General features: G+C 58.5%; 50 protein-coding genes, 4 tRNA genes and 1 riboswitch (2 of these 55 cut by a window edge). Of the genes, 30 read left to right on the top strand and 24 right to left on the bottom strand.

What is annotated here, in order from left to right; genetic code table 11:
- The 3 genes from PSH69_RS23145 to PSH69_RS23135 all read right to left on the bottom strand — a co-directional run.
- Positions 1-520 carry the start of a GAF domain-containing sensor histidine kinase gene (locus tag PSH69_RS23145; RefSeq protein ID WP_305409939.1) on the bottom strand. It extends 641 nt beyond the left edge of the window, so the window shows 520 of its 1,161 coding nt (coding positions 1-520); the start codon lies at positions 518-520; its stop codon lies off the left edge, out of view.
- A 161-nt stretch (positions 521-681) separates the two neighbouring features.
- Complete coding sequence (locus PSH69_RS23140) at positions 682-987, bottom strand: PepSY domain-containing protein (RefSeq protein ID WP_007934833.1); 306 nt, start codon at positions 985-987, stop codon at positions 682-684.
- A 172-nt stretch (positions 988-1,159) separates the two neighbouring features.
- Positions 1,160-2,287 (bottom strand): glycerophosphodiester phosphodiesterase, encoded by a 1,128-nt coding sequence (locus PSH69_RS23135; RefSeq protein ID WP_305409938.1) that lies wholly within the window; start codon positions 2,285-2,287, stop codon positions 1,160-1,162.
- Positions 2,288-2,523: 236 nt separating this feature from the next.
- On the opposite strand from PSH69_RS23135, the gene PSH69_RS23130 reads away from it, so the two are divergent.
- Positions 2,524-2,850 carry a DUF2025 family protein gene (locus PSH69_RS23130; RefSeq protein ID WP_064616425.1) on the top strand — a complete coding sequence of 109 codons (327 nt, stop codon included), beginning with the start codon at positions 2,524-2,526 and terminating at the stop codon, positions 2,848-2,850.
- Positions 2,851-2,923: 73 nt separating this feature from the next.
- On the opposite strand, the gene PSH69_RS23125 is transcribed toward PSH69_RS23130, so the two are convergent.
- Together PSH69_RS23125 and PSH69_RS23120 are read right to left on the bottom strand one after the other, a co-directional pair.
- Positions 2,924-3,247 carry an antibiotic biosynthesis monooxygenase gene (locus PSH69_RS23125; RefSeq protein ID WP_305409937.1) on the bottom strand — a complete coding sequence of 108 codons (324 nt, stop codon included), beginning with the start codon at positions 3,245-3,247 and terminating at the stop codon, positions 2,924-2,926.
- Positions 3,244-3,951: a CTP synthase gene (locus PSH69_RS23120; protein ID WP_305409936.1), complete on the bottom strand. Its 708-nt coding sequence runs from the start codon at positions 3,949-3,951 to the stop codon at positions 3,244-3,246. The genes PSH69_RS23125 and PSH69_RS23120 overlap by 4 nt, the downstream gene beginning before the upstream one ends.
- Positions 3,952-3,966: 15 nt before the next feature.
- Between PSH69_RS23120 and PSH69_RS23115 the strand changes: the two genes are divergently transcribed.
- The gene (locus PSH69_RS23115; protein WP_305409935.1) at positions 3,967-4,929 is read left to right on the top strand and encodes a LysR family transcriptional regulator; all 963 of its coding nucleotides are present in this window, start codon (positions 3,967-3,969) and stop codon (positions 4,927-4,929) included.
- Here the strand turns inward: PSH69_RS23115 and PSH69_RS23110 are convergent.
- Both PSH69_RS23110 and PSH69_RS23105 read right to left on the bottom strand, forming a co-directional pair.
- Positions 4,901-5,446 (bottom strand): DUF1003 domain-containing protein, encoded by a 546-nt coding sequence (locus PSH69_RS23110; RefSeq protein ID WP_019581427.1) that lies wholly within the window; start codon positions 5,444-5,446, stop codon positions 4,901-4,903. The genes PSH69_RS23115 and PSH69_RS23110 overlap by 29 nt on opposite strands.
- A 140-nt stretch (positions 5,447-5,586) precedes the next feature.
- Complete coding sequence (locus PSH69_RS23105) at positions 5,587-6,195, bottom strand: TetR/AcrR family transcriptional regulator (protein WP_305409934.1); 609 nt, start codon at positions 6,193-6,195, stop codon at positions 5,587-5,589.
- 215 nt (positions 6,196-6,410) lie between these two features.
- On the opposite strand from PSH69_RS23105, the gene PSH69_RS23100 reads away from it, so the two are divergent.
- Positions 6,411-7,469: an MBL fold metallo-hydrolase gene (locus tag PSH69_RS23100; RefSeq protein WP_305409933.1), complete on the top strand. Its 1,059-nt coding sequence runs from the start codon at positions 6,411-6,413 to the stop codon at positions 7,467-7,469.
- Between the two features lie 44 nt (positions 7,470-7,513).
- On the opposite strand, the gene PSH69_RS23095 is transcribed toward PSH69_RS23100, so the two are convergent.
- Together PSH69_RS23095 and PSH69_RS23090 are read right to left on the bottom strand one after the other, a co-directional pair.
- Positions 7,514-7,708: an XRE family transcriptional regulator gene (locus tag PSH69_RS23095; RefSeq protein WP_138866939.1), complete on the bottom strand. Its 195-nt coding sequence runs from the start codon at positions 7,706-7,708 to the stop codon at positions 7,514-7,516.
- Positions 7,709-7,719: 11 nt separating this feature from the next.
- A complete protein-coding gene (locus PSH69_RS23090; RefSeq protein WP_018926408.1) occupies positions 7,720-8,037 on the bottom strand; it encodes a helix-turn-helix domain-containing protein in 318 nt (105 codons plus the stop codon).
- 254 nt (positions 8,038-8,291) lie between these two features.
- Between PSH69_RS23090 and bglX the strand changes: the two genes are divergently transcribed.
- Positions 8,292-10,640: a beta-glucosidase BglX gene (bglX, locus tag PSH69_RS23085; protein ID WP_305409932.1), complete on the top strand. Its 2,349-nt coding sequence runs from the start codon at positions 8,292-8,294 to the stop codon at positions 10,638-10,640.
- Positions 10,641-10,729: 89 nt separating this feature from the next.
- Here bglX and PSH69_RS23080 read toward each other — a convergent pair whose 3' ends face one another.
- Positions 10,730-11,497: a helix-turn-helix domain-containing protein gene (locus PSH69_RS23080; protein ID WP_305409931.1), complete on the bottom strand. Its 768-nt coding sequence runs from the start codon at positions 11,495-11,497 to the stop codon at positions 10,730-10,732.
- Positions 11,498-11,609: 112 nt separating this feature from the next.
- On the opposite strand from PSH69_RS23080, the gene PSH69_RS23075 reads away from it, so the two are divergent.
- Positions 11,610-12,437, top strand: a complete 828-nt coding sequence (locus PSH69_RS23075) for a sulfite exporter TauE/SafE family protein (RefSeq protein ID WP_305409930.1) — start codon at positions 11,610-11,612, stop codon at positions 12,435-12,437.
- Positions 12,438-12,539: 102 nt separating this feature from the next.
- A complete protein-coding gene (locus PSH69_RS23070; protein WP_305409929.1) occupies positions 12,540-13,730 on the top strand; it encodes a hypothetical protein in 1,191 nt (396 codons plus the stop codon).
- Between the two features lie 3 nt (positions 13,731-13,733).
- On the opposite strand, the gene PSH69_RS23065 is transcribed toward PSH69_RS23070, so the two are convergent.
- From PSH69_RS23065 to PSH69_RS23040, 6 genes are all read right to left on the bottom strand, one after another.
- Positions 13,734-14,723, bottom strand: a complete 990-nt coding sequence (locus PSH69_RS23065; RefSeq protein ID WP_305409928.1) for a hypothetical protein — start codon at positions 14,721-14,723, stop codon at positions 13,734-13,736.
- Between the two features lie 313 nt (positions 14,724-15,036).
- Entirely contained in the window at positions 15,037-15,750 is a 714-nt protein-coding gene (locus tag PSH69_RS23060) for an HNH endonuclease signature motif containing protein (RefSeq protein ID WP_305409927.1), read from the bottom strand.
- A gap of 119 nt (positions 15,751-15,869) precedes the next feature.
- Positions 15,870-16,403, bottom strand: a complete 534-nt coding sequence (locus PSH69_RS23055; protein ID WP_305409926.1) for a Bro-N domain-containing protein — start codon at positions 16,401-16,403, stop codon at positions 15,870-15,872.
- 390 nt (positions 16,404-16,793) lie between these two features.
- Positions 16,794-18,044 carry a ribonucleotide-diphosphate reductase subunit beta gene (locus tag PSH69_RS23050; protein WP_007934889.1) on the bottom strand — a complete coding sequence of 417 codons (1,251 nt, stop codon included), beginning with the start codon at positions 18,042-18,044 and terminating at the stop codon, positions 16,794-16,796.
- A gap of 656 nt (positions 18,045-18,700) precedes the next feature.
- On the bottom strand, positions 18,701-18,973 hold the full coding sequence (locus PSH69_RS23045) for a hypothetical protein (protein ID WP_028939372.1): 273 nt from the start codon (positions 18,971-18,973) through the stop codon (positions 18,701-18,703).
- A gap of 185 nt (positions 18,974-19,158) precedes the next feature.
- Positions 19,159-19,422, bottom strand: a complete 264-nt coding sequence (locus PSH69_RS23040; RefSeq protein WP_018926398.1) for a DUF2790 domain-containing protein — start codon at positions 19,420-19,422, stop codon at positions 19,159-19,161.
- A 405-nt stretch (positions 19,423-19,827) separates the two neighbouring features.
- Here PSH69_RS23040 and acs point away from each other — a divergent pair, with 405 nt between their 5' ends.
- The 7 genes from acs (at position 19,828) to argR (ending at position 27,606) form a co-directional block, all read left to right on the top strand.
- A complete protein-coding gene (gene acs / locus PSH69_RS23035) occupies positions 19,828-21,783 on the top strand; it encodes an acetate--CoA ligase (protein ID WP_018926397.1) in 1,956 nt (651 codons plus the stop codon).
- Positions 21,784-22,358: 575 nt separating this feature from the next.
- Entirely contained in the window at positions 22,359-23,132 is a 774-nt protein-coding gene (locus tag PSH69_RS23030) for an ABC transporter substrate-binding protein (RefSeq protein ID WP_018926396.1), read from the top strand.
- Positions 23,133-23,222: 90 nt separating this feature from the next.
- A complete protein-coding gene (locus PSH69_RS23025) occupies positions 23,223-23,912 on the top strand; it encodes an ABC transporter permease (protein WP_007934894.1) in 690 nt (229 codons plus the stop codon).
- The gene (locus tag PSH69_RS23020; protein WP_018926395.1) at positions 23,909-24,607 is read left to right on the top strand and encodes an ABC transporter permease; all 699 of its coding nucleotides are present in this window, start codon (positions 23,909-23,911) and stop codon (positions 24,605-24,607) included. The genes PSH69_RS23025 and PSH69_RS23020 overlap by 4 nt, the downstream gene beginning before the upstream one ends.
- Before the next feature lies 1 nt (position 24,608).
- Positions 24,609-25,721, top strand: a complete 1,113-nt coding sequence (locus PSH69_RS23015; protein WP_019582881.1) for a succinylglutamate desuccinylase/aspartoacylase family protein — start codon at positions 24,609-24,611, stop codon at positions 25,719-25,721.
- 27 nt (positions 25,722-25,748) lie between these two features.
- On the top strand, positions 25,749-26,513 hold the full coding sequence (locus PSH69_RS23010; RefSeq protein WP_007971015.1) for an ABC transporter ATP-binding protein: 765 nt from the start codon (positions 25,749-25,751) through the stop codon (positions 26,511-26,513).
- A gap of 112 nt (positions 26,514-26,625) precedes the next feature.
- A complete protein-coding gene (gene argR, locus PSH69_RS23005) occupies positions 26,626-27,606 on the top strand; it encodes a transcriptional regulator ArgR (protein ID WP_305409925.1) in 981 nt (326 codons plus the stop codon).
- 31 nt (positions 27,607-27,637) lie between these two features.
- Here the strand turns inward: argR and PSH69_RS23000 are convergent, their stop codons facing one another.
- On the bottom strand, positions 27,638-32,494 hold the full coding sequence (locus PSH69_RS23000; RefSeq protein WP_305409924.1) for a dermonecrotic toxin domain-containing protein: 4,857 nt from the start codon (positions 32,492-32,494) through the stop codon (positions 27,638-27,640).
- A gap of 286 nt (positions 32,495-32,780) precedes the next feature.
- Here PSH69_RS23000 and PSH69_RS22995 point away from each other — a divergent pair, with 286 nt between their 5' ends.
- From PSH69_RS22995 to astE, 7 genes are all read left to right on the top strand, one after another.
- Entirely contained in the window at positions 32,781-34,001 is a 1,221-nt protein-coding gene (locus PSH69_RS22995) for an aspartate aminotransferase family protein (protein ID WP_305409923.1), read from the top strand.
- Between the two features lie 132 nt (positions 34,002-34,133).
- Positions 34,134-35,153, top strand: coding sequence for an arginine/ornithine succinyltransferase subunit alpha (gene aruF / locus PSH69_RS22990; protein WP_007934901.1), 1,020 nt, complete (start codon positions 34,134-34,136; stop codon positions 35,151-35,153).
- Positions 35,154-35,232: 79 nt separating this feature from the next.
- Positions 35,233-36,258: an arginine N-succinyltransferase gene (gene astA / locus PSH69_RS22985; RefSeq protein WP_018926391.1), complete on the top strand. Its 1,026-nt coding sequence runs from the start codon at positions 35,233-35,235 to the stop codon at positions 36,256-36,258.
- Entirely contained in the window at positions 36,255-37,724 is a 1,470-nt protein-coding gene (gene astD, locus PSH69_RS22980) for a succinylglutamate-semialdehyde dehydrogenase (RefSeq protein ID WP_167331184.1), read from the top strand. Before astA ends, astD begins: the two co-directional genes overlap by 4 nt.
- A 51-nt stretch (positions 37,725-37,775) precedes the next feature.
- Positions 37,776-39,122: an N-succinylarginine dihydrolase gene (gene astB / locus PSH69_RS22975; RefSeq protein ID WP_305409922.1), complete on the top strand. Its 1,347-nt coding sequence runs from the start codon at positions 37,776-37,778 to the stop codon at positions 39,120-39,122.
- A 72-nt stretch (positions 39,123-39,194) separates the two neighbouring features.
- The gene (locus PSH69_RS22970) at positions 39,195-39,485 is read left to right on the top strand and encodes a hypothetical protein (protein WP_018926388.1); all 291 of its coding nucleotides are present in this window, start codon (positions 39,195-39,197) and stop codon (positions 39,483-39,485) included.
- Positions 39,486-39,497: 12 nt separating this feature from the next.
- Complete coding sequence (astE, locus tag PSH69_RS22965; RefSeq protein WP_018926387.1) at positions 39,498-40,508, top strand: succinylglutamate desuccinylase; 1,011 nt, start codon at positions 39,498-39,500, stop codon at positions 40,506-40,508.
- 49 nt (positions 40,509-40,557) lie between these two features.
- Here astE and PSH69_RS22960 read toward each other — a convergent pair whose 3' ends face one another.
- Positions 40,558-41,067 (bottom strand): 6,7-dimethyl-8-ribityllumazine synthase, encoded by a 510-nt coding sequence (locus PSH69_RS22960; protein ID WP_019582888.1) that lies wholly within the window; start codon positions 41,065-41,067, stop codon positions 40,558-40,560.
- 115 nt (positions 41,068-41,182) lie between these two features.
- Positions 41,183-41,353, bottom strand: a riboswitch (FMN riboswitch).
- Positions 41,354-41,551: 198 nt separating this feature from the next.
- On the opposite strand from PSH69_RS22960, the gene ltaE reads away from it, so the two are divergent.
- From ltaE to PSH69_RS22925, 7 genes are all read left to right on the top strand, one after another.
- Entirely contained in the window at positions 41,552-42,556 is a 1,005-nt protein-coding gene (gene ltaE, locus PSH69_RS22955; RefSeq protein WP_305409921.1) for a low-specificity L-threonine aldolase, read from the top strand.
- 146 nt (positions 42,557-42,702) lie between these two features.
- Positions 42,703-45,324 (top strand): alanine--tRNA ligase, encoded by a 2,622-nt coding sequence (gene alaS / locus PSH69_RS22950; RefSeq protein WP_018926383.1) that lies wholly within the window; start codon positions 42,703-42,705, stop codon positions 45,322-45,324.
- Positions 45,325-45,415: 91 nt separating this feature from the next.
- Complete coding sequence (locus PSH69_RS22945; protein WP_007934911.1) at positions 45,416-46,657, top strand: aspartate kinase; 1,242 nt, start codon at positions 45,416-45,418, stop codon at positions 46,655-46,657.
- Between the two features lie 188 nt (positions 46,658-46,845).
- Positions 46,846-47,034: a carbon storage regulator CsrA gene (gene csrA / locus PSH69_RS22940; protein ID WP_002554426.1), complete on the top strand. Its 189-nt coding sequence runs from the start codon at positions 46,846-46,848 to the stop codon at positions 47,032-47,034.
- A 62-nt stretch (positions 47,035-47,096) separates the two neighbouring features.
- A tRNA-Ser gene (locus PSH69_RS22935) sits at positions 47,097-47,187 on the top strand.
- Positions 47,188-47,294: 107 nt separating this feature from the next.
- Positions 47,295-47,371 (top strand) — tRNA-Arg (locus PSH69_RS22930).
- 71 nt (positions 47,372-47,442) lie between these two features.
- Positions 47,443-47,519 (top strand) — tRNA-Arg (locus PSH69_RS22925).
- A 19-nt stretch (positions 47,520-47,538) separates the two neighbouring features.
- Here PSH69_RS22925 and PSH69_RS22920 read toward each other — a convergent pair.
- On the bottom strand, positions 47,539-48,057 hold the full coding sequence (locus tag PSH69_RS22920) for a cell envelope protein SmpA (RefSeq protein WP_305409920.1): 519 nt from the start codon (positions 48,055-48,057) through the stop codon (positions 47,539-47,541).
- 321 nt (positions 48,058-48,378) lie between these two features.
- Here PSH69_RS22920 and mgtE point away from each other — a divergent pair, with 321 nt between their 5' ends.
- Positions 48,379-49,821 carry a magnesium transporter gene (gene mgtE, locus PSH69_RS22915; protein ID WP_018926381.1) on the top strand — a complete coding sequence of 481 codons (1,443 nt, stop codon included), beginning with the start codon at positions 48,379-48,381 and terminating at the stop codon, positions 49,819-49,821.
- Positions 49,822-49,927: 106 nt separating this feature from the next.
- Here mgtE and PSH69_RS22910 read toward each other — a convergent pair whose 3' ends face one another.
- Positions 49,928-50,254 carry an Arc family DNA-binding protein gene (locus tag PSH69_RS22910; protein ID WP_003178899.1) on the bottom strand — a complete coding sequence of 109 codons (327 nt, stop codon included), beginning with the start codon at positions 50,252-50,254 and terminating at the stop codon, positions 49,928-49,930.
- Between the two features lie 386 nt (positions 50,255-50,640).
- On the opposite strand from PSH69_RS22910, the gene phnN reads away from it, so the two are divergent.
- A complete protein-coding gene (gene phnN / locus PSH69_RS22905) occupies positions 50,641-51,213 on the top strand; it encodes a phosphonate metabolism protein/1,5-bisphosphokinase (PRPP-forming) PhnN (protein WP_305409919.1) in 573 nt (190 codons plus the stop codon).
- On the opposite strand, the gene PSH69_RS22900 is transcribed toward phnN, so the two are convergent.
- A complete protein-coding gene (locus PSH69_RS22900; RefSeq protein WP_018926378.1) occupies positions 51,188-51,367 on the bottom strand; it encodes a PA3371 family protein in 180 nt (59 codons plus the stop codon). The genes phnN and PSH69_RS22900 overlap by 26 nt on opposite strands.
- 23 nt (positions 51,368-51,390) lie before the next feature.
- Complete coding sequence (locus tag PSH69_RS22895) at positions 51,391-51,624, bottom strand: hypothetical protein (protein WP_305409918.1); 234 nt, start codon at positions 51,622-51,624, stop codon at positions 51,391-51,393.
- A 291-nt stretch (positions 51,625-51,915) separates the two neighbouring features.
- Here PSH69_RS22895 and PSH69_RS22890 point away from each other — a divergent pair.
- Positions 51,916-51,992: transfer RNA gene (locus tag PSH69_RS22890), tRNA-Arg, on the top strand.
- Positions 51,993-52,062: 70 nt separating this feature from the next.
- On the opposite strand, the gene PSH69_RS22885 is transcribed toward PSH69_RS22890, so the two are convergent.
- Together PSH69_RS22885 and PSH69_RS22880 are read right to left on the bottom strand one after the other, a co-directional pair.
- Entirely contained in the window at positions 52,063-53,430 is a 1,368-nt protein-coding gene (locus PSH69_RS22885; RefSeq protein ID WP_305409917.1) for a lysozyme inhibitor LprI family protein, read from the bottom strand.
- A gap of 182 nt (positions 53,431-53,612) precedes the next feature.
- On the bottom strand, positions 53,613-57,440 hold the final stretch of the coding sequence (locus PSH69_RS22880) for a VCBS domain-containing protein (RefSeq protein ID WP_305409916.1). 7,875 nt of this gene lie beyond the right edge of the window; 3,828 of the gene's 11,703 nt are visible here — the last part of the coding sequence; its start codon lies beyond the right edge, outside the window; its stop codon occupies positions 53,613-53,615.

The raw sequence follows: 57,440 nt of genomic DNA, 5'->3' as shown, positions 1-57,440 counted from the left end.
CGGCGATGAACTGTTCGCGCAGTTCGGTGGTTTTACGTGCCTTGATCGGCGCCTCTTCGGTCCGTTGCAGGTTTTCTTCGGCCTCGATCTGCAGCGCGAGCATCCGGGCGAACGATTCCATGGTGCTCTGGATCGTGCTGGACCTGAGCGGCGCGGGATCAGGATCGAGGGCGCAGAGGGTGCCGAAGAAGCGTCCATCGGTGCGAAGTATCGGCACCGCAATGTAGCTTTCGAAGGGATGATCGCGGCTGAGCGGGTCTTCACTGACCTTGTCGATGACCACCGAGTGCTGGCCCCGGCGAACTTCGTCGCTCAGCATGGAGACCAGCTGCAGTTCATCGCCCACCTGCACGCCGAAATCCAGTCGATCGAGCACCGCGCAGGCGATCCAGGTGTTTTCGATGACGCGGGCCACCGCGGCGAACCGCAACCCGGTCAGCTCACTGATCACCTGAAGAACCGCCGGCACCGCGCTGATCCGGCCGATCGTGGCGATGTCTGCTGCCGCTGTTTGCCCCATATCCGTGGTTCTCTGCTTCATCATGCTGAGTGGTGGTGTTGAGGGATTCTAGCGGGCTAGCGCAAAAGGGCGCGACTTCGTTCACCACTTCAGCGATTTGCCTTACGCCGAACGCAAAAAAGCCGAACGACCCGAAGATCGTGCGGCTTTTTGACGTTGAATCACTTGTCTTGTTTGTTGCTCAGGACCTTGCCAGTGGCGGCATCGAAGTCCACATCCCATTCGGTGTTGTCAGCCAGACGCAGTTCAACTTCATATTCGTAACCGTTGAAGTGGTTATCCAGATCGGTATCGGTAATCGTGGCGCCCGGATGCAACTTCAGCGCGGCCTGGTTCATTTCTTCCAAGGGTTTGATCTTGCCGCTTTTGACCAACTCGGGGATCTGGTCGACGCGAACGTCAGCTTGGGCCAGGCCAGCGGTGAGGGTCAGGGCGGCAGCGGTGAACAGGGCAGTTAAGGTTTTCATCAAGTTCTTTCCTTGGAGGAGCTGTTTAAGTGGGATCAGGTTAAACAGCGCAACTTAATTCACCCTTAAAAAAACAATCGCGGGCAACCACGCTCTCACAGGTTTTGCGCAGACCTTGTGGGAGCGTGGCTTGCCCGCGATGGGGACGACGCGGTGCAGTGCCTGGCGCCAATCAGTACCCGTTGTTCTGCAACAACTGCGCAACACTCGCCGCTGCCGGGCGCTTGTAGAACTTCAGCAGTTCGCTGGCGCGGTTGGTGAAGATGCCGTCGACACCGGCATCCGTCACTTTCTGATAATCCACGGCATCGTCGATGGTGTAGACGTGCACCAGCATGCCCTGATCGTGGGTGAACTGGTTCATCCACGGTTTCACCAGGTCCGAATAGCTCTGATCGCCACCCTTGGTCAGCGCGGCAGAAGGCCCGGTGCCGATAGCGCCCTGGGCCTTGGCGTACTCGACCCATTGCTGGAATTCGGCTTTGTCTTTCGGTTCCTGTTTGGCGTAGTAAGTCGCTTTGTCCTTGTCTCCGGACTCGGCGAACGTCACTTTGGATTTCGGCTCGATGCTGCCTTCGCCGACCCACAACAGCAGGATTTTCGGCACTTGCGGCATTTCCTTCTCGAGCAGTTCGAGGCTGCTCTTCTCGAAGGTTTGCAGCACGACTTTGCCTTTCCCCTGGCCGACCGCCAGATTACTTTTTGCCAGTTTGGAACCCGTCGGGCTCAGCCAGCCACGGTCCTGCAATTTATCCTTGAGATCGCGTTCGATGCCGGGAAACTGCTTTGGCTCTTTGGTTTCGATGTACAGGCCAGGCTTGTGCAGTGGATTGCCTTGGGCGATGTCGATGATTTCGTCCAGGGTCAGGATCTTCAGACCCACGTAGCCAGGACGCGCGCGATCCGGGTACGCCGTGTTGAACCAGCTGCCGGCATCCAGGGTTTTGAGTTCAGCGATGGTGAATTCGTTGGCCGGGCTGTCCTTGCGCTCAGGGAATTTGGTAGCGACGTCCGTGGTGCGTTGCAGGTTGTTGTCATGCAAGGCGAACAGCACACCATCCTTACTACGTTGCAGGTCCATTTCCAGGTAATCGGCGCCCAGGTCGCGAGCCAGTTTATAGGCCGCGGCGGTGGATTCCGGTGCATCGAAAGAGGCGCCACGGTGGGCGATCACCGCCGGGTGCGGAATGCCCAGGCGGGTTGCCAGTGCGCTGGGGCTTGGCTCGCTGGTGGCCTGTGCCTGGCCGAGGCCGAGCATCAGGCTCAGCAGCAGCGCGCTCTTGGTGAAGGTGGCAGGCATGGTCGAAGTCCTTTTGCGATGAGTTTTCAAAGACGTATCTTTTAACAACTGAGCGGCGCTTGTGCTATCGCCAGACCGACATAAACGTGTTTAAAGATGATTTCTTCAACGCTTTTGTGCGGCTCTTTGCAGTAATCTTCACACCGGCAGTTTCCCCGGCAGAGGGAAACCCGTTCACTTGCCCTGTGTGTAAACCATCGATCACCGGTCCTAAGCGATCTTTTGTGAGGTTTACCATGCGCATCACTTCCCAGCTCATTTGCCAGGCCGCCGACCAGCTCAAAGGCTTCGTCGGCCTCAATCGCAAAACCGGCCAGTACATCGTGCGCTTCAGCGAAGACGCCTTCGGCATGGACGTGGCTGACGACGGCATCATCCCCGCCAGCGAATTTGTCTGGGCACCCGGCCCCGAGCAGACCATGACGCTCAAGCGCGAACTGATTCAGTTGCTGCTGGACCAGAACATCGACGACCGGATCAACATCACCGAGCCGTTGCGGGTTTACATGAATCGACAGGACGTGCCGCAGATTACGGCGGTGAGGAGTTTGGTGCGGGGGTGAGGGTTTTGCGGTGGCTGTTCTGGCGTCTTCGCGGGCAAGCCCGCGAAGACGGCCTCCAGAATCACCGGGTCATTCACTGATTGAATGCATAGGCCCGCTCAACCTTGCACACCCGCGTATGACACGCCGAATACCAGGTTGATCGCCCGCGTTCACGAATCGCGCTGTGCTCGGGGTGATGCTTCCAGGCCAGGATCGCCGCTTCGCTGGCCCAGTAGGACACCGTAATCCCGAGTCCATCCGCGCCCCGGGCCGATTCCACGCCCAGGAAGCCGGGTTGCTCACGGGCCAGTTCCACCATGCGTTCGGCGGCCTGTTCGTAACCGTGATCGCCTTCGGTGCGCAGCGAGGTGAAAATCACTGCGTAGTAAGGTGCTGCAGGTGTCGGGGCGATCATGATTTTTGCCTCACACAGGCCTCGACCAATGCCTTGACCAACGGCGGCAGCAGGCCTTTGAGTGCGGCGCGTTCCGGTTGGAACAGCGTTGCGACAAAGAATGGATGATCCTTCAGCTCCACTGCCCGCAGATCCCCCGCCGAATCGTGGCCAACCGCGTGCAACTGTCGCGTCAGTAGCTGCCGTTCAAACTCGGGATTCACACCGTAACGGCAGTGATAGCCTTCACGAATCTCCGCATTTTCGTACGCCTTGGCGATCAACGAGCCTTCAACCAAATGAATGCTGTCGACGGCTTCCACCAGCGCACAGGTCAGCGGCGTGAGTAACGCCCGCGTCGCGTCGGTCGAAGTCTCGCCGTGTTCGGCATCTTCCCAGCCCAATACGTTGCGGGCGAATTCCAGCACCGCGTGCTGAAAACCGCCGCACGTGCCGAGGAACGGCCGTTGTAGTTCCCGGGCAAAGCGGATCGCCCGTAACGCGCCATCCATGTCGCGATAAGGGCTGGCGGGCACACACCAGAAACCGTCGAAGTCATCCAGTGGTGTATCGGCGGTGATGTGGTCGGTGGCCAGCCATTGAAACTGAACGTTCTGGCCAGTGTGTTCGGCGGCCATGCCGAGGGCGACGGGGATGGCTTTATGGGCGGTGACCTGTGGATCGTAGTCACCGATCAGGGCGATGCGAAGGGCGTTGGTTTCCATGAGTGATCTCGACGCTTGTTGATTTCTGGCACCGACTATAGATTGGCGTTCACGCAATCAATATTGGCGTTATCCCAAGTGATCAATGCATCGACGCACTATCGGCTGGACTATCCCGACCTCTCGCTGATCCTCGCTTTGGTGCGCGGCGGCTCTCTGGCCCGGGCTTCGGCGTTGTTGAAGGTCGACGTGTCGACGGTGTTTCGCGCGGTCCGTCGACTCGAAGCCGCGCTGGGCCAGCAACTGTTCGAAAAGAGCCGCGCTGGTTACCTGCCTACCACGTTGGCTCAGACCCTGGCCGAGCAGGCTGAACGCGCCGAACAAGCACTGGAGGCGGCGCGCATTGGCGTGGAGCAGGGCGGTGAAATCATCAGCGGCACTGTGCGCCTGACCTGCACCGATTCGGTCCTGCAAAGTCTGCTGCTGCCGGCGCTGGCGCAATTCATGCCGTCTTACCCGGCGCTGACCATCGAGCTCTGCACCTCCAATGACTTCGCCAACCTCAGCCGCCGCGATGCCGACATTGCCTTGCGGCTGACCCGCACCCCGCCCGAGCATCTGGTTGGACGGCAATTGGCCGACATTTCCTACCGGGTCTGTGCCAGCGAGGCCTATCTGCAATCGGTCGAGTCCCACGACCTGGCCTCATTGACCTGGATCGCCCCCGATGACTTCCTGCCCGATCACCCCACCGTCGCTTGGCGGCGTCAGCAGTTGCCTGGCGTAACACCCGGTTATCGCTGCAACAGCATGTTGTCGGTGACCGAGTTGGTGCGGGCTGGGCTGGGCGTCGCGGCGTTGCCGGACTTTTTGATCGGTGACGGACTGCAACCGTTGACCGAGCCCTTGCACGGTTACGACACCGCGCTGTGGCTGCTGACCCGCCCGGACTGCCGCGCGTTGCGCTCGGTGGTGACGTTGTTCGACGAGTTGGGGCGGGCGCTCCGGATCAAACCTTCGGTGGCTCCTTGCCGATGAAGTGTTGATGCATTTCCGACGTCAGGCTTTCGATGCGCTCAGTCAGGGTCTTGGTGATTTCGGTGAGCCGGGTATTTTGCTCCAGCAACTCCTTCAGTTGCGCAGTGTTCCGCGCGGCCTGGGCCTGACGTTCACTGTTGGCGATGGCCAAGGCTTCACGATGTCGCGCATCGGCGTCTGACTGGGCTTTGTCCCGCGCGGCCTGACGCGTCTGGGCCAGCAGAATCAGCGGCGCGGCATAGGCTGCCTGCAGGCTGAACGCCAGGTTGAGCAGGATGAAGGGGTACACATCGAATTGGGTTACGCCGGACAGGTTCAGGCAAATCCAGATCACCACCACCAAGGTCTGGGCGCCAAGGAAGGTCGGCGTGCCGAAGAACCGCGCAAAAGCCTCGGCGCGCAGGGCAAAACGGTCGGTACCGAAAGTAGGTGCCAGGTGAGCGTGAGGGCGATGGAAGCGCAGGTGATCGACGGGGCCGGTGATTTCGGTTTCGGTTTCGTGGGTCGGAGTGCTCATGATGCTCTCTGAAGGGGGCGGGGACTGAGGCTCACTATAGCTCCAGCGTCAGTCTCATTCAGAAACACATCACCGGGTTCTTATTCAGAGCGACCGATCAGCGATAAAACGGCGGACATTGTCATTTTTTGCAGCTTGATTCAGCACGTATAACACGCCAGGAACATGTCCAGCGCCGACTCCACCACGGTGTGCTGCATGTCGGGCGACAGGCCCGATTGGCCCATGGAGATCTGCGGCCAGAACGCAAAGGACTTGAGCAATCCATGGATCTGCTGCGCGGCGAACTCAGGCGCGACCTGTTTCAGGCGGCCATCGGCCTGGGCGGCGCGAATCCACACGGTCAAACTTTCTTCGCGCTCACCCATTCGGGCAACCATGTTCTGCGCACGCTCAGGAGAGTGGATGGTGGCGGCAATCGCCACCCGCGCCAAGTCGAGAAAATTGTCATCGGCCAGCATCTGCAATTTCGCCTGCAACATCAGGCGCAACTGATCGCGCAGGGGAAGGTCATGGCGGTAGGCCGTTTCCTGCTCGGCCGTTACCCGGGTCCATAACTGATTGAGGATTTCGGCGAACAACTCTTCCTTGCTCGGGAAGTGGTTGTACACCGTGCGCTTCGACACACCGGCGGTGGCGGCAATCTTGTCCATGCTGGTGATGTCGAAACCGTTGGCACGGAATTCGGCAATCGCCGCCTGAATGATGGCTTCGCGTTTTCGGTCGGTGAGGCGCTGTGGAGCTGTCATAAGTACGCTTCGGCAGGGAGAAGTGGAGAACTACACTTAGTAGTTTACTTGTGATCGGCTTTGATGCAACCTAGAAACTACACTGTGCAGTGTAATGTTGTGTTAATCCTGCACTGTGAGAAATAGAATCCTCGGCTGATGCGTGCGTGCCTTGGCCATTTATCGTCCCAAGCGGAAAATCGTCGATTGTGCGGTTTTTCTGGAGTCATTCAGTCATGGACACTTCAACTTCCTCAGCGAACAACGCTTCAACGCCTGAAGCGTCCCGACAGGCTCAAGGGCAGTACCGAAACCATGTGCCGGTGCAGCGCGAAGGCTTTCGCAAAACCTTGCGCATCCTGTGGAACTTCATCTTCAACAAACCGCACGACACCCGGCCGTCAGCCCCCGTTCCGGTGCAAACCCTGACCCAGGCGGCGTTGATTGCCGCGCCTAACCACAGCGTCTATCGCCTGGGCCATTCCACGCTTCTGCTCAAGCTGCAGGACAAGTTCTGGATCACCGACCCGGTCTTCGCCGAACGCGCCTCGCCCGTGCAATGGGCCGGCCCCAAGCGTTTCCATCAGCCGCCGATCAGCCTCGAAGACCTGCCGCCGATTGAAGCGGTGATCCTGTCCCACGATCACTACGACCACCTCGATTATCAGGCCGTGCTCAAACTGGCGGACAAGACCCGCTACTTCCTCACGCCTCTGGGCGTGGGTGACACCTTGATCAAGTGGGGCATCGACGCCAGCAAAGTGCGCCAACTGGATTGGTGGCAGGGCACCGAGGTCGATGGCCTTCAATTCGTAGCCACACCTTCGCAGCACTTTTCCGGTCGCGGGCTGTTCGACGGTAACAGCACCCTTTGGGCATCGTGGGTGATGATCGACGGCGATACGCGGATTTTCTTCAGTGGCGACAGCGGCTACTTCGACGGCTTCAAACGCATCGGCGAGCAGTACGGCCCATTCGACCTGACCCTTATGGAAACCGGCGCCTACAACGTCGAGTGGCCTCACGTGCACATGCAGCCCGAGCAAACCCTGCAAGCGCACATCGACCTTAAAGGGCGCTGGTTGCTGCCGATCCACAACGGCACCTTCGACCTGTCGATGCACGCCTGGTACGAACCTTTCGACCGTATTCTGGCGCTGGCCTGGGAACGGAACGTATCGATCACCACGCCGCAAATGGGCGAGGCGTTCAACGTGATGTATCCGCAGAGTGGTGGCGCGTGGTGGTTGGGTGTGGAAGATGTAAGCGATCAGGCGACAGTGCAGAACGCTTGATGTTGTGCTGCCTGGGCGCTGGCGGTGCAAGCGCCCCGGGCTTTTCAGCTGCGTTCGTCCAGTAACGGCTTTGTATATTCCGAGATTTTTGCCACGGTCAGATCGCAAAATTCTCCACGGAGTATTTCGTTCAGTTCCTCCTCAGACAATCCAAGCCTATGGGCCGCCTCAGCCTGACTCAGCCGACCGGTTTCGAGGAGCATGCCTATTTTCATAACGTGTTCGGCTTTGGCCCGCATCTGCTGCAACCTCACTCAACCATCGCATAATCCGCCCGCCCCACCGGATTCGGTGTGGACCCTTTCACATTCATCCCTCGGCCCGGTGCAAACCCCGGGAAGAACACCAGGCCTTGCGATTCAAATCGATACGCCAACGCCAGCCGCGTGACATCCAGCACATTACGCTGCGCTTCGAATCGCTGGATGGCATCAACGGAAACCCCGGATTCCTCGGACAACTCCTCCACACTCCAACCCAGCATCGCTCGGGCCTGGGCGCAGTGGGCGGGGGTGAACTGGAAGAGGGCGATACGTTCCAGGGTGATTTTCATTGCAAGAGAGGCCATGGTTTTCTCCGGGGATCGAGCGTGGCGATTCGAAAATGTACTGTGTTTTTGTACAGTTGTTTTGCGCCCGGATCAAACTCATTTTTTGATCGGTTCTCTTTTTTCGCTCAGGCAGGGGCGTTGGACCGACTACGCTGTCTCTAGGCGGTTTGCTGAAAGCTCCAAATGATTGAACGTCAGCCTTCTGATCTTCAATGCCGGAAAGGTGGCGTTTCAAAGGCAGTGCGCCACAGCGTTACGCGGGGAAGGGAATCATGAAAAGACTACGTCTGCTATGTGCCCTGATCAGCTTTACAACTCTGCCGGTCCTGGCCGATACGGTATCGCCAAACAAAGATGCCTTTGTCACCAACCTCATCAATCAGATGACCCTCGACGAAAAAGTCGGCCAACTGCGGCTGATCGCTATCGATGACAAGATGACGCCCGAAAAAATCTGCCAGGAGATCACTGCCGGGCGAATCGGGGGGACGTATGGCTCTGTGAGCCGTTATGTAAACCGCCCCATGCAGGACGCGGCTCAACAAAGCCGCCTGAAGATACCGATGTTTTTCGGTTGGGACGTGATACACGGTCATCGAACCATTTTCCCCATCGGCCTGGCCTTGGCCTCCAGTTGGGATATGGACGCCATCGAGTTGAGCGGTCGAACGGCGGCGAAAGAAGCCAGTGAGGACGGTATCGATATGACCTTCGCCCCGATGATCGATGTCGCCCGTGATCCTCGCTGGGGGCGCACATCCGAAGGCTTCGGTGAAGACACCTATCTGGTTTCACGCATTGCCAGAGTGATGGTCCAGGCCTACCAGGGCCAGAGCTTGAACGCGCCCGACAGCATCATGTCCAGCGCCAAGCACTTTGCGTTGTATGGGGCTGTCGAAGGAGGGCGCGACTACAACAGCGTCGACATGGGCCTGACCCGAATGTACCAGGACTACCTGCCACCTTATCGTTCGGCGATCGAGGGTGGCGCGGGAGCCGTCATGGCGGCGCTTAACTCGATAAATGGTGTGCCGGCGGCGGCCAATAAATGGTTGATGCAGGATCTGCTCCGCAAAGCGTGGGGCTTCAAGGGACTGATCATCAGCGACCATAACGGGGTCACCGATCTGGTTCAGCACGGTGTTGCGAGGAATCCTCGCGACGCGGCCAGGCTCGCCATCAGGGCCGGTATTGATATGAGCATGAACGACTCCTCCTATGGGCCGGAGTTGCCAGGGCTGCTTGAGTCTGGCGCCATTTCCCAGAGCGATATTGATAACGCGGTGCGGGAAGTACTGGGTGCCAAGTACGACATGGGGCTATTCGAAGACCCTTACCGGCGCCTCGGCGCTGCCAGTGAAAGCGCTGCTGATAACAACGCCGAAAACCATCTGCACAGAGCGCAGGCCCGTGAAGTGGCACGCAAGACACTGGTGCTGTTGAAGAATGAAAACGGGCTCTTGCCGCTGAAAAAAGAGGGCACGATCGCGCTCATCGGCCCGTTGGCAAAAAGTACCGTCGACATCATGGGCAGCTGGTCTGCAAGCGGGGTGCCCGCGCAATCGGTGACGATCTACGACGGGCTGAAAAGCGCGATGAACCAGGGTTCGCTGATCTATGCCCGAGGCGCCAATCTCGAGGAGGATCAGGAGGTTGTTAAATACCTGGAATACCAGGGCGTGTCTGAAATCGCCAACGACCCTCGCCCGGCAGAAGAAATGATTGACGAAGCAGTCAAGGTTGCACAGCAAGCCGATGTTGTCATCGCCGTGGTGGGCGAGCCCCGCAGCATGTCCCATGAAGCGGCCAGTCGAACCAGCCTCGATCTGCCGGGGCGCCAGAGTGAATTGATCACCGCCCTGAAAGCCACCGGCAAGCCGCTGGTACTGGTATTGATGAACGGTCGGCCGTTGTCGATCGGCAAGGAGCAGAAACAGGCCGATGCGATTCTGGAAACCTGGTACAGCGGCACCGAGGGAGGCAACGCCGTTGCGGATGTATTGTTCGGTGACTACAACCCGTCCGGTAAATTACCCATCACCTTTCCACGTTCCGTGGGGCAGATCCCCAATTACTACAGCCACCTGAACACCGGCCGTCCGTACCTGCCGGGTGCGCTTCGCAACTACACGTCGCAATATTTCGATCAATCCTATGGGCCGCTTTACCCCTTCGGCTATGGGTTGAGCTATACCGATTTCAGTCTGACCGACATGGCCCTGTCTTCGACCACACTGAACAAGAACGAGAACCTCGTCGCCAGCATCATGGTGAAAAATACCGGCCAGCGTGACGGCGAAACGGTGGTTCAGCTGTATATCCGCGATGTCGTTGCCTCCGTCGCCCGTCCGGTCAAGGAACTGAAGAACTTTCAAAAAATCATGCTCAAGGCCGGAGAGGAGAAAGCCGTCCACTTCAGCATTGATGAAAACGACTTGAAATTCTTCAACGCCCAGCTGGAATACGTCGCCGAGCCGGGTGAGTTCCGGGTGCAAATCGGCCTGGATTCCCAGGATGTGAAGGAGCAGAGCTTTGAGTTGCTGTCAGAACAGGGCAGTCAAGACAATCATCCGCCCAGTGAAGAACCTGTAGACGCGAGGCTTGCCCGCGATGAACGATGATGCGCAATCCCTGAGAAACCGCGGTGCATTCTTCGCGGGCAAGCCCGCTCCCACAGGTTTTGCGCTTGGCGCGTGATTGGCTTTAGTGGTCATTTCACCCCCTCCAACCAAACGGACGGCGCCTGCCCCAACACGCGACGAAACATGGTCGAAAACGCCGCCGGGCTTTCATAGCCAAAATCCAGGGCAATACGCGTCACCGGCGTGTCCACCGCCAGCCGCGCCAAGGCCTGCACCACACAAGCTCGCTGCCGCCATTGGCTGAAACTCAGCCCGGTTTGTTGGCGGAACAGACGATTGAACGTACGCAGGCTGATATGCAACCGATCGGCCCATTGCTGCGGCGATTGGTGAGCGTTCGGTTGCCGAAGAAACACCTGACACAACCCCAGCAACCGCGAATCCACAGGCAGTGGAATGTGCAACGGCAGAGGAACACTGCGCGCCAGTTCATGCAGCAACAAGTCGATCAACACCCCGTCGCGCCCGGCCTCGTCGTACTCCAGCGCAACCTCCACCGCCTCCATCAGTAAATGCCGCAGTAACGGCGAAACACTGATCACCTGGCAGCGGTTACCCAGATCCACCGCCCCCGGTTCGATGTACACACTGCGAGTGCTCACCCCCAGCATCAACACCTCATGCGCCACCCCCGGCGGAATCCACACCGCCCGCTGCGGCGGCACCACCCAATTGCCGTCGAGCGTGCTCACCTGCATCACCCCCGTGGCGCCATACAACAACTGCGCCCGCCGATGGGTATGGCGCGGCAACCGATGACCGTCGGGGTAATCCGTGCCGATGGCCACCACCGGCCGTGGCGTGTCGTCCAGCAGATCAATTGAAACATTGCGCATCGAGCGGCACCCAGCGGTTGGCGTAAACGCAAACATTATTGGCTGACTTGCTGAAGCAGGCCAAGCCCCGTCGCTCTATCGTCGGTCACTCTCAACCCACGGACGATGCGCGATGTTCTTCTACCTCTTGCTGGCACTCTTCGGCTGCATGACCGGCGTCACCGCCGTGCTATTCGGCTTCGGCGGCGGCTTCGTCGTCGTGCCCTTGCTGTACCGCATGCTCACGGCCAGCCACGGCATCGACGACCCCATCAGCCAATCGGCGATGCACATTGCCGTGGCGACTTCGACCTGCGTGATGATCGTCAATGCGCTAATCGCCACCAGAAAACATCACCACGCGGGCAATCTCATTCGCCATTATCTGTGGCCGTTGGGCGGGTTCATCGGCTTGGGCGCGATTGTCGGAGCTATTGCTGCGATGTGGGCGAGTGGTGAGCTGATCCGTTTTGCCTTCATCGTTTACCTGGGCGTGACCATTCTGGACTGTTTGTTCAGACGCGGTTTTCTTACACAGTCTGAGGCTGTAACCCCGCAGCGATTGGACAGGGCAGAAGTGTCTGGCGGCGGTGTGGGAATTGGCGCTATCGCCACGTTTCTTGGGGTGGGTGGCAGCGTCATGACCGTGCCGTTATTACGCCGTTGTGGGCTGAGTATGTCTCAGGCGACGTCCATGGCTAATCCGTTGAGCCTGCCCGTTGCGGTGGCCGGAACGCTGACCTATATGGCGATGGCCGGGTTTACCGAGTTTGATCTGGGGCCGTGGTTTATCGGTTATGTGGATGCGCTGGCGTTTACGCTGCTGACGGTTGGGTCGCTGGTGGGGATTCGGCTGGCCACGCCGTGGATCGGGCGGATACCGGATCGGGTGCATGCGCGGGTTTATATTGGTTTGCTGGTAGTGGTGATGCTCAGCATGGCGACGAAGTGGGGCGTGTGAGGCTCGATTCTCCCCTGCAACCTCGCCATAATCCGTCCCCCGTTCAACCTGCGCCCATGCAACCTGCCCGGCGCGGCTTCTGACTCATTCAGGGATCGATCAATGTTCAAAGGATTGTTACGCCTGGCGCCAGTCGCCACGCTGTTACTCATGCTGTGTTCCACTGCTCATGCCGAGGACGGGAGACGAGTGTTCACCGGTACCCTGGGCAAGATGCCGATTGTGCTGGAACTCAACACCAACCAGCCGGACGAAGTCACCGGCCGCTACTTCTATGAGAAATACCATCGCGACCTGGAGCTGAGCGGCTCGCTGCAAGAAGAGACCCTGACGCTAACCGAAGGCAACAACCGCTACGGTGAAGACAAACCCCAGCCAACCCTGAAGTTGCAAGAAACGGCCAACGGCTGGCAAGGCGAATGGAAAGGCCCCAAGGGCAAAATCCTGCAAATGCAATTGACCGAGGCCAAGCTCCCGGCACCGGCAGCAGACGCCTTGCCCTTCATTGCCGCGCTGCCGAAAAGCGATCCTTACGAATATCTGCGCCTGCAAGGCTTGAAACTCAAACCGGGCAAGAAAGAGTCCTTCATGGGCTACGACCTGCAATGGTGGACGGAGTCCGCGTCCGGTCTCTCCATGTTCAGCATCGAGTCCGGCTACCCGAAAGCTGACCAGCAGCGGATCAATCAGCAATTGTTGGAGCGGCTCTGGAGCGAAGTCATCAACTACCACGGCTGCTTGCTGGGAGGTGGGGAATTTGCCGAGTTCGACCAAGGCGTCGCCCCCCAATTCCTATCGCCCGATGTGGTCAGCCTGAACATCTCCACCGGCTACAGCTGCGGCGGCGCTCACCCGGATTTTGGCAATTCGCCGATCAACCTCGACGTTCACACCGGCCATAACCTGTCGCAGGAAGACGTTCTGTGGGTGGGCAACGGCAAGCCACTGTTGCACGCCGACCGCGACGGCACGAGCGATAGATCCTTGACCGAGGAAGAGAGCAAGGCACGATTCACCTATCAGCGCGAAGTGTTCGTACCATGGCTGATCAAGCAATTCGCCGCGCTGTACCCCGACGAAATGCAGAAGCCGGCGGACGAGGACAGCTGCGACTACACCGACGAAAGCGTTTGGGGTTATTCCAACTGGCACTTCACCGCAAAAGGCCTGTACCTGGGACCGTACTTCGCCCGCGTACAACACAATTGCGATGACCCGGGCTGGTCAGTGCTGCCATACGCCGTGGTCAAGCAACATCCCGGCGCGGTCAAACTCGAGCTGCCTCACAACTGATCCTTAGCCTGCTGCCAACCCCGGCGCTTCACGAATAATGAAGTGATCCAGGTTCTCGATGTTGGCACTGAACACCCCGAACGTCTGTTCGGGGTTTTTCTTGCTCGGCACCTGCTTCAACTCCGGCGTCACGCCATAAAAGAAGCAATACAACTCGGCATCACTGTCGACGGCGTGCTTGATCTCCTCCAGAAACGCTTTGCGCTTGCGGTAGTTGTCGATCAGCTTCTTGCTCAGGTAAACGTTGACCGAATAAGGCTTCTTCTTCGCCTCGTCCGGTTGCTTGAACCAGACCTTCTGTTCGAAATCGATGCGAAAGCTCTGGGTGTAATCCTTGATCTCCTTGATCTTGCCCCAGTAAATCAGCCCCTTGTTGTCCTGCAGGTACTCGATCTTCTTGAAGAACGATCCATAGGGCGCCGTGTGCTCACCAATCTTCAGCGGCATGCGCTTGAGCAGCTCCTTGTCCGCGAAGTTCGACACAAAACACTCTACCGGGTGGGCGAAGACACTGGTCTTGTCCGGCGCCGACTCCCGGCTCGGCTGCTCGACGTTACTGCTCGCTGAAGTGAGTGTCGGGGCATCGCGCAAAACATCCGCCGCCACCGCCGGGTTCGACGGCTTACGCACATACTCACGCCGAGTCAGCAACAACTCTGACGGGAAATGCTCCTCCCGACCGTCATCCGATTCCGCCCCGTCCGCCTCCAGGCCCGACGCCGGCGTCTTCAGACTGACATAAGGACAATCCGCCACATGCCGCGTGCTGGGCATGTTCTTGAAGTGCGGCGTGCGCACGTAATTCACATTCTTGGCGTTGAACGTCCCCAACACGTTGGCCGCATCGAACGCCAAACGGCAGGCATCGTTGGGGCACTGGAAATGCTCCTTGGCGGAATCGAATTCCATGGTTTCGTCGAAATTCAAATCGCGCACGTCATAGATCGACAGCTTGTCGTCGAGGCTGAGGCAGTAGGCGAGGTCGAATTTCATGGCGGGCTCGGGTCCTTGAGTGGGGAAGGGTATTAATAGCGGGAGGCGGGGCGGGTTGCACTGACTGTTTTCAACTCACCGCAAAATCTGCGGTAACACAGCAATCCTGTGGGAGCGAGCCTGCTCGCGATTCTCAAAATCACCACAGCGATCAAGTCAACCACCCTGTGGCGAGGGAGCTTGCTCCCGCTGGGCTGCGCAGCAGCCCAAAAACCGGCAAGCGCGATGTCTGACAGATCAAGTTGTTCGCCTGGCGACTGCTCCGCAGCCGAACGGGAGCAAGCTCCCTCGCCACAGATAGAGTTCGATCCGGTTATTCAGGTATTAACCGTGTCACTTTTCCATAAAGCGACAAAGTGAACTGATCCTTATCAGTTGAATGGTGACAGCGGCGATGGCAGTTTGGACAAAGCGCTACAGCGTTGCTCGGACGATCTGAACCTTTCTGCGCCAAATGCTTAACATGATGGATTTCAAGGTATGGCAATCCATCAGCACACAGAAAAGGAGCTGCTTGATTACATCCCTCGCAGAAGCCTTGAGACTGCTTCAGTACCCAATCAGTGATCCTTCGTGCTCGCGAATACCTAATGGTTGCGGAGCTGGTCTGGTTGGGATTCAGAATGCCTTCAGGTGCATCATCAAATTGAGGTGTCTGAGCCTCTAACAGCCGATACGTAAAGTGCTGGCTGGTTCGCGTTGTTTCTTTGCGAAATGCTTCGATATCTTTTTCGGCAAGGATCTTTCGAATTCGGTTACCAATCCCGGTGCCGACGTTTTTTGCAGATACATAGCCAACAATGTGGTTCAGACCCATTTGTTCCATCACGGCGGAGATGTTCTGCATGCGGTACTCAACCGATGAGGCGCTACGCTTGCTCAACGGTCCTTCGCGTAAAAGACGATTCTCGTCAGCCTTCTTGAACGTTTGATTGCTCTGCTCGAGACTCAACATCTTTAAATAGGCATCAACCGAAGCCTCAAGCTCCTGATCGCTCCAGCCAGTTTTTTCTTTTGGTGTGTCCATACAATCGCCGAGGGTTGAAAACCCTCGGACGATACTGAGTGGCCATTACACCTGTCTACGAAAATTCCTACAGAAAAGACCGACGCATCGCTCAAGCGATCCTACAAATACACGTCGCTCTAACCCACCGAATGCTTCGAAGACTGAAACACCTCCGCAACCTTCCGCCACCAAGGCCTAACCACTGTAACGCGCCGCTGCGATTGATCGCTCAACAGGTACGGCATGTCCCGAAGCCGAATCCAACTTTCATTCTGCCAATGAAGCAAACTCAACGATATCTCCGGCCAATCCAAGACACTCAACATCGGACGATCCGAATTTTCCGAGGGGTTTACATCGCGTAAGGCTGGCACCACCTGATGGGTCAACCATTCTCGCAGCAACCGATTCCCTGGAACGTAGTGATACACCAACAGCGCATACACGCCAGACTCGCTGAGCATTAGCTGTTTTTCTGGTTGTCGGAAATACTCAATCCACAAAATGCGACGCTGATCTTTATCCAGCTTGCTGACCATACGATCACTCAGATGGACACCCATCAGGCGACCGATATCGCGTGCGCAGAACCATGGTTGATTTTCAAGAAGGAGGGCATGGAGGTGAAGGTTGTGGCGGGTGAAGATCGTCGGTCTGAAGGGATCACGCATGACCGATCGGTTTGTAGCTTCTGCAGGCATATCCATTACCTCTACGTATGAGTGGAAGAGGGCCGGAACCCGACGTAGAGGATCTAAGAAATCCCAACAGGCTGTTTCTCCCACTCACAGGATTACGCGTATATCGCTGATGTCAGCGCGCGTACTGAGGAAAGGAAGTTAGCTTCTACGTTGGGCGTTTCTTAGGCACCTGCTATAGAGCTTAGAGATGCTCTGAAACGACATCAATGCGGACGGTGCTGGAATTGTTGTAGGAGTTTTAGTAGCGAAGGTCGAAATTAGTGAGAATTTTCTTACCCAATAAAAAGGCCCCGATCAGATCGGGGCCTCTTGCAATTCGATTTTTCGATTTACATCGTCAAATCACGGCTAGCTCAGGAATCAATCCCAGCTAAGTGCACCGCCGGTTTGATACTCAATAACCCGAGTCTCAAAGAAATTCTTCTCTTTCTTCAAGTCCATGATCTCGCTCATCCAAGGGAACGGATTCGTAGTCCCCGGATACTCTTCCTTCAAACCAATCTGGCTCAAACGACGGTTAGCGATGAACTTCAGGTAATCCTCCATCATCGCCGCATTCATGCCCAACACCCCACGAGGCATGGTATCCCGAGCGTATTCGATCTCCAGCTGAGTGCCTTGCAGAATCATCTGCGAAGCCTCTTCCTTCATCTCGGCATCCCACAAGTGCGGGTTTTCGATTTTGATCTGGTTGATCACGTCGATGCCGAAGTTCAGGTGCATGGATTCGTCGCGCAGGATGTACTGGAACTGCTCGGCGACGCCGGTCATTTTGTTGCGGCGGCCCATGGAGAGGATTTGGGTGAAGCCGCAGTAGAAGAAGATGCCTTCCAGAACGCAGTAGTAGGCGATCAGGTTGCGCAGCAGTTCTTTGTCGGTTTCGACGGTGCCGGTTTCGAACTTCGGATCGGAGATCGAACGGGTGTATTTCAGGCCCCAGGTGGCTTTTTTCGCGACCGATGGGATCTCGTGGTACATGTTGAAGATCTCGCCTTCATCCATGGCCAACGATTCGATGCAGTACTGGTAGGCGTGGGTGTGGATCGCCTCTTCGAAGGCCTGGCGCAGGATGTACTGGCGGCATTCCGGGTTGGTGATCAGGCGGTACACGGCCAGGACCAGGTTGTTGGCAACCAGGGAGTCGGCGGTGGAGAAGAAGCCGAGGTTGCGCATCACGATGCGGCGCTCGTCGTCGGTCAGGCCTTCCGGGTTTTTCCAGAGGGCGATGTCGGCGGTCATGTTGACTTCTTGCGGCATCCAGTGGTTTGCGCAGCCGTCCAGGTACTTCTGCCATGCCCAGTCGTATTTGAATGGCACGAGCTGGTTGAGGTCGGCGCGGCAGTTGATCATGCGCTTTTCATCGACAGCTACACGGGCAGAGGCGCCTTCCAGTTCGGCGAGGCCTTCGGCGACGTCGAGGGAATCCAGGGCAGCCTTGGCGCGGGCGATCGCGGCGGAGTCCGTCGCGGTCACGGCGCGGGCCTCTTGAGCGGCGGCACCACCGGCGCTGTCGAGGCGGTCCATGTTGGCTTCAGAAGCGTGGCCGGCATTGGCGCCTTTTACAGCGACTTCGCCGTCATCTTCTTTGTCGAATTCGTCCCAGCTCAGCATGACGTGTCGTCTCCTGCGTGAGGGCCAGATTGCCCGTGTGAAAACTGATAGGTTGGTTTTTCACACGGCCGGTTCTGGCCGCGTTGGATCTAAAGGAAATCGTTTGTTGCAGCAGTACAACGCAGGCAATAAACAGAATTTTGTACGGGTGTTCCGAAGCCGCTGATGGGCGCAGAAAGTGTGAACCGCTCTGCGTGGGCTTCAGACTGGCTTTTCACCCCTGTAAGGGAATATTGCAGGCCCGTTTAAGTCCGCATTATAAGGAAATTTTCGGCCCCGTGGTGCGGCGAAATGGCACCTGGAGGGCTCGGCGAGGGGCGTTTTCAGGTTGGAGCGAGGGTTTACAGGGCTTTGGCGGAGGAAGTTTTTTTTTCGCCTGTTTCGGCTGGTTTTTGACGGTGAGGCCGGGGTGTTCGCACCGTTACGGGCAGTTGTGGTGGCGCAAGCCAGGTGGGGCGGGGCTTGCAGAGCAATAGACGGGGTTTTGTGGACGAGATTGTGTGCAATTCTGAGCTGCAAAGGGGCTTGAAAAGCGTTGCTCAAAAAACAACCAAAAAACCCTATTTTTCACTACATGTTGTGGTTTTGGTCGATTTTCAACCACTCCAGACACAACTAAGCCCGACCGAAGTCGGGCTGTGATGTCGCGCCGGGTTTCAGCTGAAACGAGCGGCACCCACGCGGTCAGAGCCATCAGCAGCAACTTTGGCTGCACCGATGTGATCGGCGCCATCGGCAGCGACTTTGGCAGCACCCGTACGATCAAAACCGTCAGCCGCGAAAGAGGCAGAACCGGTGTGGTCGTAACCGTCAGAAGCGACAGCCGCGTCGTTGAAAGCAGCCGAGCCAGTGCGGTCGTAGCCGTCGGCAGCGAAGGTGTTGGCGGCCAGGACGGAAAGGGTCAGGGCGAGGATCAGTTTGGTTTTCATGGTAGTGGCTCCAGGTTCGTTGGCGTTGTGTGCCTTGGGTGTGGAATGAATACTACGCCAAGTATTTTGATTAAAAAGTGCAAATAAATGCTTAAAACAATCGTATTTATCGATGCAAGGCTCGGCGCTTCATCTGGTCTCTAAAAAAGGATGGGTCGAGCCTCGGGAGATAAAAGTGGGGCGGATCAGCCGTTGGAGCAGCCGTTACCCATGACGCTATAACGCAGAATGTGTCGCTGGCCTTTGGAGTCGTCGTAGACCATTTTGGCCGGGACCACTTCGCAGACATTCGGGATTTCGCTCATCGAGACAACTTTGGCGATGTCCAGATGGGTGGAGTAGGTGTATTCCTCGACGACGGGTTGTTGTTTTGCGGCATCAGTCGGAGCCTCGTCTGCCATGGCGGTTGCGCACAGACTGCTGAGGGCCAGAACCAATAAAGCTTTCATTTCGAATTTACCTTTCTGAGGTCGAATGGGGTCACGCAATCTTTTTAGGATTGCGTGTGGAGCTTTAGTAAAGAGTCTTGGATTAACTGCCTTCGTGGGGGCTGCAACTGGGTTAATCACATTGCCGTGTTGGCGAGACCGATTTTAGGCTTGGGGGTGGCGGGCATATAGCTGTGCTTTTGATAAACACTTTTGGCAGATTTGGTAACAATCTCCGCGAAGATCAAAAGATCGCAGGCTTCGCCAGCTCCTGCGAGGCCCTGCAATAGCCGGGTTTGAGCGCTTCGTCGCGGTATAGCCACATTTTGTAGGGGCTTGTTACTACCATCGTCGAATGGTTCTATAGGCCCGCCCCGGCTACAACTGGGGCCATACAAAAACAACTATTCCACCGAGGTAAGAAAGATGAGTGCGGCTTCTTTGTATCCCGTTCGTCCCGAGGTAGCAGCCAATACGCTGACTGACGAGGCCACTTACAAGGCCATGTACCAGCAATCGGTCGTCAACCCGGACGGCTTCTGGCGCGAACAAGCCAAGCGCCTCGACTGGATCAAGCCTTTCACCACGGTGAAGCAGACGTCCTTTGACGATCACCATGTCGACATCAAATGGTTCGCCGACGGCACGCTGAACGTTTCCTACAACTGCCTCGACCGTCATCTGGCCGAGCGTGGCGATCAAGTCGCGATTATTTGGGAAGGGGATGACCCTGCCGAAAGCCGCAACATCACCTACCGCGAGCTGCACGAAGAAGTCTGCAAGTTCGCCAACGCCTTGCGCGGCCAGGATGTGCACCGTGGCGATGTGGTGACCATCTATATGCCGATGATCCCCGAAGCCGTGGTCGCCATGCTGGCCTGCACCCGGATCGGCGCGATTCACTCGGTGGTGTTCGGTGGTTTCTCGCCGGAAGCCCTGGCCGGTCGCATCATCGACTGCCGCTCGAAAGTGGTGATCACTGCCGACGAAGGCGTTCGTGCCGGCAAGAAGATCCCGCTCAAGGCTAACGTCGACGACGCGCTGACCAACCCGGAAACCAGCAGCATCCAGAAAGTCATCGTGTGCAAGCGTACTGGTGGCAACATCAAGTGGAACCAGCATCGCGACATCTGGTACGAAGACCTGATGAAAGTGGCGGGCAGTGTCTGCGCGCCGAAAGAGATGGGCGCCGAAGAAGCGCTGTTCATCCTTTATACCTCTGGCTCCACCGGCAAGCCGAAGGGCGTGCAGCACACCACCGGCGGTTACCTGCTGTATGCGGCGATGACCCACGAGCGAGTGTTCGACTACCGCCCGGGCGAAATCTACTGGTGCACCGCCGACGTTGGTTGGGTCACCGGCCACACTTATATCGTCTACGGCCCGCTGGCCAATGGCGCGACCACGGTGCTGTTCGAAGGCGTGCCGAACTATCCGGATATCACCCGGGTGGCGAAGGTTGTCGACAAGCACAAGGTCAACATCCTCTACACCGCGCCGACCGCGATCCGCGCGATGATGGCGTCGGGCACCGCCGCTGTCGAAGGCGCTGATGGCAGCAGCCTGCGTCTGTTGGGTTCGGTCGGTGAGCCAATTAACCCGGAAGCGTGGGATTGGTACTACAAGAATGTCGGCCAATCCCGTTGCCCGATCGTGGATACCTGGTGGCAGACCGAAACAGGCGGCAACATGATGAGCCCATTGCCGGGTGCTCATGCGCTGAAACCTGGCTCTGCAGCACGGCCGTTCTTCGGCGTGGTGCCGGCGCTGGTGGACAACTTGGGCAACATCATCGAAGGCGTTGCCGAGGGCAACCTGGTGATCCTCGATTCGTGGCCAGGCCAGGCGCGCACGCTGTATGGCGACCATGACCGTTTCGTCGACACCTACTTCAAGACTTTCCGTGGCATGTACTTCACCGGTGACGGTGCGCGTCGTGATGCGGACGGTTACTACTGGATCACCGGTCGCGTGGATGACGTGCTCAACGTTTCCGGGCACCGCATGGGCACCGCCGAGATCGAAAGCGCGATGGTCGCTCACCCGAAAGTCGCCGAAGCGGCGGTGGTGGGTGTGCCGCACGACATCAAGGGGCAGGGCATTTATGTCTACGTCACGTTGAATGCGGGCGAAGAGCCGAGCGAGCAACTGCGCCTGGAGCTGAAGAATTGGGTGCGTAAAGAGATTGGCCCGATTGCCTCGCCGGATGTCATTCAATGGGCGCCGGGCCTGCCGAAAACCCGTTCGGGCAAGATCATGCGCCGGATTCTGCGCAAGATTGCTACGGCGGAATACGACGGGTTGGGCGATATCTCCACCCTGGCCGATCCGGGTGTGGTGCAGCATTTGATTGATACGCACAAGACGATGAATGTTGCGTAATTAGCATTCGGAGTCATCGAAGCCCTGCCAGGTGTTGAGCCTGGTGGGGCTTTTTCGTACTGATTGTGGGAGCGATCAGTACCCGCAGGAGTGCCAATAATTATCGGCTTCCCCTGTAGGCCCTTTCCCACTGTTACCCATCACCTTTCAAGTAACTGAATGTGTAACCGCCTGCCCGATAACGAGGCAATGGGAAACGCAAAGCCCCGTTTCAGGGCTTCTCAATCGTCATGAAAAATAAGACACAACGCTACGCTTGCCGGATTAGAAGGGTTTGCCAATAATAGGCCCGCAATTTGCAACATATATCGGTTCACTGTCTTTTGCTCTTGCATGAAATTGCAGAGCTGTCAACGTGCCCAAGCGGCATTCTCGGTGCTTCTGTAATTTGTTGTCGCATTGAAGAAATATCGGCTTCGGACCTGTCGTTAGAATGCCAATCACTCGCTCGTCGTTGCCTGCGTTGAAATCAGCGCACGGTTCCTAGGACGCAGCACCGCTTTTTGGTTTAACCATTCGCATATTGGGCTGTCGCTCACTCTGCCGTTTTTGCCCTTTACCGATGGAGTCCCAAGATGAAGAAACTCGTGCTGCTTGGCGCCCTGGCACTGTCCGTGCTGTCCCTGCCGACATTCGCCGATGAAAAACCTCTGAAAATCGGTATCGAAGCGGCTTACCCTCCGTTCGCCTCCAAAGCACCGGACGGCAGCATCGTGGGTTTCGACTACGACATCGGCAACGCCTTGTGCGAAGAGATGAAGGTCAAGTGCCAGTGGGTCGAGCAAGAGTTCGACGGCCTGATCCCGGCACTCAAAGTGCGCAAGATCGACGCGATCCTGTCGTCCATGTCGATCACTGAAGACCGCAAGAAGTCCGTGGACTTCACCAACAAGTACTACAACACCCCGGCTCGCCTGGTCATGAAAGCCGGCACCCAGGTCAGCGAAAACCTGACTGAGCTGAAGGGCAAGAACATCGGCGTGCAACGTGGTTCGATCCACGAGCGTTTCGCCCGCGAAGTCCTGGCCCCGCTGGGTGCCGAGATCAAGCCTTACGGTTCGCAGAACGAAATCTACCTCGACGTGGCCGCTGGCCGCCTCGACGGCACCGTGGCAGACGCTACCCTGCTGGATGACGGCTTCCTGAAAACCGACGCCGGCAAGGGCTTCGCCTTCGTTGGTCCGGCCTTCACCGACGTCAAATACTTCGGCGACGGCGTAGGGATCGCGGTTCGCAAGGGCGACGCGCTGAAAGACAAGATCAACACCGCGATCGCGGCCATTCGCGCGAACGGCAAGTACAAGCAAATCCAGGACAAGTACTTCGCCTTCGATATCTACGGCAAGTAATCGTCCCCGCAACAAGTCCGAAATGGCGCAAGCAACAGGATCTCTGAGGTTTGCGCCATTTTTTCATCCCAACTTTCGAGGACCTGAATCATGTTGAAAGGCTACGGGGCTGTCATCCTCGATGGCGCATGGCTGACGCTTCAGCTCGCCTTGTCGTCCATGGCCCTGGCCATCGTCCTGGGGCTGATCGGCGTTGCGCTGCGTCTGTCGCCGGTGCGCTGGCTGGCCTGGCTGGGCGATCTGTATTCCACGGTGATCCGCGGTATTCCCGACCTGGTGCTGATCCTGCTGATTTTCTACGGCGGCCAGGACCTGCTCAACCGCGTTGCGCCGATGCTCGGCTATGACGACTACATCGACCTGAACCCGTTGGCCGCCGGTATCGGCACCCTGGGCTTCATCTTCGGTGCGTACCTGTCGGAAACCTTCCGTGGTGCGTTCATGGCGATCCCCAAAGGTCAGGCAGAAGCCGGCATGGCGTACGGCATGAGCAGTTTTCAGGTGTTCTTCCGGGTGTTGGTGCCGCAGATGATTCGCCTGGCGATTCCGGGCTTCACCAACAACTGGCTGGTACTGACCAAGGCCACCGCGCTGATTTCGGTGGTGGGTCTGCAAGACATGATGTTCAAGGCCAAGCAGGCGGCAGACGCTACCCGCGAGCCTTTCACCTTCTTCCTCGCAGTGGCGGCGATGTACCTGGTGATCACCAGCGTCTCGTTGCTGGCATTGCGTCATCTTGAGAAGCGCTACTCGGTAGGCGTAAGGGCGGCTGAGCTATGATCTTCGACTACAACGTCATTTGGGATGCCTTGCCGCTGTACTTCGGCGGGCTGGTGACCACCCTCAAACTGCTCGCGCTGTCGCTGTTCTTCGGTTTGCTGGCGGCACTGCCGCTGGGGTTGATGCGTGTCTCCAAGCAGCCGCTGGTCAACATGAGTGCCTGGCTGTTCACCTACGTGATCCGCGGCACGCCGATGCTGGTGCAACTGTTCTTGATCTACTACGGTCTGGCGCAATTCGAAACAGTACGTGAAAGCTTCCTCTGGCCATGGCTGTCCAGTGCCTCGTTCTGTGCGTGCCTGGCCTTCGCGATCAACACCAGTGCCTACACCGCCGAAATCATCGCCGGCAGCCTGCGCGCCACGCCGAACGGCGAGATCGAAGCGGCCAAGGCCATGGGCATGTCACGCATCAAGATGTACAAGCGGATCCTGCTGCCATCGGCCCTGCGCCGGGCCCTGCCGCAGTACAGCAACGAAGTGATCATGATGCTGCAGACCACCAGTCTGGCGTCCATCGTGACCCTGATCGACATCACCGGTGCCGCGCGCACGGTCAACGCTCAGTTCTACTTGCCGTTCGAAGCCTACATCACCGCTGGCGCGTTCTACCTGTGCCTGACGTTCATTCTGGTGCGCCTGTTCAAAATGGCCGAGCACCGCTGGCTGGGCTATCTGGCCCCGCGGAAGCACTGATATGGAACGCATCGATCATGCTTTGCCGTGGAGCCACCTGGGCAGTGAACGCCGGATCTCGGTGTTCCGCTTCGGCGCTGGCGAGCGCAAGGCCTATATCCAGGCCAGCCTGCACGCCGATGAGCTGCCGGGGATGCGCACCGCCTGGGAGCTGAAAAAGCGCCTGAGCGAACTCGAAGCCCAAGGTTTGCTCAACGGTGTGATCGAACTGGTGCCGGTGGCCAATCCATTGGGCCTGGGGCAATTGCTGCAAGGCAATCATCAGGGGCGTTTCGAAGCGGGCAGTGGCAAGAACTTCAACCGGGATTTCGTCGAACTCAGCGCGCCGGTGGCCGCCGAACTCGATGGGCATCTGGGTGATGATCCGCATGCCAATATTCGACTGATCCGTCAGGCCATGAGCGATCACCTGGCAGCTTTGCCAGAGGCGAGCAGCCAGTTGCAAGGCATGCAGCGCATCTTGCTCAGCCATGCCTGCACCGCTGACGTGGTGCTGGATCTGCATTGCGATTGCGAAGCGGCGCTGCATATGTACGCCTTGCCGCAACACTGGTCGCACTGGCGCTCACTGGCTGCGCACTTGAACGTCAAGGTCGGCCTGCTGGCGGAAGATTCCGGCGGAAGTTCCTTTGACGAAGCGTGCTCGCTGCCGTGGCTGCGTTTGTCGCGTCTGTTCCCGGATGCGCAGATTCCACTGGCCTGCCTGGCGACGACCATCGAACTGGGTGGTCAGGCCGATACCGGTCGCGCTGAGGCAGAAGCTCACGCCGAAGGCATTCTGGCGTTCCTCGCCGAGCAAGGCTTGATCGGCGGTGAATGGCCCAAGCCTGCGCAGGACGCGTGCGAAGGCATGCCGTTCGAAGGCACCGAATTGCTGTTCGCGCCGCATCCTGGCGTGCTGAGTTTTCTGCGTAAACCCGGTGAATGGGTTGAAGCAGGCGACGAGATTTTTGAAGTGATCGATCCGCTGGCGGATCGGGTCAGCACGGTGTGTGCTGGTACGTCCGGGGTGCTGTTTGCCATTGAACGGCTGCGTTACGCCCAACCCGGTTTCTGGCTGGCCAAGGTGGCGGGGCGCGAAGCGCTGCGTCACGGGCGCTTGCTCAACGACTGACTGACTGTTTTTGTGAGAACCGACCGCATGTACAAACTTGAAGTCCAAGACCTGCATAAACGCTATGGCAGTCACGAAGTGCTCAAGGGCGTGTCCCTGAAAGCGGCAGCTGGCGATGTGATCAGCATCATCGGCTCCAGTGGCTCCGGCAAAAGTACTTTCCTGCGTTGCATCAACCTGCTCGAGCAGCCGCACGCGGGCAAGATTCTGCTCAACAACGAAGAGTTGAAACTGGTTGCCAACAAGGACGGCGCGCTGAAAGCCGCCGACCCGAAACAGCTGCAACGCATGCGTTCGCGCCTGTCGATGGTGTTCCAGCATTTCAACCTGTGGTCGCACATGACCGCGCTGGAAAACATCATGGAAGCGCCGGTGCATGTGCTCGGTGTGTCCAAGGCCGAAGCCCGCGAGAAAGCCGAGCACTACCTGAACAAGGTTGGCGTGGCTCATCGCAAGGACGCCTACCCGGGTCACATGTCCGGTGGCGAGCAACAGCGTGTGGCGATTGCCCGTGCGCTGGCGATGGAGCCCGAAGTGATGCTGTTCGACGAACCGACCTCGGCCCTCGACCCGGAGTTGGTAGGTGACGTGCTGAAAGTCATGCAGGCCCTGGCACAGGAAGGCCGGACCATGGTGGTGGTGACGCACGAAATGGGCTTTGCCCGTGAAGTGTCGAACCAGCTGGTGTTCCTGCACAAAGGCGTCGTCGAAGAAAGCGGCAACCCGCGCGAAGTGCTGGTCAATCCGCAGTCGGAACGCTTGCAACAATTCCTCTCGGGCAGCCTCAAGTAATCGCTCCCGTTACGCACCAAATTAGGTCATGCTGCGCACCGCGCGCCAGATGGTCTAATTTGGTTGCAGCCGCCTTTGGCTTTAACACTGTTTTCGTTTCGGATTGCCCGCCATGACTGCCCATCGAATTGGTTTCCTGATTTGGCCCAGCACTAAAGCTCTGACGCTTGCGCTGGCTGAGGAGGCCTTGCGTGTTGCCCAGCGTGTGCACCCGGACGTTGTTTACGAATTGTCGTTTTTGCAGGCCGAACCGCCGACCGAGGGCGCCTGGCAATTGCCCGGTGAGCCATGGGCCGGCAAGCTCGAAAACTTTCAGAAACTGTTCCTGCTCGCCGATGAGCCACCGACTTCTCTCGCGCCGCCGCTCAGCAGTGCGTTGAAACAGCTGGTGCGCGCCGGTTGTGTGATCGGCGGATTGTCCGCCGGTGTTTACCCATTGGCGCAATTGGGTTTGCTCGACGGTTATCGCGCTGCCGTGCATTGGCGCTGGCAGGACGATTTCGCCGAGCGTTTCCCGAAAGTGATTGCCACCAGTCACCTGTTCGACTGGGATCGTGACCGCTTGACCGCGTGCGGCGGCATGTCGGTGCTCGACCTGTTGCTGGCGGTGCTGGCCCGCGATCACGGCGCCGAACTGGCCGGTGCGGTGTCGGAAGAATTGGTGGTCGAGCGCATTCGCGAGGGCGGCGAGCGCCAGCGTATTCCTTTGCAGAACCGCTTGGGTTCCAGTCATCCGAAGCTCACCCAGGCGGTGTTGCTGATGGAAGCCAATATCGAAGAGCCGCTGACCACTGACGAAATCGCCCAGCATGTGTGCGTATCGCGTCGGCAGCTGGAGCGGATCTTCAAGCAATACCTCAACCGTGTGCCGAGCCAGTACTACCTGGAACTGCGCCTGAACAAGGCCCGGCAGATGTTGATGCAAACCAGCAAGTCGATCATCCAGATCGGCCTGTCGTGTGGCTTCTCTTCGGGGCCGCATTTCTCCAGCGCCTACCGCAACTTCTTCGGTGCCACGCCGCGGGAAGATCGCAACCAGCGGCGCAGCAGCAGTCCGTTCGAGTTGTCGTCGGTGCCGTCGGAGCGCGGTTGATCGATCAACCGCGCCATGATCGAGCGCTGTACTACTCGTCGATCTCGGAACCTTCAGAGTCGGAGATTTCTATTTCACCCCGATTGATCACGGCTTCCACACCAAAATCCGCGCCCGTGCGTTCGAAGTAAGCGATCAGCCGTAACAGGCTTTCCTCGGAAAATGGATTTCCCCTCAACGAAATATTATCTGCGACGTCCACCGGCAGTTCCGACAAGTCACTGGGCACCTCGGTGATGGCGTTGCCGCTCAAGTCTGCCCAGTCCAGCTCGGCCAGCTGTAACAGTCCTTCCGGTATCCGGTTGATGCCGGTGTCGTTCAGCAGCACGGTCGCCAGCGCCGGCATCTGACTCACATCAGGCGTCTGTCCTAGCGGGTTCGAGCCCAGGTCGAGATAGTCGAGCTGTTCCATCCCCGCCAGGGCGGCGACCGATTCTGATGACAGACTGACACGACACTCGGGAAGTGACAGAGACCTGAGTTGACCCATTTTGAACACCGCCTCCGGAATGTCGCCAAGGTCACAGCTGCGCAGCCTGAGGCTTTTCAGGTTGGGAAAGGACTCCAGGAAACGTCCGATGCGCGTCACCCCCTCCGCACTGCGAAACTCCAGTGACGACACATGGCTGAAATCAGCGCTCAGGGCAGGCAGTTCTCCATTGATGACCGTGGAAAGTGTCAGATCGTAGGTGGGTTCAAGCGTATCGCTGAAGTTATCCAGCTCCGCATCCCGTTGCCAGCAGTTCTCAAGGGCTTGCTTGAATTCGTCGCGGTTGGCGTGCTCGACAAGCAGTTGAGCTGCGCTGAAGGGTTCGTCCGTCAGTGGATGCAGGTCCGGAAGAGCGGCGGTCCAGGCAGACAGATCGTTCCTCAATTGGCTCAGCTCTTCTTCCAGGCGCGTCAACGCGACCCGACCTTCCTCCAGCGTGCCGGGCAATTCGTAGACGAACTCGCTGGCTTGCTCGACTTCCATGCCTGGGTAGAGTGCCCTGACACGATCAATGTCTGCCTCGGGTGCGAAAACGCCCATGTCGAAAGCGCTGTCGACGTGATGGTTTTTGATGAGTTGTCGCGAGCTGTCGGAAACCGGATTGTGCGTGAGGTGTATGCCACGCTTTTCATACAGCGGACTGTCGAACAAGGCCGCCGGCAGTTCGCTGATTCCATTGTTCATCAGCAGAAGGGTGTTCAGGCGCGGGTGTTGCAGAGTGCCGGGCGGGATTTCGGTCAGGTTGGTGCTGCTCAGGTCCAGATGAGTCAGTTCAGTCATCGAGTCGATGCGGGGCACCGTTTCAAACGGGTTGCGGTAAAGATCCAGCATGGTCAGTTTGTTTAATGACGTCAGCTTCAACCAGGTGGGGGCGTCTACCCTGATGCCGCAATCGCTTAACACCAGCGCTTCGAGCTGCGGCATCCGGGTGATGGCGTCGGGGAGGGTGGTCAGGGAGAAACGGCGCAGTTCCAGTCGGCGAAGTCCGCTGAAGCCCTGTAGAAAACCAGCAACACCTTGCGCTGCGTGGCTGCCTTCCAGGGATAGCAGCGACACATGACTGAAATCTGCAGTCAACGATGGCAGATCACCCAGCATCGGTTCGTCGAACCTGAGCACGTACCGCTCCATGTCGTCCGAGGTGTCAAAATCCCGATCGGTTTGGCGCCGCCAGGCGCGCTGGATTTCCTGCGCCAGCAACCTGCGAATGTGTTGTTCGGCCTGGCGCTCCAGGGCGCTCAACGCAACCCCTGTGTCGGGGTGTGCCGTCGGGGCTTCGTTTATCCATCGACCCAGATCCAGATGCAATCGGTTCAGCTCGTTGTGTACGCGTGAGAGTTCTACCCGAGCGCCATCGGGGTGGCTTTGCAATGCCTGGACCACGGACTGCAATTGATCCTGGGACAGATCGGGATAAACCTCCCGGACCCTGTCGTTGAGGGTGGGGGTCATACGATTGCCGCGGTCATAGCCCTGCGCACCACCAGGAAGGCGCATGGTGGTCGGGTCGTAGTAGGGTTTTCGATGGGGATGCCTGGCAAACAGAGTGCGTAGCGTCGGCTGGTCCAGCGCGTTTTCGGCAATGCGCTGTCTGAGGACCTGGGCGTCAGCGATGGCAGGGCTGAACGCATTGCGATGGGCCTGGGGCAACGTTTGAAAGAGTGCCTGGTAGAAATCACCGGGCGTGTCCTGATCAACGTGATAGGAGCCATCTTCGTTGGCCACCAACGTTTTAACGATGGCTGCATCGGTCGGGCCAATGCTGTCGCGCACGGTGCCCTCGCTGGAGTAATCCCGCACTTCGATGCGTAGTCCGTCCGGCCAGCCGGGCAATGCGTTCAGGCTGTGCAGGGCCACTTTGTGGGTGTCGACGTTTTCCAGCGCGTCGGAATAAAGGCCTTCATAGGCGCGGGTTGCGCGGACTGCCTCCATGGCTTTGTTCGCCGCGTCCTTGAGCCGCTGAGGCACGCGCCCACCGTGCAGCTGGCGTAACTCGGTGCCGGTGGCATTGCTCACCAGCTCTTGCGCCACATCGGTCGGCAGGCCCCGCACATCGGCGAGCAGTTGCTGAACCTGCACATCATCGGTGTGTTCCTGAGTGCTGTAGAGCCGCTCGAACAGCGACTTGCGATATTGGCGGGCCAGTGTTGCCGTTTGCTGTCTGAAGGCTGGCGTTTGAGTTTCCGGTGTCGGCAGTGGTGTATCGACCGGCCATGAGTCATGGCGTGTCAGCAGTGCATGCTGCAGGGCGGTATCGGCTTTTTGATAGTGCTCGGGTTGATCGCTGCCGATCTGTTTGATAAACGTTTCGATGTCACGGTTGATCCGCCAACGCTTGATCGTGTCAGTCAGTAGCGACGGCGGGCGATAGTTTTCGACATGCGCCTGGCGCAATACGTTGTCGTGGTAGCCGCTGATCCGCAGGATCTGTTCGCGCTCGGCACTGGTGAACGACTCGACACTATGGCCGAGGCGACGCATGACCTTTTCCCGCTCCCAGTACAGCGGTTGTTCCAGTTCGGTTTGCCAGGCGCCGTGGTGGTTATGCCGCAGCGACGGCTGATAAGCATCGTTGCGGCGCGGATGCTCAATCTGGAACCTGTCCGACATGGGGTCGGGTTTCACTGAATACAGTTTTCCCTCAAGGCGCAGCATCGTTTTGCCCGCGTGTTGGTACAAGCCCAGATGATTGGGCTTTACCCCTTCGGGCAAACTGAGTGTCTGTTCATAAGGTGTGAGATCCGGCATCCAGTAACGGGTTTTGCCTCCGGCTGTGGCGACAGGTTTGAGCGGGTCGATGAGCGCGACGGCTTCGCGGGACAGAAGCCGGCTGAAGGCGCCGACGGCGATTGCACCGCCCACCGCGAATGTCCCGACTTGAACGACGGTTTCGACGAACGTCATCAGGTGTCCGAACGCTTCTGTTTTCAGCCCTTCAGCCATGTCCACGATGCCTTCGAAGCTCTCGTCCAGTAACTGGTAGGCCATGTATCCCAGCATCAATTCACCAAGCAACGGCACCAAGGGCGCCGCCACGAACGACGCAGCTTCAAGGATCCTGGAGGCCACTTTGCTGAAGGCATCCCACAATGCCCAGCGGGCGTCTCGGTCGGCGCTGGCGGTGGAGACGGCGACAGTGCTGGCGTCGTTGAGGATTTTGTTCAACTGCCGCTGATAGCCATGGTTCCACAGGTCCGCTTTGATCGGGAGCACGGAGAAACGCAGATTGGGACGCTCGACCGGCGTTTCGCGCCAGCTCGGTAATGGATCGCCGGGCTGGTGCTGATGCCAGGTCACGGTCTGGAGGCGGCTGTTGAGATCGGCGAAAAAGTGTCCGCGTTCCTTGTGCTCGACGAACCGGCTGAAGAACGCTTGATAAGCGGGTGTCCGCAGCTTGCGGGTCAGATCGGTCATGAACGCCAGCGTGTCGGGGTATTGCTTGAGCGGGTATTCGGGGTCATCGGGAATATAGGCAATGAGCCGCGTACTCTTGCGTGCCCGCTCAAGGTTCGGCGCGAAAATGACAATGCCGGTCAGCGAGGATGACATCAGGGTCAGGTCGTGGCCATAGAGCGGCTGGCCATTGAGTCGCGCCCTCGAACCTCCTTCAACCATGCGCAGGAGCGCGAGGTGCGCATCATCTGGAATATCCTTGCGGATGTGTGCCATTTGCAGCGCCGACCTGAGTGCGGCTTTGTTCAAGCCGATCGTGCTGGATTTCAACGCGGCACCGGCCACCGGGTTGGTCAGCCCCAGAAAATCCTTGAGATACGCGGTGTACTGGCCACCGATATCGAGTTCGCGGCATAGCCGGGCGAAGGCCTGAATCGTGATTTTATGCTTGATCGCCGGCAACGTTTCGAACTGCCCTGTGGACGACGGCTCGGTAATGAAGGTCGAAGCGGATTCGAAGGCATCTGCGGCTGTTTCCGATTCCTGGAAGTTATGCAGCGCGGCATCGAGCAGCGATACCGTCCAGGTGCGGGCGGCCCCGGTGTTGATTTTGAACAGGGTCACGGTTTGTGGGATGTACAGGCGCAGGAAGGTGGTCTTGACGTCCAGTTCCAGACCAAACCGGGTTTTCAGGGCCGCGATTAGAAGGGGTTCGGCAAATGCCCGTGGGTTTTTCAGCGTGGACAGCTTTGAATCCAGACGATTTCGATGGTGCCAGTGTTCCTGGCTGAGCTTTTTCAGCGAGGCATGCTGTGAGGGTGTCGCGGTGCCATGCCATTGGGGAGTCGCAAGCGTGGTGTTCTTGAGAGCGCTGCGGGTTTCAAGCGATGCCTCTAATGCCCAGGCGGGCAGATTGTTGAACAGGTGCTGGTAATGATCATCCGGCTGCGTGACGAAGTGATCGTCGCCAGCGGCCCTAGGGTGATCGTTTTCGAGTTGGCTCATGCGCTATTCCCTTAGCGTTTGGATGAGTCGCCAGCAAAACAGACGATGAAGCACTGCGTGCGGTACATATTTACCGCATCGGTCGACAAGCCTGCCTATAACCTGTGCCGGCGGTTTAAACTGCGCCTTTGCGACCCTATATGTCGCATTGCCGTAAACCCGGGCAAAACCGGTGTTTGCGCTATAAGAAGTTGTCGCTTGGCGGCAAGGCCGGGCTGAAAACTGTCCTTACAATCCCCTCATCGCTCGCCAGTTTCAGGCGAGTGTTCCTCATCAGGAGACTCCGATGTCCGTTGAGCACGCTGCGGTAGAACGCGCCGATTTTGACCAGGTAATGGTTCCCAACTATGCGCCTGCCGCTTTCATTCCTGTGCGTGGCGCCGGTTCCCGTGTCTGGGACCAGACTGGCCGCGAGCTGATCGACTTCGCCGGCGGGATTGCCGTTAACGTACTGGGCCATGCGCACCCGGCGCTGGTCGCTGCATTGACCGAACAGGCGAACAAGCTGTGGCACGTGTCCAACGTGTTCACCAATGAGCCGGCCTTGCGCCTGGCCCATAAGCTGGTCGACGCCACGTTTGCCGACCGTGTGTTCTTCTGCAACTCCGGCGCCGAAGCCAACGAGGCCGCTTTCAAGCTGGCCCGTCGCGTGGCCCATGACCGTTTCGGTACCGAGAAGTACGAAATCGTTGCTGCGCTCAACAGCTTCCACGGCCGTACGCTGTTCACCGTGAACGTCGGTGGCCAGTCGAAGTACTCCGACGGCTTCGGTCCGAAGATCACCGGCATCACCCACGTGCCTTACAACGATCTGACCGCGCTGAAAGCCGCTGTTTCCGACAAGACCTGCGCGGTGGTGCTGGAGCCGATCCAGGGCGAAGGCGGCGTACTGCCGGCCGAGCTGTCTTACCTGCAAGGCGCCCGTGAACTGTGCGATGCGCACAACGCGCTGCTGGTCTTCGACGAAGTCCAGACCGGCATGGGCCGCAGCGGTGAGCTGTTCGCCTACATGCATTACGGCGTGACCCCGGACATCCTGACCAGCGCCAAGAGCCTGGGCGGCGGTTTCCCGATCGCAGCAATGCTGACCACCGAAGACCTGGCCAAACACCTGGTCGTCGGCACCCACGGCACCACCTACGGCGGCAACCCGCTGGCGTGCGCGGTCGCTGAAGCAGTGATCGACGTGATCAACACGCCCGAAGTGCTGAATGGTGTCAAAGCCAAGCACGACAAGTTCAAGACCCGTCTTGAGCAGATCGGCGAGAAGTACGGCCTTTTCACTCAGGTTCGTGGCCTGGGCCTGCTGCTCGGTTGCGTGCTGAACGATGCCTGGAAAGGCAAGGCCAAGGACATCTTCAACGCCGCCGAGCGTGAAGGCCTGATGATCCTGCAAGCCGGCCCGGATGTGATTCGTTTCGCGCCAAGCCTGGTGGTTGAAGACGCCGATATCGATGCCGGTCTGGACCGCTTCGAACGCGCCGTGGCCAAGCTGACGCAAGCCTGATTCATACAGTGCTCCTCAGCGCCTATCGTAATAGATAGGCGTTGAGATAATTTCCTGTGCCGGGCCTGCCCGGCATTTTTTTCCCCGAGTTGGCGCAATTCGCCAACCTGATGTTAAGAAAGGAGTGACACCATGCTGGTGATGCGCCCCGCGCAAATGGCTGATCTGGGCGAGGTACAGCGTCTGGCTGCGGACAGCCCGATTGGTGTCACTTCCTTGCCGGATGACGTTGAACGCCTGAGCGACAAGATCGCCGCAAGCGAAGCCTCGTTCGCCGCCGAAGTGAGCTTCAACGGTGAAGAGAGCTATTTCTTCGTGCTCGAAGACACCGCCACTGGCAAGTTGGTCGGTTGTTCGGCCATCGTTGCCTCGGCCGGTTATTCCGAGCCGTTCTACAGCTTTCGAAACGAAACGTTCGTGCACGCCTCCCGCGAGCTGAAGATTCACAACAAGATCCACGTGCTCTCCCAGTGCCACGACCTGACCGGCAACAGCTTGCTGACCAGTTTCTACGTGCAGAGAGAGTTGGTGGGCACGCCTTGGGCGGAGCTCAACTCCCGTGGCCGTCTGTTGTTCGTGGCCAGCCATCCGGAGCGCTTTGCCGATTCCGTGGTGACCGAGATCGTCGGTTACAGCGATGAAAATGGCGACTCGCCGTTCTGGGATGCCATCGGTCGCAACTTCTTCGACCTCAACTACGCCGAAGCCGAGCGTCTGTGTGGTTTGAAGAGCCGCACGTTCCTTGCCGAGCTGATGCCGCATTACCCGATCTACGTGCCATTGCTGCCGGACTCCGCTCAAGAGGCGATGGGCCAGGTGCACCCGCGGGCGCAAATCACCTTCGACATCCTGATGCGCGAAGGCTTCGAGACCGATCACTACATCGATATTTTCGATGGTGGCCCGACTCTGCATGCCCGCGTCTCGGGGATCCGTTCGATCGCCCAGAGCCGTGTGGTCCCGGTGAAAATCGGTGAGCCGGTCAAAGGCGCCGGTCGTCAGTATCTGGTGGCCAATGCCCAGTTGCAGGATTACCGCGCCGTATTGCTCGAGCTCGATTACGCGCCGGGCAAACCGGTGACCCTGGATCTTGAAGCGGCCGAAGCCTTGGGCGTCGGTGAAGGTGCCAGCGTGCGCCTGGTGGCGGTTTGACGCCTGCTTCCTGGAGAGAAATGTCTGGAAAGCAGCGAAATTTCGCGGGTGGCGCAAGCGGCCCGTTTGAGGAGATAGCATGATCGTTCGTCCCGTACGCAGCAGCGATTTACCCGCTCTGATCGACCTGGCCCGCAGCACCGGCACCGGCCTGACCACTTTGCCGGCCAACGAAGAGCGTCTGGCCCATCGGGTTGGCTGGGCCGAGAAAACCTTCCGCGGCGAAGCCGGGCGGGGCGATGCGGACTACCTGTTCGTACTCGAAGACGACAATGGCCGCGTGGTGGGTATTTCCGCGATTGCCGGCGCCGTCGGCCTGCGTGAGCCTTGGTACAACTTCCGGGTGGGCCTGACGGTCAGTGCCTCGCAAGAGCTGAATATCTACCGCGAAATTCCGACGTTGTTCCTGGCCAATGACCTGACCGGCAACTCTGAACTGTGCTCGCTGTTCCTGCACGCCGATTACCGCAGTGGCCTCAACGGCCGCATGCTGGCCAAGGCGCGGTTGCTGTTCATCGCCGAGTTCCCGCAACTGTTCGGCAACAAGATCATCGCTGAAATGCGCGGCATGTCCGACGAAGCCGGGCGTTCGCCGTTCTGGGAAAGCCTGGGCCGGCATTTCTTCAAGATGGAATTCAGTCAGGCCGATTACCTCACTGGCGTGGGCAACAAGGCGTTCATCGCCGAACTGATGCCGAAATTCCCGCTGTACACCTGCTTCCTGTCGCCAGACGCGCGCAACGTGATTGGCCAGGTTCATCCGGACACCGAGCCGGCCCTGGCGATGCTCAAGAGTGAAGGTTTCAGTTACCAAGGCTACGTCGACATTTTCGACGCAGGCCCTGCGGTGGAGTGCGAAACCGCCAAGATCCGCGCGGTGCGCGACAGCCAGGCACTGGTGCTGGCCATCGGCACCCCGGGTGATGACGCCACGCCGTTCCTGATCCATAACCGCAAGCGCGAAGACTGCCGGATCACCGCCGCGCCAGCACGCTTCGCCGCTGGCACGTTGGTGGTTGATCCGCTGACCGCCAAACGTCTTCAACTCAACGCTGGTGATCAAGTACGCGCCGTTCCGTTGTCTGCAGCTCGGGAGTCGAAATAATGAATTCGCTATACATCGCCGGTGAATGGCTGGCCGGCCAGGGTGAGAGCTTTCAATCGGTGAACCCGGTGACCCAGCAAGTGCTGTGGGCCGGCGAAGGCGCCACTGCCGCTCAGGTCGAGTCGGCCGTGCAAGCCGCGCGTCAGGCGTTCCCGGGCTGGGCCCGTCGTACCCTGGAAGAACGCATCAGTGTGCTGGAAGCCTTTGCCGCCGCGCTGAAGAATCACGCCGACGAACTGGCTCGCACCATCGGTGAAGAAACCGGCAAACCCTTGTGGGAAGCGGCGACTGAAGTCACCAGCATGGTCAACAAGATTGCCATCTCGGTACAGAGCTACCGCGAACGCACCGGCGAGAAGAGCAGCCCGTTGGGCGACGCCACCGCTGTATTGCGTCACAAGCCGCACGGTGTGGTGGCGGTGTTCGGCCCTTACAACTTCCCCGGTCACTTGCCGAACGGTCACATCGTGCCGGCGCTGCTGGCCGGTAACAGTGTGCTGTTCAAGCCCAGCGAACTGACACCGAAAGTCGCCGAACTGACGGTCAAGTGCTGGATCGAAGCCGGTCTGCCGGCTGGCGTGCTGAACCTGCTGCAAGGTGCTCGCGAAACTGGTATCGCCCTGGCGGCGAACCCGGGCATCGACGGTCTGTTCTTCACCGGTTCCAGCCGTACCGGCAATCATCTGCACAAGCAGTTTTCCGGTCGTCCAGACAAAATCCTCGCGCTGGAAATGGGCGGTAACAACCCGCTGGTGGTGGATCAGGTCGCTGATCTCGATGCGGCCGTTTACACCATCATTCAATCGGCGTTCATTTCTGCCGGTCAACGCTGCACGTGCGCCCGTCGTTTGCTGGTGCCGCAAGGCGCCTGGGGCGATACGCTGCTGGCGCGTCTGGTGGCGGTCAGCTCGACCCTTTCAGTCGGCGCGTTCGATCAGCAACCAGCACCGTTCATGGGCTCGGTGATTTCCCTCGGTGCTGCGAAAGCCCTGATGGAAGCGCAAGAGCATCTGCTGGCAAACGGCGCCGTGGCGCTGCTGGAAATGACTCAGCCCCAGGCTCAGGCTGCGTTGCTGACCCCGGGCATTCTGGACGTGACAGCGGTTGCCGATCGCCCGGACGAAGAGCTGTTCGGGCCGTTGCTGCAAGTGATCCGCTACGCTGACTTTGAAGCGGCGATCGCTGAAGCCAACGACACCGCTTATGGCCTGGCGGCCGGCCTGCTGTCGGATTCCGAAGCGCGTTATCAGCAATTCTGGCTGGAAAGCCGCGCCGGTATCGTCAACTGGAACAAGCAGCTGACCGGTGCGGCGAGCAGCGCGCCATTCGGCGGCGTCGGCGCCTCGGGCAACCATCGCGCCAGCGCCTATTACGCGGCGGATTACTGCGCGTACCCGGTGGCCTCGCTGGAAACCCCGAGCCTGACCTTGCCAGCGGCCCTTACGCCCGGCGTACGCATGTCGTAAGACAGACCCTTGTAGCAGCCTATAACAACAGATTCTTGTGGAGCCTCGCTGATGAAATCCTATGAAGTCAATTTTGACGGTCTAGTGGGGCCGACCCATAACTACGGTGGCCTGTCCTACGGCAACGTCGCCTCCCAGAGCAACAGCCAGCAATCTTCCAATCCGAAGGAAGCCGCGCTGCAAGGCCTGGCGAAGATGAAAGCGCTGATGGAGATGGGCTTTCAGCAAGGCGTGTTGGCACCGCAGGAACGTCCGGACGTCGGTGCACTGCGCCGCTTGGGTTTCAGCGGCACCGACGCGCAAGTGATCGAGCGCGCCGCCAAGGATGCAATGCCGCTGCTGGTTGCCAGTTGCTCGGCATCGAGCATGTGGGTGGCCAACGCCGCCACGGTCAGCCCGAGTGCCGACACCGCCGACGGTCGTGTGCATTTCACCGCCGCTAACCTCAATTGCAAATACCACCGCAGCATCGAGCACCCGACCACCAGTCGCGTGCTGGGCGCGATGTTCGCTGACCAGAAACACTTTGCCCACCACGCCGCGTTGCCGGCCGTGGCGCAGTTCGGTGACGAAGGCGCAGCCAACCACACCCGTTTCTGCCGTGACTACGGTGAAGCCGGCGTCGAGTTTTTCGTGTTCGGTCGTAGCGCGTTCGACACCCGTTATCCGTCCCCGCAGAAGTACCCGGCGCGCCAGACCCTCGAAGCTTCCCAGGCCGTCGCTCGCCTGCATGGCTTGAGCGATGACGGCGTGGTCTACGCCCAGCAGAACCCTTCGGTGATCGATCAGGGCGTGTTCCATAACGACGTGATCGCCGTAGGTAATGGCGAGGTGCTGTTCTATCACGAGGACGCGTTCCTCGACACCGACCAGATGCTCGCTGAGCTGCAAGGCAAACTCGCAAAAGTCGGTGGGAAATTTCAGTCGATCTGCGTACCGCGTTCCGCGGTCACCGTGGAAGACGCCGTTCGTTCCTACCTGTTCAATAGCCAACTGCTGTCGCGTCCTGACGGCTCCATGTTGTTGATCGTGCCGGAAGAATGCCGTGGCAACGAGCGTGTCTGGCAGTACCTGCAAGGCCTGACCAGCTCTGGCGGTCTGATCCGCGAAGTGAAAGTCTTCGATCTCAAGCAGAGCATGCAGAACGGCGGTGGCCCGGCTTGCCTGCGGTTGCGCGTCGCCCTCAACGAAACCGAACTGGCGGCCGTCAACCAAGGGGTTATCATGACGGCTCCGTTGTACGGCACATTGACCGAGTGGGTCGACAAGCACTACCGCGACCGCATGACCGAAAACGATCTGGCGGACCCGCAATTGTTGCTTGAGTGCCGGACGGCACTGGATGAACTGACGCAAATCCTTAAACTGGGCGCGGTTTATCCATTCCAGATCAATTGATAGCCGGCGCGCTTTGGCTTTTTATATGAATGGCAAGCGCGCCGCTTAATCTCCAGATGAGAGCGTAAATACATGAGCGATACCCTGCAGCTGATCCTTGAAGACACCGACGGCACGCAACTGGAAACTTCCTGCACCCGCGTCGCGGTCATGTGGCAAGGCAAAGAGCTGTGGATTCAGCAGGACGGCCGTGGCCAGTTGCTGATCGGCGTGGACGTCGAAGAAGGTGACGCTGAATACGCCAACCTGCTGTTGCGCCCATTGGCGACTAATCTGGTAAGTCTGCAACTGGAGATGGAACCGGCCGATCTCGGTGATGATGAGGACCACGTGCACGGCCCGGATTGCAATCACGACCACTAAGGAAACCGCTCTATGCTCGCCCTCGGCAAACTGCTTGAACTGACCCTCGCCGGCCGCGAACCGGCGGAGAAGACTCAACTGACTGTCGAAGGCGTACGGATGCGCTGGTTGAGCGAAGGTGCGCTGGAAGTCCGGCCACCTGAAGCTCGCGACAATGGCCTGGACCTGCTGCTGTCGGCCGGTATCCATGGCAACGAAACAGCGCCGATCGAGCTGCTCGATCGCCTGTTGCATGACATCGCCCGCGGTGACTTGAAGCCGCGCGCCCGTATTCTGTTCCTGTTCGGCAATCCCGAGGCCATTCGTCGCGGTGAGCGTTTCATCGAGCAGGACGTCAATCGGCTGTTCAACGGCCGTCACGAACAAAGCAGCGGTTCCGAGGCCTTGCGCGCTTGTGAGCTGGAGCGGCTGGCGGCGACGTTCTTCAGCCTGCCGGACCGTAACCGTCTGCACTACGACCTGCACACGGCGATCCGTGGCTCGAAAATCGAGCAGTTCGCCCTGTACCCCTGGAAAGAAGGCCGTCAGCATTCACGCCAGGAGCTGGCTCGCTTGCGCGCCGCCGGTATGGAAGCGGTGCTGTTGCAGAACAAACCCTCCATCGTCTTCAGCTCCTACACCTACGACAAGCTCGATGCCGAGTCCTTCACCCTGGAGCTGGGCAAGGCCCGGCCGTTCGGGCAGAACGAAGGGGTCAACGTCAGCCTGCTGGAAACCCGCCTGAAGCAGATCATCGAAGGCTCCGAGCCGCCAATGACCGATGAAGGGCTGGAAGGGTTGCAGTTGTTCAGCGTGGCCCGGGAAGTGATCAAGCACAGCGATAACTTCCGCCTGAACCTGCCGGCGGACATCGAAAACTTTTCGGAATTGAAAGTGGGTTATGTGTTGGCCGAGGATATCGCCAATACCCGCTGGATCATCGAAGAGCAGGGCGCCCGGATCATCTTCCCGAACCCCAGGGTCAAGAACGGCCTGCGCGCCGGTATCCTGATCGTACCGACCACCGACGAAAACCTGGTCTGACTGTCGTGGAGTGATCGTTCCCACGCAGAGCGCGGGAACGATCGTCTAACTAGACAGCTACCGCGCGAGGCTCGCTGCGGCGCAATGCGCGAGTCTTGTGCAGCGTATCTGCACACGTCTTCGCCGCTTCCTGACCTTTATGCACGAAATGCTCGAAGAAGAACTTCTGATGTTCTTCACCGGCATGGAAGTGGTGCGGGGTCAAAACCACCGAGAACACTGGCACTTCGGTTTCCAGCTGAACCTGCATCAGGCCGCTGATCACCGACTGGGCGACGAATTCGTGGCGATAGATGCCGCCATCGACCACCAGGCCCGCGGCGACGATGCCGGCATAACGACCGGACTTGGCCAGCAACTTGGCGTGCAGCGGAATTTCAAAGGCGCCACCGACTTCGAAGAAATCGATGTCCGACTCCTGATAACCCTGGGCAATCATTTCAGCGACGAAGCCTTTACGGCTCTGATCGACGATTTCCTTGTGCCAGCAGGCCTGGATGAACGCGACGCGCTCGCCCTGATGGTTTTTGCTTTTGCTATCGATTGCGGTGGGTTGCATGTTCTGACTCCTGTTTGTGTGAAAAACAGGGCGTTATGAATCGAATGGGATTTAAGGGTACGCAGGCACACGTGTCTGCGGACGGCGCTTTGGTACGGAACCTGGGCGGCGTCAATCCCGTTCTCTCTTCATCCGGACTATGACCGTCGGCCCCGGGATCACACCGGGTCTGCTGACCTTGCCGCCATCACAGCCATTGCCGTGCCTGTCGCCAAGCGCTCGCGGGCTATGCGCATTGCGCGCAATTACCGCCGGTGGGGAATTACACCCCGCCCTGAGAACGTTTTGCCGCCAGATTGTTTGGCGGCGAAGCGTTTTTAACACATATTTATGGGGCGTGCATGGCTGCTTTCTGATGATTGCTATCGGGTTTTCCGAAGGCATACAGCGTCTTTTCCTCGTTCAAGGCTTGATTAATTGTCGGCATGACCGCAGTAATTCCTTTCCGAAACGGATTTTTCCCCTGTTTACCGAGGCCAGATTCATGAGCGTTATCGATCTTCGCAGCGACACCGTCACCCAACCGACCGCAGGGATGCTCGACGCGATGGCCAATGCCGCCACCGGTGACGACGTTTATGGCGAAGATCCGACGGTCAATCGTCTGGAAGCCGAGCTGGCAACACGACTGGGTTTTGCCGCGGCGCTGTTTGTTCCAACGGGCACCATGAGCAACCTGCTGGGCTTGATGGCCCACTGCGAGCGCGGTGACGAGTACATTGTCGGTCAGCAGGCCCACACCTATAAGTACGAAGGTGGTGGCGCGGCGGTGCTCGGTTCGATCCAGCCGCAGCCGCTGGGAGTGCAAGCCGATGGTTCGCTGGACCTGGCGCAAGTCGCCGCGGCGATCAAACCGGACGACTTCCACTTCGCGCGCACCCGTTTGCTGGCGCTGGAAAACACCATGCAGGGCAAGGTGCTGCCGCTGGAGTATCTGGCCCAGGCTCGCCGCTTCACTCGTGAGCATGGCCTGGCGCTGCATCTGGATGGCGCGCGTCTCTACAACGCGGCGGTCAAGCTGGGTGTCGATGCCCGGGAGATCACTCAGCATTTCGATTCGGTTTCGGTTTGCCTGTCCAAAGGCCTGGGCGCGCCGATCGGTTCGGTGCTGTGCGGCTCGGCGGAGTTGATCGCCAAGGCGCGACGTCTGCGCAAGATGGTCGGCGGCGGCATGCGCCAGGCCGGGATTCTCGCGGCGGCGGGGCTGTATGCGTTGGATAACAACGTACAGCGTCTGGCCGACGACCATGCCAACGCACAATGGCTGGCCGAAGGCCTGCGTGCGGCGGGGTATGAGGTCGAGCCGGTGCAGACCAACATGGTTTACGTGAAAATGGGCGACAAGGCCGAAGCGATCAAGGCCTTCGCCGCGACACGCGGGGTCAAGCTCAGCGCTGCCGCTCGTCTGCGAATGGTCACGCACATGGACGTCAACCGTGCGCAAATCGAGCAGGTCGTCGCTACATTCGTCGAGTTTTCCCGCATCTGATCGCGTTAGCGGTCCAATTGACCGTTTCTATCGTATAAACACGCTGTACCCCGCGCGCAGGGCCGATATAATGCGGCCCTTTGCCGTCGCTTCGTCTGTTGACGTTTCGCACAGGCCTTTGGCCGCAGCCTCCGTGGAAGAACCTAATGAAAAGCGCAGAAATCCGTGAAGCCTTCCTTCGCTTCTTCGAAGAGCAAGGCCACACCCGTGTAGCCTCCAGCTCTTTGATTCCGGGCAACGACCCAACCCTGCTGTTCACTAACGCGGGGATGAACCAGTTCAAGGACTGCTTCCTGGGCCAGGAAAAGCGCGCGTACACCCGCGCCGTCAGCAGCCAGAAATGCGTGCGTGCCGGCGGCAAGCACAACGACCTGGAAAACGTCGGTTATACCGCCCGTCACCACACCTTCTTCGAAATGCTGGGTAACTTCAGCTTCGGTGATTATTTCAAGCGTGACGCCATTACCTTTGCCTGGACGTTCCTGACCTCCGACAAATGGCTGAACCTGCCGAAAGAAAAACTCTGGGTGACCGTCTACGCCAGCGATGACGAGGCCTACGACATCTGGACCAAAGAAGTCGGTGTGCCGGCCGAGCGCATGGTTCGCATCGGCGACAACAAGGGGGCGCCGTACGCTTCCGACAACTTCTGGACCATGGGCGATACCGGCCCGTGCGGTCCTTGCACCGAGATCTTCTACGATCACGGCGCCGACATCTGGGGTGGCCCACCGGGCTCGCCGGAAGAAGACGGCGACCGTTACATCGAAATCTGGAACAACGTGTTCATGCAGTTCAACCGCACCGCCGATGGCGTGTTGCATCCGTTGCCCGCCCCGTCGGTGGACACCGGCATGGGTCTTGAGCGGATCAGTGCCGTGCTGCAGCACGTTCACTCGAACTATGAAATCGACCTGTTCCAGAGCCTGCTGAGCGCATCGGCCAAGGCCATCGGTTGCACCAACGACAATCAGGCTTCCCTGAAAGTCGTGGCTGACCACATCCGTTCCTGCGGCTTCCTGATTGCCGACGGCGTGCTGCCGTCCAACGAAGGTCGCGGTTATGTACTGCGCCGGATCATTCGTCGCGCTTGCCGTCACGGCAACAAACTGGGCGCCAAGGGCAGCTTCTTCTACCAGATCGTTGCGGCCCTGGTCGCCGAGATGGGCGAAGCATTCCCTGAGCTGAAATCCCAGCAGGCGCACATCGAGCGCGTGCTGAAGGCCGAAGAAGAGCAATTCGCCAAGACTCTGGAGCAGGGCCTGAAAATCCTCGAACAGGATCTGGCCGAACTCAAAGGCGACGTGGTGCCGGGCGACGTGGTGTTCAAACTTTACGACACCTACGGTTTCCCGATGGACCTGACCGGCGACATCGCCCGTGAGCGCAGCCTGACCATCGACGAAGCAGGCTTCGAGCGCGAAATGGAAGCCCAGCGCGTGCGTGCCCGCTCCGCCAGCTCCTTCGGCATGGACTACAACAGCCTGGTCAAGGTTGATGTGGCCACCGAGTTCACCGGTTACACCGCTCACAGCGGTTCCGCCAAAATCGTTGCTCTCTATAAAGAAGGGCAATCGGTTGACGTACTGAGCGAAGGCGAAGAGGGCGTGGTCGTTCTCGATCAGACGCCGTTCTATGCCGAATCCGGTGGTCAGATTGGTGATTGCGGCTTCCTCCAGGCTGGCGCTGCGCGTTTTGACGTGCGCGACACCACCAAGACCGGCGGTGCGTTCCTGCACCACGGCGTGCTGGATTCGGGCAGCCTGATCGTAGGTGCTCCGGTGGAGACTCATGTCGATGCCGAAGTGCGCCATGCGACGTCGCTGAACCACTCGGCAACTCACTTGTTGCACGCCGCATTGCGTCAGGTGCTGGGCGAGCACGTTCAGCAGAAAGGTTCGTTGGTCGACAGTCAGCGTCTACGCTTTGACTTCAGCCACTTCGAAGCGATCAAGCCTGAGCAGTTGAAGGCGCTGGAAGACATCGTCAACGCCGAGATTCGCAAGAACTCCGAAGTTGAAACCGAAGAAACCGACATCGAAACCGCCAAGCAGAAGGGCGCCATGGCGCTGTTCGGCGAGAAGTACGGCGACAGCGTACGTGTGCTGAGCATGGGCGATTTCTCCGTCGAGCTCTGCGGCGGCATTCACGCCACCCGTACCGGCGACATCGGTCTGCTGAAAATCATCAGCGAAGGCGGCGTGGCTTCGGGTGTGCGTCGTATCGAGGCAGTCACCGGTGCCGCGGCACTGGCCTACTTGAACGCGGCTGAAGAACAACTCAAGGAAGCGGCCAACCTGGTCAAGGGCAGCCGCGACAACCTGATCGACAAGCTGTCGGCTGTGCTGGAGCGCAACCGTCTGCTGGAGAAGCAACTCGAGCAGTTGCAGGCCAAGGCGGCCAGTGCGGCGGGCGACGATCTGTCGGCTTCTGCCCTGGACGTCAAAGGCGTGAAAGTGCTGGCCGTGCGTCTGGACGGTCAGGACGGCAAGGCGCTGCTGGCGCTGGTCGATCAACTGAAAAACAAACTCGGCCGCGCAGTGATCCTGCTCGGCAGTGTCCATGAGGAAAAGGTCGTTCTGGTTGCAGGCGTGACCAAAGACCTGACTGGCCAACTCAAAGCCGGTGATTTGATGAAGCAGGCTGCTGCGGCAGTGGGCGGGAAGGGCGGTGGTCGTCCAGACATGGCGCAAGGCGGTGGTACTGACGCTGGCGCACTGGATGCCGCACTGGCCCTGACTGTTCCATTTGTAGAGCAGGGTTTATAAGGCAGTGTGCCTGGCCCGCGGTCTAGTAGCGGGCCAGAACGCTGTTTGAGTGATTTATTGGGCGCCCTTCATGGGCAGAGGCGGCTTTGAAATGGCTTTGATCGTACAGAAATTTGGAGGCACCTCAGTCGGCACTGTCGAGAGAATCGAGCAGGTCGCCGACAAGGTTAAGAAATTCCGCGATGCGGGCGATGACCTGGTGGTTGTGCTGTCTGCAATGAGCGGCGAAACCAACCGTCTGATCGATCTGGCCAAGCAAATCAGTGGCGACGGCCAACCGGTTCCGCGCGAACTGGATGTGATCGTTTCCACCGGTGAGCAGGTGACGATTGCACTGTTGGCCATGGCGCTGATCAAGCGTGGCGTGCCAGCGGTGTCGTACACCGGCAACCAGGTACGGATTCTGACGGATAGCGCGCACAATAAAGCGCGTATCTTGCAGATTGATGACCAGAAGATTCGCGGTGACCTGAAGGCTGGCCGTGTGGTGGTTGTCGCCGGTTTCCAGGGCGTCGACGAGCACGGCAATATCACCACGCTCGGTCGTGGCGGTTCCGACACCACTGGCGTGGCACTGGCGGCAGCCCTGAAGGCTGACGAATGCCAGATCTACACCGACGTCGACGGCGTCTACACCACCGACCCGCGTGTGGTGTCCGTGGCTCAGCGTCTGGACAAGATCACCTTCGAAGAGATGCTGGAAATGGCCAGCCTCGGTTCCAAGGTGTTGCAGATCCGTGCGGTCGAGTTCGCCGGCAAGTACAACGTTCCGCTGCGCGTACTGCACAGCTTCAAGGAGGGTCCGGGCACCCTCATTACTATTGATGAAGAGGAAACCATGGAACAGCCGATCATTTCCGGCATCGCTTTCAACCGCGATGAAGCCAAGCTGACCATCCGTGGCGTGCCAGACACCCCGGGCGTGGCGTTCAAGATTCTCGGCCCGATCAGCGCCGCGAACATCGAAGTCGACATGATCGTGCAGAACGTTGCGCACGATAACACCACCGACTTCACCTTCACCGTGCACCGCAACGACTACCAGGCGGCGCAATCCGTGCTGGAAAACACCGCTCGCGAGATCGGTGCCCGTGAAGTCGTTGGCGACACCAAGATTGCCAAGGTCTCGATCGTTGGCGTCGGCATGCGCTCCCACGCAGGCGTGGCCAGCCGCATGTTCGAATCCCTGGCCAAAGAAAGCATCAACATCCAGATGATCTCGACTTCGGAAATCAAGGTGTCCGTGGTGATCGAAGAGAAGTACCTGGAGCTGGCTGTGCGCGCCCTGCACACAGCTTTCGAACTGGACGCGCCGGCCCGACAGGGCGAGTAATGCCTTCCCCCCGAAGGGCGCGGTCTGACCGCGCCCTTCGTTTTTTTGAATGGTGCGTACCAAAACTGTTCTTTTGCTCGCGCTAGTCAATACTCAGGCATGTAGGGCTGCGACCTTTTCGGTTGTAGGTCGAATGCCTTTTTTTTGCAGACTGTTGTCCCTGAAATGAAATGCGTGAGGAGAAAGGTATGCTGATTCTGACTCGTCGGTGCGCAGAAAGCCTGATTATTGGTGATGGCGAAATCACCGTGACCGTGCTCGGCGTTAAAGGAAATCAAGTGCGTATTGGTGTCAACGCCCCGAAAGAGGTGGCTGTGCACCGTGAGGAAATTTACCTGCGTATCAAGAAAGAGAAGGACGAAGAACCAAGCCATTAATTTTTATCGTTTTTTATGTTTGCAAACGGGGATAAAGCTGGTTAATATACGCCCCGTGTTGCGGAGAGCTGGCCGAGTGGCCGAAGGCGCTCCCCTGCTAAGGGAGTACACCTCAAAAGGGTGTCGGGGGTTCGAATCCCCCGTTCTCCGCCATTATTTATTTAGTACGTTGTAATCTGGCTTCTTCGGTAAGTTGTTGAAATTACTAGAAAAAGTGCTTTACAAAAAGATTTAACGGCCTATAATGCGCGGCAACAAATGCACTCGTAGCTCAGCTGGATAGAGTACTCGGCTACGAACCGAGCGGTCACAGGTTCGAATCCTGTCGAGTGCACCATTTAAGAGTTGTTTGCAGTAATGTGAGTAACTTGGCTTCAACCAGTTGTGATCTGGTATAAAAACACAAATGCACTCGTAGCTCAGCTGGATAGAGTACTCGGCTACGAACCGAGCGGTCACAGGTTCGAATCCTGTCGAGTGCACCAAACAACAAAAAGCCCGCGTTTAACGCGGGCTTTTTGCCGTCTGCGATTTGGCTTTTCCTTTGGTGCAACCTTTCTCATCGAATTCGATATGAGCACTGCGCCCTCGCTTGTTGTCGTAGCGGTAGCTCATGGCTGAATTGCGAGTGCTGATTTTGTCTGGCTTGCCGAGAGCGCTTTCGACGTCCTGCTGGCTCATGCCGGCAACCACTCTCTGATTGATGATCGCGATGCGGCGTTCCTTCGCGCTGAGCTGATTTCCACATTTGTCCTCGGGCTGACCTACGACCGTCGGTTCTCTCCTTGGGTTTTTCATACTTGATGTTTCGCGAACCTCGGCTTCTGGCATCAGGGCTGTCGTGCTGCCAGGCAAAAACGTGCGTACTTCCTGAAGCGAAAGGCTTTCTCCGGTCGTACAGCTCAAGGTCGTGAAGGTGATGCCTCCGTCAGGGGCTTCACACCGGTGGATGGTCGTAGAAAACGCCCAGGGCGGCAGGCAGAGCAGGGCGGCAAGCAAAAAATAATCAGCATTCCGTGGCATTCGACGTCCTCCTTGACAGTCCTTATCAAGGGTAGCCGTTACATTTTTCGACAGCGGTGTGTTTTCTTTTCAGGATGAGTCGTCGCAGTTCCATGGATCAGGATAGCGCTCAGGTTTGTCTCGCAAGCGCTTGTTTCAGCCGCGATTTTTTAACGTTTAAAACCGTCAGGCGGTGTTATCATTGCGCCTGTCAGCCCCGCCGGGGCTTGTGGAATACCTCCATGGACTTACCCAGTAGTTACTCAGTACCCCGTTTTTACAATCATGAATTGACTGATTGATCCTTCCGGCGTGCCCCGCTGCTGGGAGTGGAGTTCGCCTATGTCTGAAGTTGAAGTAAAGAAAACGCAGGAAAGCTTGCAGGACCGCCTTGCTCAAGTCGTTGAGCTGCTGCAGCGCCAGCGGGTGGTCGAAGACCTGACTCATCGCCAGGAAGGTCCGCATCACGACCGGGTTGAGAACCTGGTTCACCGGCAAAACCTCGTCGAGTTGCAACGCAAACTCGATGATCTGCACTCCGCCGACGTTGCCTACATCCTTGAAGCCTTGCCACTGGACGATCGTCTGACCGTCTGGCAATTGGTCAAGGCCGACCGCGACGGCGACATTCTGCTCGAAGTATCCGATTCGGTTCGTGAAACCCTGATCGCCGATATGGACGATCACGAGCTCCTGGCGGCCGCCAAGGACATGGACGCCGACGAACTTGCTGACCTGGCCTCCGAGCTGCCGCGAGACGTCGTCCACGAGCTGATGGAAACCCTCGATGCTCAACAGCGTGAGCGCGTCCGCTCCGCGTTGTCCTATGACGAGGAGCAGGTCGGTGCGCTGATGGACTTCGAGATGGTGACCATCCGTGAGGATGTCAGTCTTGAAGTGGTGTTGCGTTACCTGCGTCGTCTCAAAGAGTTGCCAAGCCATACCGACAAACTGTTCGTGGTCGATTACGACGGTGTGCTCAAGGGCGTGTTGCCGATCAAGCGCCTTTTGGTCAACGACCCGGATAAACAGGTCTCGGAAGTGATGGCCAGCGATCCGGTGAGTTTTCATCCGGACGAAGACGCCTACGAGGCTGCTCAGGCGTTTGAGCGTTACGACTTGATCTCGGCCCCGGTGGTCGACAAGAACGGCAAGCTGATCGGTCGTCTGACCATCGATGAAATGGTCGACCTGATTCGTGAAGAGAGCGAAAACGAAGTTCTCAACATGGCGGGTCTGCGCGAAGAAGAAGATATTTTTGCGTCAGTCTGGAAGTCCCTGCGCAACCGTTGGGCCTGGCTGGCGATAAACCTGATCACCGCGTTCGTTGCATCTCGGGTGATCGGCCTGTTCGAGGGCTCTATCGAGAAGCTGGTAGCGCTCGCGGCATTGATGCCGATCGTGGCGGGTATCGGCGGCAACTCGGGTAACCAGACGATCACCATGATCGTTCGGGCCATGGCGCTGGACCAGGTCAGTACCGGCAATACGTCGAGGTTGATGCGCAAGGAGTTGGCGGTCGCCTTGATCAATGGCGTGGTCTGGGGTGGGGTGATTGGTGTGGTGTCCTACCTGCTTTATGGCAGTTGGTCCCTGGGCGTGGTGATGACCGCCGCCATGACGCTTAACCTGTTGCTTGCGGCATTGATGGGTGTGTTGATTCCGATGACCCTGGCGCGGCTTGGGCGCGACCCGGCAATGGGCGCGAGTGTGATGATCACTGCCATGACCGACAGTGGTGGCTTTTTCATCTTCCTCGGGCTGGCGACGATTTTTCTGCTCTGACGTTCTACCTCAAAAGAACCCGCCCAATCGGCGGGTTTTTTTTGGGGGGCCGAATTTCAGGCAAAAAAAAGCCAGCAATTACGCTGGCTTGAGCTTTCGGGATGAATCAGGAGGCGTCTGCAGCCATTTCGGCGTCATGGGCGATCAGCGAAACCAGAGCGTTTTGCTGGCGGTGGGAGAGTTGGCGGAAGCGTTGCAGCAGTTCGCGTTCGTGCAATGACAGCTCGGGGCTGTCCAGGCGCATGCTCAATTCTTCGCCCAACGCGCCTTCCTGAATAAGACTCTGCTCAAGGCGCGCGATGATTTCGGAATTCATGCTGCGATGATGATTGCGAGCCACCTCGGCAATGCGTTCACGCATTCCGTCTGGCAGACGTACGACGAACTTGTCAGCCGTACGGCTGGAATAAATTGCCTGTTTCAATGGGCGCATATATTTAACCGGTTAGTTCAGGGGAGCGGTTCTCGGGATAGGCCGCAGGATGTCAGATAGGACAAGCACTCCGACCAAATGTTCAACCTGAATTGATAGAGGCGCGCATCATGCCTCAAATTAGCCAGATCATTGGCGTCAATTCTGTGACAAATATTGATCTGGGTAAAGGCTTAATGCCAGCACCTATTATCAGAAATGCGGACTGGTTTGAAAACATTCCGTGAGTCCGTATCGCTGACCGCGTCCTCTTGCCCGACAGGTGATGCCCGAAGACGCCTGAAGGTGCATGCTATGCGGATTCGATCCTTGTTCCTTACCTTGTACAGGATAGTGGCAAATGGCCGATTTACTAGGGCAGACGGACGGTATGGGATGATTTCAGGATGGATGGCAGGCTGATTTATTTAATGGGGCCTTCGGGATCCGGCAAGGACAGCCTCATCGAAGCCGCTCGGGGGCCGTTGCGGGTGCGCAATTGTGAAGTCGTGCGGCGGGTTATTACGCGCTCGGCTGAGTCCGTCGGCGAAGACGCCATTGAGGTGTCCCGCGAAGAGTTCGAGCGACGCAGAAACAAAGGGGATTTCGCGCTTTCGTGGCAGGCCAATGGGCTGGATTACGGTATTCCTGTGCGTATAGACCAGTGGCTCAAGGAAGGACGCGATGTGCTGATCAATGCTTCGCGCGGCCACCTGACAGAAGCGCAACAGCGCTATCCCACGCTGTTGCCGGTGCTATTGACGGTCAAGGATGACGTTCTGCGAGAGCGCCTGCTACGGCGGGGGCGTGAAAGCCCGGCAGAAATTGAAGCGAGACTGCGCCGCAATGCACTGTTCACGGCTGACGATACAATCGGTGATACGCAGATCCGTCGACTCGATAACTCCGGCGACCTTACGGTCACCGTTGCCAGTCTTCTGGAGTTGCTGAGTGTCAGCGCAGAACCGGATCGAACTTGATCTTGCGCCCGGCGATCAGCGCCAGCACGAACAGCGCACTGAACACGCCGCAGGCAATCAGGGGCAGGGTGACGATCGTGTCCTGGACTAATGACAGATGAAGGATGCCACTCAGTAGAGCGAGGATGAGAAACCCTGCGGCTGATTTGGACATGCTGTGCTTCCTGATGAGGTGGTTCAAAATACCAAGCGTTCAAAAGACTGTGTGCGCGGTTGAAGGCTCTCCTGGCTCAGCTCTTGGCTGACAAAACTGCGTTGATCGCTCGTGACTGCCCATTGAGGCGCTTTTTGCAGCTGCAGGTCATGGGGCGTGCGTTGGGCAACCATCGCAGCGTCGTTTGTGGGGAAGAACTGAAAACCCAACAGAACCGCCAGGGCGACTGCATTTGCGACTAAAAGAGCGCTGTTCATGGGGCTGATCTCCTTCGTTCTTTGAGAACAGTCGAAGCAGCCCGCATGCCAAAAGTTTAACGGCTATTAAATCCTTTAAAAACAAAGAATTAAGCTATTTTAACAAAATGCCGGCATTGCATTTTGCAATGATGGCATTTTGCGGTGATGCAATTTGCACGGTAAACAAAGCCACGCTACCGTGGGGCGTCTGCCTACACTTAAAAAGCCCTACGGACGACATGACAAAAGCGGGCCTGCCCGTTAACATGCACGCCGTCCATCGCCGCGCATTCCTTGCGCGCGACTTGTGTCTCAGTAGCTCAATTGGATAGAGCATCCCCCTCCTAAGGGGAAGGTTGGCAGTTCGAACCTGCCCTGGGACACCATATATTTGAAAGCCCCACACAGAGTGATCTGGTGGGGCTTTTTCGTGGCTGTCTATCGGTAGATAACTGACTAAAAATCTTCAGCCCCACCTTCGGCCTTGCCAATCGATGTGCTCACTTGTTTGATGTGCCGACGTCCGTTGACCGAATAACTGCGTTCCTGGTCTTCAGATCCCGGTTTGCGCAACGTCAGTAGTGCAAACAGTCCGTTCTTGTCGCCGTAGCTCCCGTACCAATTGATCAGTCTTGCGATGAAGCACTCATTGCCGATGACCACCGGCATATCGGCGACGGGTTCGACCGCGTAGTAACTCGCTCCGAAGCTGTAATAGTCATCACTGTCTTTTACTGAAGGAGGAATGGGGCAGATCGGGGTTTTCTGTTGACCGGTCTCCGGGGCTTCATCTGCATTCACTTTGATCAAAGCTTTTGCGAGTGCCTTATGCAGGGCAGGCTCCAGTTCGAAGGCGGTGGTGCCGTCCTCCAGATATTGAGTGTGGGGCACTGTCAATTGATAGCCGTAGCGAACGGTCAGTGTAGGCACTTTGTTATTGATCTTCAGGGGATTGAGAAGAAAGACCTGGTCAACGCCGTAGTTACCGTTTCGGTAGGCGACGTACATTTTTCCGCGAGCCTTGATCCAGTACACGGATTGGTTGGCACCGCGTTCATTGGTGTAGAAAAGTGAGCCGGATTCATGGGCCGGCCCCAATGTCCTGCTGATGAACCGGCCTTCATTGCGACGGTAGGTTTGCGTGTAACTGAACATCCCGGTGCCGCCGGAATAGGTTTCAACGATGAGGTCACGCTGTCCGTCGCCATCCATATCCATCAGCGTGTATGAGGTGTGCCCGGATTCAGCGGCGTCGTCGATGTCGGAAGCTTTCAGCGCCTTCCACTCGTCCTCCGTGACATCTTGGGGAATACTCTTGGGAAAGAGGGATTGCTCATCTTCACCCGGGTCGCCAGGGAATGACGTTGTGCTGCTGTCGAACGCCATAGAGTCGAGCGCCCGCTCCAGCGCAAACTCCGGATTGTTTTTGCTCAGGTCCTGGATGCGTTGTTGCAACTCCTCCATCACCTGTTTATCGACGTCGTCGGGTTGATAGGCAACGGTGTCGATCCATTGCACGCGCAATGCCTGCAAGCGTTCGCGATAGTGTTGGTCCAGGCAGGCGACGTCTTCGACGCATTCATTGCGTACTTTCAACCACTGGCGCTGGGATCGCTTCAGTTCAACCTGCGCCGGCGAAGCGGCGTTCATCAGCGTTCGATAGGCCGAACCCATTTGCGTATCCAGCTCATACAGTCCTTTGTTCGCGCAAATTGTATTTTCGACAGCGTTTGCCGCTTTTGTGCAGTCCATTCCGGTCGCCAGTGCGTGCTGGAAAAACAGCAGTGCGCAGGCAGATGCGATGTAGCGTCCTTTGATGTACACGATGAAATCCTTTTCCAGGGTAGTGCACATTAAACTACGCAACCCAGAGGTTCATCTAACGCGTTGCATTCTTCGGTGAATCAAATGGTCGGGGGCGGTGTGAGCGAAGGAGTGAGTAGCCAGATAATGGTTCGACCTTCCCTGGTCTCCACCATTATCAACTGCTCAACTCCAGCCTAATATCAAGCCGTCAGCGTATGCTCGGAATCCCCGAACCAGGTGCGCACCAGATCTGGCCCAGGCGTACCCGTGTGGTCAAGCACCGCCACGTCGACGAAGTTCTTGCCATTGCTTGCACCATCGGTATCCACCTTCACGGTGATGTCGCTGCCGGTCTGCACCACTTGGACAAAGTCCGACACCTGGCTGGTGCCGCTGACAAAGTTCGCCTTGAGCAGGGCGGAGAGGTCGATTTTGTCCCCTTCGGCGTAGTTGTAGTCGAGGATATGGTCGCCGCCTTCATTCACGTTGAAGTAGGCAAACACGTCGGCGCCCGCGCCACCGCTGAGCGTGTCTGCGCCTTCACGGCCTACGATGATGTCGTTGCCGTCGCCGCCACTGATCGTGTCTGCGAGCATGGTGCCCACCAGAGTGCCGCTGGATTCTCCGTGGTAACTGACTTGAGTGCCGGCCGCGCCGCCGTCGGTGACTTGGAAGTCTTCCGCCGAGTAATGCCCCAGCAGGTTCACCTCGGCCCGATGCACGCCGTCGTCCACTGTCAGCAGGCCGCCGGCGCCAGAGGCGTTGGCGTTGTAGCTGAGCTGGGTGTTGGCGCCGAAAGCGAGATTGCCGAACGTCAGCATGTCATCGCTCTCAAGACCGAGGATGCCGGACAGCGAGCCCGCCGTTTCGGCCTGTGCGATCACCAGCGTGCCTGCGCCTTCGCCGTGGAAGGCGACGGACCCGTGTGCGGCACCGGAGAAGGTCAGGGTCGCGTTACCGTCGATGGTCGCGCTGCCATCGCCGGTCACGTCGGCCAGCAGGCGCAGGTCGCCACCGTTGGCCCACAGGTGGCCGGTGTTTTCGACCGTACTGGCCACCGTCATGCCGCCTGGGCCTGTGGACTCCAGCACCCCGCTGTTGGTGATGGTGTGGGTGCCGGTATCGAGCACCAGGCTGTTCAGCCCGCTGGCCATGATCAGCCCCGCATTAATCAGCACCATCTGCCCGGCGCCCAACTGGCCGGCGCCGGAAATGCGGTTGTCGACGTTGTTCAGTACGGTGTCGGCGCTGCCGCCGAAAATCACGTTTTGCGCGTTGTCGGATAGCAGCACCTGGCCGCCACCGGTCAAGGTCGCGCCACGGAACAGAATCTCAAGGCTGGTCGCGCTGCCGGCGGAGCCGAGCTCGATGGTGCCGCTGTTATGGATACTGCCACCGAACGGCATGATCGCGCCGTCGGCAATGGTGAGGGTCCCGCTGTTGTTGGTGAGTGGGTCCACATCGAACTGGAAGTTCGCTTCGCTCAAGTCCGCCGCATCGACACCTTTGAGAGTGACCGTCTGGCCAGTGCTGATGCTGACCAGTGCATTGCCGTTGGCGTCGTTAGTGATGCTCAAGTCAGCAAAGCCGGTGACGCCTGTGAAGCCGATCAGGTCGATCTTGTCCGCCGCGGCATCGAAGTTGTAGATCTGGTTGTTGCCGATCGGCTGGGCGAAGACGAAGGTGTCGGCACCAGACGAACCGGTCAGATTGTCATCAGCGGACAAGGCGAAGATCGGCGCACCTGGGGCATAGACTTCGACGTTGTTGAATACGTAGGCACTGGCGGTGCTGCCGTCGCTGTTGCTCCAGTTCATGTTGACATCAAGCACCAACGCACCCACGAAGTCGCTTGGGGTTGTCACGGTCAATGCGCCGGGATCGCTGGTTTGCACGGTCCAGGTGCCGTCGCCGTTGTCGGTTCCTGCATTGAACACCCACCCCGAGGGAACCCCGCTGATGGACACCGTTATTGGGCCGCTGATATCGGCCAATGGAGCGTTGAGAGCTAGATTGATGGGGTCGCCGGCAACGCCTGCCGGAAGGTTGGCGCTGCTGCCGGCCGCACCAGGATTACCCGCCAGGTCGGTGTAGCTGTTCGCGGCAACGTCGACTTTTATGCTACCGCTCTGCGTTCTGGTCAGCGTTGCCGTGTAGGTATCGCCGTCAACTTGCGTGAAGTTACTCCAGGTTCCGCGGGGTGTTCCGCTCGTTGTAGTCATCGTCACGTCAGAAAGGCTGAAACCGCTCACAACCTCACTGAACTGGAATGTGACCGTCGACGTTGACGGGATAGGGGTGATCGCAGTCCCTAAGGCCGTCCCTGTCACCGTCACCGTTGGCGCCACCGTATCAACTGGCGTCTCAACGACGTTCTGCACGTTTACCGTAATGGTCTGTGTGTCGATTCCGCCATTGCCGTCGGCCACCTGAACATCCACAACGTAGGCGTTGTCGCCATCGGTACCCCCGACATCCTGGGGATTCTCGTAATCGGGCGCCGAATTGAACGTCAGCACCCCGCTTGAACTGATCGAGAACTTGCTGAAGTCCGTCCCGGCCGTATTCAGGATCGAGTAGCTCAGCGTCTGCGCTGGTAGATCAGCATCGGTCGCCACCACTGTCGTGACCGCCGTGGTGTTCTCAGCCACGTTGACCGAAGCCGTCGCACCAGCACCGTTGGAGGTGATCACCGGGGAGTTGTCGTTGACGCCCGTTACGGTTACCGCGATCGCCTGGTCGTCGAACAGCGTGCCGTCCGATGCCCGCACAATCACGTCATAAACGTTGTTCGTTCCCGAATCAGTCGGTGCTTCAAAGTTGGGTGCAGAGATAAAGCTCAGCACGCCGGTGCCTGAAACGATCGAGAACTTCGCAGCATCCACTCCGCCGACGATGCTGTAGGTCAGCGTTTGTGCCGGTAGGTCTGCATCGGTCGCTGCCACCGTCGTGACCGCTGTGGTGTTCTCAGCCACGTTGACTGAAGCCGTCGCACCAGCACCGTTGGAGGTGATCACCGGGGAGTTGTCGTTGACGCCCGTTACGGTTACCGCGATCGCCTGGTCGTCGAACAGCGTGCCGTCCGATGCCCGCACAATCACGTCATAAACGTTGTTCGTTCCCGTATCAGTCGGCGCTTCAAAGTTGGGTGCAGAGATAAAGCTCAGCACGCCTGTGCCAGAAACGATCGAGAATTTCGCGGCATCCACTCCACCGACGATGCTGTAGCTCAGCGTTTGTGCCGGCAGATCAACATCGGTCGCCGTTACCGTCGTGATCGCCGTGGTGTTCTCCGCCACGTTGATCGAAGCCGTTGCACCAGCACCGTTGGAAGTGATCGTCGGTGAGTCGTTGCTGCCGGCGATGTGCACCGTGACCGAAGTGAGGGTGCCGTCGGCGCTGCTCACGGCGAAGGTGTCGGTGTAGGTGGTGCCGGCGGCGAACTCGTTGTGCGCGGAGTTGGCGACGTAGGTCCAGGCTCCGTCGGTGCCGATGGAGAACTGGCCGTAGCTGCCGGCGATGTTGGTTTGGGCGACGAAGGTTGCGGCGCTGTCGACGTCGCTGATGGTCAGTGTGCCGGCGGTGGAGATGTCGACGGCGGCATTGGTCTCGGTGAGGTTGGCGGTGCCAGCGGACAGCACGGCCGCATCGTTGGTACCGAGGATGTGCACGGTGACCGAAGTGAGGGTGCCGTCGGCACTGCTCACGGCGAAGGTGTCGGTGTAGGTGGTGCCGGCGGCGAACTCGTTGTGGGCGGAGTTGGCGACGTAGGTCCAGGCTCCGTCCGTGCCGATGGAGAACTGGCCGTAGCTGCCGGCGGTGTTGGTTTGGGCGACGAAGGTTGCGGCGCTGTCGACGTCGCTGATGGTCAGGGTACCGGCGGTGGAGATGTCGACGGCGGCATTGGTCTCGGTGAGGTTGGCGGTGCCAGCGGACAGCACGGCCGCATCGTTGGTGCCGAGGATGTGCACGGTGACCGAAGTGAGGGTGCCGTCGGCACTGCTCACGGCGAAGGTGTCGGTGTAGGT

The organism is Pseudomonas sp. FP1740 (assembly GCF_030687165.1).
Lineage (GTDB): Bacteria > Pseudomonadota > Gammaproteobacteria > Pseudomonadales > Pseudomonadaceae > Aquipseudomonas.
Note: the sequence above shows the minus strand (reverse complement) of the source record. Positions and strands in the feature narration are given on the sequence as shown.

Bases quoted from the DNA above. Each gene is read 5' to 3' on its own strand.
- PSH69_RS23140 (WP_007934833.1), bottom strand. From the start codon at position 987: ATGAAAACCTTAACTGCCCTGTTCACCGCTGCCGCCCTGACCCTCACC.
- PSH69_RS23135 (WP_305409938.1), bottom strand. From the start codon at position 2,287: ATGCCTGCCACCTTCACCAAGAGCGCGCTGCTGCTGAGCCTGATGCTC.
- PSH69_RS23130 (WP_064616425.1), top strand. From the start codon at position 2,524: ATGCGCATCACTTCCCAGCTCATTTGCCAGGCCGCCGACCAGCTCAAA.
- PSH69_RS23125 (WP_305409937.1), bottom strand. From the start codon at position 3,247: ATGATCGCCCCGACACCTGCAGCACCTTACTACGCAGTGATTTTCACC.
- PSH69_RS23120 (WP_305409936.1), bottom strand. From the start codon at position 3,951: ATGGAAACCAACGCCCTTCGCATCGCCCTGATCGGTGACTACGATCCA.
- PSH69_RS23110 (WP_019581427.1), bottom strand. From the start codon at position 5,446: ATGAGCACTCCGACCCACGAAACCGAAACCGAAATCACCGGCCCCGTC.
- PSH69_RS23105 (WP_305409934.1), bottom strand. From the start codon at position 6,195: ATGACAGCTCCACAGCGCCTCACCGACCGAAAACGCGAAGCCATCATT.
- PSH69_RS23100 (WP_305409933.1), top strand. From the start codon at position 6,411: ATGGACACTTCAACTTCCTCAGCGAACAACGCTTCAACGCCTGAAGCG.
- PSH69_RS23095 (WP_138866939.1), bottom strand. From the start codon at position 7,708: ATGCGGGCCAAAGCCGAACACGTTATGAAAATAGGCATGCTCCTCGAA.
- PSH69_RS23090 (WP_018926408.1), bottom strand. From the start codon at position 8,037: ATGGCCTCTCTTGCAATGAAAATCACCCTGGAACGTATCGCCCTCTTC.
- bglX (WP_305409932.1), top strand. From the start codon at position 8,292: ATGAAAAGACTACGTCTGCTATGTGCCCTGATCAGCTTTACAACTCTG.
- PSH69_RS23080 (WP_305409931.1), bottom strand. From the start codon at position 11,497: ATGCGCAATGTTTCAATTGATCTGCTGGACGACACGCCACGGCCGGTG.
- PSH69_RS23075 (WP_305409930.1), top strand. From the start codon at position 11,610: ATGTTCTTCTACCTCTTGCTGGCACTCTTCGGCTGCATGACCGGCGTC.
- PSH69_RS23070 (WP_305409929.1), top strand. From the start codon at position 12,540: ATGTTCAAAGGATTGTTACGCCTGGCGCCAGTCGCCACGCTGTTACTC.
- PSH69_RS23065 (WP_305409928.1), bottom strand. From the start codon at position 14,723: ATGAAATTCGACCTCGCCTACTGCCTCAGCCTCGACGACAAGCTGTCG.
- PSH69_RS23060 (WP_305409927.1), bottom strand. From the start codon at position 15,750: ATGGACACACCAAAAGAAAAAACTGGCTGGAGCGATCAGGAGCTTGAG.
- PSH69_RS23055 (WP_305409926.1), bottom strand. From the start codon at position 16,403: ATGCGTGATCCCTTCAGACCGACGATCTTCACCCGCCACAACCTTCAC.
- PSH69_RS23050 (WP_007934889.1), bottom strand. From the start codon at position 18,044: ATGCTGAGCTGGGACGAATTCGACAAAGAAGATGACGGCGAAGTCGCT.
- PSH69_RS23045 (WP_028939372.1), bottom strand. From the start codon at position 18,973: ATGAAAACCAAACTGATCCTCGCCCTGACCCTTTCCGTCCTGGCCGCC.
- PSH69_RS23040 (WP_018926398.1), bottom strand. From the start codon at position 19,422: ATGAAAGCTTTATTGGTTCTGGCCCTCAGCAGTCTGTGCGCAACCGCC.
- acs (WP_018926397.1), top strand. From the start codon at position 19,828: ATGAGTGCGGCTTCTTTGTATCCCGTTCGTCCCGAGGTAGCAGCCAAT.
- PSH69_RS23030 (WP_018926396.1), top strand. From the start codon at position 22,359: ATGAAGAAACTCGTGCTGCTTGGCGCCCTGGCACTGTCCGTGCTGTCC.
- PSH69_RS23025 (WP_007934894.1), top strand. From the start codon at position 23,223: ATGTTGAAAGGCTACGGGGCTGTCATCCTCGATGGCGCATGGCTGACG.
- PSH69_RS23020 (WP_018926395.1), top strand. From the start codon at position 23,909: ATGATCTTCGACTACAACGTCATTTGGGATGCCTTGCCGCTGTACTTC.
- PSH69_RS23015 (WP_019582881.1), top strand. From the start codon at position 24,609: ATGGAACGCATCGATCATGCTTTGCCGTGGAGCCACCTGGGCAGTGAA.
- PSH69_RS23010 (WP_007971015.1), top strand. From the start codon at position 25,749: ATGTACAAACTTGAAGTCCAAGACCTGCATAAACGCTATGGCAGTCAC.
- argR (WP_305409925.1), top strand. From the start codon at position 26,626: ATGACTGCCCATCGAATTGGTTTCCTGATTTGGCCCAGCACTAAAGCT.
- PSH69_RS23000 (WP_305409924.1), bottom strand. From the start codon at position 32,494: ATGAGCCAACTCGAAAACGATCACCCTAGGGCCGCTGGCGACGATCAC.
- PSH69_RS22995 (WP_305409923.1), top strand. From the start codon at position 32,781: ATGTCCGTTGAGCACGCTGCGGTAGAACGCGCCGATTTTGACCAGGTA.
- aruF (WP_007934901.1), top strand. From the start codon at position 34,134: ATGCTGGTGATGCGCCCCGCGCAAATGGCTGATCTGGGCGAGGTACAG.
- astA (WP_018926391.1), top strand. From the start codon at position 35,233: ATGATCGTTCGTCCCGTACGCAGCAGCGATTTACCCGCTCTGATCGAC.
- astB (WP_305409922.1), top strand. From the start codon at position 37,776: ATGAAATCCTATGAAGTCAATTTTGACGGTCTAGTGGGGCCGACCCAT.
- PSH69_RS22970 (WP_018926388.1), top strand. From the start codon at position 39,195: ATGAGCGATACCCTGCAGCTGATCCTTGAAGACACCGACGGCACGCAA.
- astE (WP_018926387.1), top strand. From the start codon at position 39,498: ATGCTCGCCCTCGGCAAACTGCTTGAACTGACCCTCGCCGGCCGCGAA.
- PSH69_RS22960 (WP_019582888.1), bottom strand. From the start codon at position 41,067: ATGCAACCCACCGCAATCGATAGCAAAAGCAAAAACCATCAGGGCGAG.
- ltaE (WP_305409921.1), top strand. From the start codon at position 41,552: ATGAGCGTTATCGATCTTCGCAGCGACACCGTCACCCAACCGACCGCA.
- alaS (WP_018926383.1), top strand. From the start codon at position 42,703: ATGAAAAGCGCAGAAATCCGTGAAGCCTTCCTTCGCTTCTTCGAAGAG.
- PSH69_RS22945 (WP_007934911.1), top strand. From the start codon at position 45,416: ATGGCTTTGATCGTACAGAAATTTGGAGGCACCTCAGTCGGCACTGTC.
- csrA (WP_002554426.1), top strand. From the start codon at position 46,846: ATGCTGATTCTGACTCGTCGGTGCGCAGAAAGCCTGATTATTGGTGAT.
- PSH69_RS22920 (WP_305409920.1), bottom strand. From the start codon at position 48,057: ATGCCACGGAATGCTGATTATTTTTTGCTTGCCGCCCTGCTCTGCCTG.
- mgtE (WP_018926381.1), top strand. From the start codon at position 48,379: ATGTCTGAAGTTGAAGTAAAGAAAACGCAGGAAAGCTTGCAGGACCGC.
- PSH69_RS22910 (WP_003178899.1), bottom strand. From the start codon at position 50,254: ATGCGCCCATTGAAACAGGCAATTTATTCCAGCCGTACGGCTGACAAG.
- phnN (WP_305409919.1), top strand. From the start codon at position 50,641: ATGGATGGCAGGCTGATTTATTTAATGGGGCCTTCGGGATCCGGCAAG.
- PSH69_RS22900 (WP_018926378.1), bottom strand. From the start codon at position 51,367: ATGTCCAAATCAGCCGCAGGGTTTCTCATCCTCGCTCTACTGAGTGGC.
- PSH69_RS22895 (WP_305409918.1), bottom strand. From the start codon at position 51,624: ATGAACAGCGCTCTTTTAGTCGCAAATGCAGTCGCCCTGGCGGTTCTG.